At 72.7% G+C, this 56363-nt stretch carries 53 protein-coding genes and 1 pseudogene (1 of these 54 running past the window's edge); 24 read left to right on the forward strand and 30 right to left on the reverse strand.

The window, feature by feature from the left end; genetic code table 11:
- The coding region (locus tag IRQ30_RS08445) for a carotenoid oxygenase family protein (protein ID WP_193612496.1) at positions 1-765 on the forward strand (765 nt) is incomplete at its 5' end.
- Positions 766-781: 16 nt separating this feature from the next.
- Here the strand turns inward: IRQ30_RS08445 and IRQ30_RS08450 are convergent.
- Positions 782-1780 (reverse strand): dimethylarginine dimethylaminohydrolase family protein, encoded by a 999-nt coding sequence (locus IRQ30_RS08450; RefSeq protein ID WP_227467254.1) that lies wholly within the window; start codon positions 1778-1780, stop codon positions 782-784.
- A 116-nt stretch (positions 1781-1896) separates the two neighbouring features.
- Here IRQ30_RS08450 and IRQ30_RS08455 point away from each other — a divergent pair, with 116 nt between their 5' ends.
- Genes IRQ30_RS08455 through IRQ30_RS08470 form a run of 4 tightly spaced genes read left to right on the forward strand, consistent with a single transcriptional unit; the run spans position 1897 to position 4354 of the window.
- On the forward strand, positions 1897-2568 hold the full coding sequence (locus IRQ30_RS08455; protein WP_193612497.1) for a GntR family transcriptional regulator: 672 nt from the start codon (positions 1897-1899) through the stop codon (positions 2566-2568).
- A gap of 18 nt (positions 2569-2586) precedes the next feature.
- Positions 2587-2985, forward strand: a complete 399-nt coding sequence (locus IRQ30_RS08460; RefSeq protein ID WP_193612498.1) for a phage holin family protein — start codon at positions 2587-2589, stop codon at positions 2983-2985.
- A complete protein-coding gene (locus IRQ30_RS08465; protein ID WP_338089624.1) occupies positions 2982-3500 on the forward strand; it encodes a low molecular weight protein-tyrosine-phosphatase in 519 nt (172 codons plus the stop codon). The genes IRQ30_RS08460 and IRQ30_RS08465 overlap by 4 nt, the downstream gene beginning before the upstream one ends.
- On the forward strand, positions 3497-4354 hold the full coding sequence (locus tag IRQ30_RS08470; RefSeq protein WP_193612499.1) for a fructosamine kinase family protein: 858 nt from the start codon (positions 3497-3499) through the stop codon (positions 4352-4354). Before IRQ30_RS08465 ends, IRQ30_RS08470 begins: the two co-directional genes overlap by 4 nt.
- A gap of 191 nt (positions 4355-4545) precedes the next feature.
- Here IRQ30_RS08470 and IRQ30_RS23315 read toward each other — a convergent pair whose 3' ends face one another.
- Positions 4546-4896: a DivIVA domain-containing protein gene (locus tag IRQ30_RS23315; protein WP_227467256.1), complete on the reverse strand. Its 351-nt coding sequence runs from the start codon at positions 4894-4896 to the stop codon at positions 4546-4548.
- A 145-nt stretch (positions 4897-5041) separates the two neighbouring features.
- Positions 5042-5563 carry a MarR family winged helix-turn-helix transcriptional regulator gene (locus tag IRQ30_RS08485; protein WP_193612500.1) on the reverse strand — a complete coding sequence of 174 codons (522 nt, stop codon included), beginning with the start codon at positions 5561-5563 and terminating at the stop codon, positions 5042-5044.
- A 107-nt stretch (positions 5564-5670) separates the two neighbouring features.
- On the opposite strand from IRQ30_RS08485, the gene IRQ30_RS08490 reads away from it, so the two are divergent.
- The 4 genes from IRQ30_RS08490 (at position 5671) to IRQ30_RS08505 (ending at position 9183) form a co-directional block, all read left to right on the forward strand.
- Complete coding sequence (locus tag IRQ30_RS08490) at positions 5671-6327, forward strand: FMN-dependent NADH-azoreductase (protein WP_193612501.1); 657 nt, start codon at positions 5671-5673, stop codon at positions 6325-6327.
- A gap of 138 nt (positions 6328-6465) precedes the next feature.
- Entirely contained in the window at positions 6466-7164 is a 699-nt protein-coding gene (locus tag IRQ30_RS08495) for a response regulator (RefSeq protein WP_193612502.1), read from the forward strand.
- Positions 7161-8657 carry a HAMP domain-containing sensor histidine kinase gene (locus IRQ30_RS08500; RefSeq protein WP_193607563.1) on the forward strand — a complete coding sequence of 499 codons (1497 nt, stop codon included), beginning with the start codon at positions 7161-7163 and terminating at the stop codon, positions 8655-8657. The genes IRQ30_RS08495 and IRQ30_RS08500 overlap by 4 nt, the downstream gene beginning before the upstream one ends.
- Positions 8650-9183 (forward strand): hypothetical protein, encoded by a 534-nt coding sequence (locus tag IRQ30_RS08505; RefSeq protein ID WP_193612503.1) that lies wholly within the window; start codon positions 8650-8652, stop codon positions 9181-9183. Before IRQ30_RS08500 ends, IRQ30_RS08505 begins: the two co-directional genes overlap by 8 nt.
- A 242-nt stretch (positions 9184-9425) precedes the next feature.
- On the opposite strand, the gene IRQ30_RS08510 is transcribed toward IRQ30_RS08505, so the two are convergent.
- From IRQ30_RS08510 to IRQ30_RS08530, 5 genes are all read right to left on the reverse strand, one after another.
- Positions 9426-10715, reverse strand: a complete 1290-nt coding sequence (locus tag IRQ30_RS08510) for a chorismate-binding protein (protein WP_193612504.1) — start codon at positions 10713-10715, stop codon at positions 9426-9428.
- Positions 10716-10744: 29 nt separating this feature from the next.
- Positions 10745-11317: a glutamine amidotransferase-related protein gene (locus tag IRQ30_RS08515; RefSeq protein WP_193612505.1), complete on the reverse strand. Its 573-nt coding sequence runs from the start codon at positions 11315-11317 to the stop codon at positions 10745-10747.
- Between the two features lie 9 nt (positions 11318-11326).
- Positions 11327-13261, reverse strand: coding sequence for an anthranilate synthase family protein (locus tag IRQ30_RS08520; RefSeq protein ID WP_193612506.1), 1935 nt, complete (start codon positions 13259-13261; stop codon positions 11327-11329).
- 92 nt (positions 13262-13353) lie between these two features.
- The gene (locus IRQ30_RS08525; protein WP_193607568.1) at positions 13354-15552 is read right to left on the reverse strand and encodes a HelD family protein; all 2199 of its coding nucleotides are present in this window, start codon (positions 15550-15552) and stop codon (positions 13354-13356) included.
- Between the two features lie 329 nt (positions 15553-15881).
- Positions 15882-16652, reverse strand: a complete 771-nt coding sequence (locus tag IRQ30_RS08530) for an enoyl-CoA hydratase family protein (RefSeq protein ID WP_227467257.1) — start codon at positions 16650-16652, stop codon at positions 15882-15884.
- A 56-nt stretch (positions 16653-16708) separates the two neighbouring features.
- Between IRQ30_RS08530 and IRQ30_RS08535 the strand changes: the two genes are divergently transcribed.
- The 9 genes from IRQ30_RS08535 to IRQ30_RS08575 all read left to right on the forward strand — a co-directional run bounded on the left by IRQ30_RS08535 (position 16709) and on the right by IRQ30_RS08575 (position 26552).
- Entirely contained in the window at positions 16709-18295 is a 1587-nt protein-coding gene (locus IRQ30_RS08535) for a molybdopterin-dependent oxidoreductase (RefSeq protein ID WP_193612508.1), read from the forward strand.
- A 112-nt stretch (positions 18296-18407) separates the two neighbouring features.
- Positions 18408-19076, forward strand: coding sequence for a fasciclin domain-containing protein (locus IRQ30_RS08540; RefSeq protein ID WP_193612509.1), 669 nt, complete (start codon positions 18408-18410; stop codon positions 19074-19076).
- A 40-nt stretch (positions 19077-19116) separates the two neighbouring features.
- Positions 19117-19719, forward strand: a complete 603-nt coding sequence (gene sigK, locus IRQ30_RS08545; RefSeq protein WP_193612510.1) for an ECF RNA polymerase sigma factor SigK — start codon at positions 19117-19119, stop codon at positions 19717-19719.
- Positions 19716-20498: an anti-sigma factor gene (locus IRQ30_RS08550; protein ID WP_193612511.1), complete on the forward strand. Its 783-nt coding sequence runs from the start codon at positions 19716-19718 to the stop codon at positions 20496-20498. The genes sigK and IRQ30_RS08550 overlap by 4 nt, the downstream gene beginning before the upstream one ends.
- Complete coding sequence (locus IRQ30_RS08555; protein WP_193612512.1) at positions 20498-22537, forward strand: FAD-dependent oxidoreductase; 2040 nt, start codon at positions 20498-20500, stop codon at positions 22535-22537. The genes IRQ30_RS08550 and IRQ30_RS08555 overlap by 1 nt, the downstream gene beginning before the upstream one ends.
- The gene (locus IRQ30_RS08560) at positions 22534-23835 is read left to right on the forward strand and encodes an SAM-dependent methyltransferase (RefSeq protein WP_193612513.1); all 1302 of its coding nucleotides are present in this window, start codon (positions 22534-22536) and stop codon (positions 23833-23835) included. The genes IRQ30_RS08555 and IRQ30_RS08560 overlap by 4 nt, the downstream gene beginning before the upstream one ends.
- Positions 23832-25106, forward strand: coding sequence for a class I SAM-dependent methyltransferase (locus IRQ30_RS08565; RefSeq protein WP_193612514.1), 1275 nt, complete (start codon positions 23832-23834; stop codon positions 25104-25106). Before IRQ30_RS08560 ends, IRQ30_RS08565 begins: the two co-directional genes overlap by 4 nt.
- Positions 25103-25942, forward strand: a complete 840-nt coding sequence (locus IRQ30_RS08570; RefSeq protein WP_338089625.1) for a DUF1295 domain-containing protein — start codon at positions 25103-25105, stop codon at positions 25940-25942. Before IRQ30_RS08565 ends, IRQ30_RS08570 begins: the two co-directional genes overlap by 4 nt.
- 214 nt (positions 25943-26156) lie before the next feature.
- A complete protein-coding gene (locus tag IRQ30_RS08575) occupies positions 26157-26552 on the forward strand; it encodes a hypothetical protein (RefSeq protein WP_193612515.1) in 396 nt (131 codons plus the stop codon).
- A 46-nt stretch (positions 26553-26598) separates the two neighbouring features.
- On the opposite strand, the gene IRQ30_RS08580 is transcribed toward IRQ30_RS08575, so the two are convergent.
- Entirely contained in the window at positions 26599-27015 is a 417-nt protein-coding gene (locus IRQ30_RS08580; RefSeq protein WP_338089626.1) for a winged helix-turn-helix transcriptional regulator, read from the reverse strand.
- 92 nt (positions 27016-27107) lie between these two features.
- Between IRQ30_RS08580 and IRQ30_RS08585 the strand changes: the two genes are divergently transcribed.
- Complete coding sequence (locus IRQ30_RS08585; RefSeq protein ID WP_193612517.1) at positions 27108-27923, forward strand: NAD(P)H-binding protein; 816 nt, start codon at positions 27108-27110, stop codon at positions 27921-27923.
- Positions 27924-27951: 28 nt separating this feature from the next.
- Here the strand turns inward: IRQ30_RS08585 and IRQ30_RS08590 are convergent, their stop codons facing one another.
- Positions 27952-28332 carry a PLD nuclease N-terminal domain-containing protein gene (locus IRQ30_RS08590; RefSeq protein WP_193612518.1) on the reverse strand — a complete coding sequence of 127 codons (381 nt, stop codon included), beginning with the start codon at positions 28330-28332 and terminating at the stop codon, positions 27952-27954.
- Positions 28333-28390: 58 nt separating this feature from the next.
- Positions 28391-29092: pseudogene (locus IRQ30_RS08595) on the reverse strand (NADPH-dependent F420 reductase); the annotation flags it as partial.
- Between the two features lie 82 nt (positions 29093-29174).
- Here IRQ30_RS08595 and IRQ30_RS08600 point away from each other — a divergent pair.
- Positions 29175-29981, forward strand: a complete 807-nt coding sequence (locus tag IRQ30_RS08600; protein ID WP_193612520.1) for a tyrosine-protein phosphatase — start codon at positions 29175-29177, stop codon at positions 29979-29981.
- Here IRQ30_RS08600 and IRQ30_RS08605 read toward each other — a convergent pair.
- From IRQ30_RS08605 to IRQ30_RS08640, 8 genes are all read right to left on the reverse strand, one after another.
- On the reverse strand, positions 29916-31121 hold the full coding sequence (locus IRQ30_RS08605; RefSeq protein ID WP_193612521.1) for a YhjD/YihY/BrkB family envelope integrity protein: 1206 nt from the start codon (positions 31119-31121) through the stop codon (positions 29916-29918). The two genes, IRQ30_RS08600 and IRQ30_RS08605, sit on opposite strands and share 66 nt — an antisense overlap.
- A gap of 199 nt (positions 31122-31320) precedes the next feature.
- Positions 31321-32481 (reverse strand): acyl-CoA dehydrogenase family protein, encoded by a 1161-nt coding sequence (locus IRQ30_RS08610; RefSeq protein WP_193612522.1) that lies wholly within the window; start codon positions 32479-32481, stop codon positions 31321-31323.
- Positions 32478-34385, reverse strand: coding sequence for an ATP-binding protein (locus tag IRQ30_RS08615; protein WP_193612523.1), 1908 nt, complete (start codon positions 34383-34385; stop codon positions 32478-32480). Before IRQ30_RS08615 ends, IRQ30_RS08610 begins: the two co-directional genes overlap by 4 nt.
- Before the next feature lie 121 nt (positions 34386-34506).
- A complete protein-coding gene (locus IRQ30_RS08620; RefSeq protein WP_193612524.1) occupies positions 34507-36117 on the reverse strand; it encodes an acyl-CoA carboxylase subunit beta in 1611 nt (536 codons plus the stop codon).
- A gap of 79 nt (positions 36118-36196) precedes the next feature.
- A complete protein-coding gene (locus IRQ30_RS08625) occupies positions 36197-37351 on the reverse strand; it encodes an acyl-CoA dehydrogenase family protein (RefSeq protein WP_338089627.1) in 1155 nt (384 codons plus the stop codon).
- A complete protein-coding gene (locus IRQ30_RS08630) occupies positions 37348-39087 on the reverse strand; it encodes an acyclic terpene utilization AtuA family protein (protein WP_338089628.1) in 1740 nt (579 codons plus the stop codon). Before IRQ30_RS08630 ends, IRQ30_RS08625 begins: the two co-directional genes overlap by 4 nt.
- 1 nt (position 39088) lies before the next feature.
- On the reverse strand, positions 39089-39907 hold the full coding sequence (locus tag IRQ30_RS08635) for a TIGR03084 family metal-binding protein (RefSeq protein ID WP_338089629.1): 819 nt from the start codon (positions 39905-39907) through the stop codon (positions 39089-39091).
- On the reverse strand, positions 39904-40533 hold the full coding sequence (locus tag IRQ30_RS08640) for a TetR/AcrR family transcriptional regulator (protein WP_338089630.1): 630 nt from the start codon (positions 40531-40533) through the stop codon (positions 39904-39906). Before IRQ30_RS08640 ends, IRQ30_RS08635 begins: the two co-directional genes overlap by 4 nt.
- Positions 40534-40707: 174 nt before the next feature.
- Between IRQ30_RS08640 and IRQ30_RS08645 the strand changes: the two genes are divergently transcribed.
- Positions 40708-41466, forward strand: a complete 759-nt coding sequence (locus IRQ30_RS08645; protein ID WP_193612525.1) for an SDR family oxidoreductase — start codon at positions 40708-40710, stop codon at positions 41464-41466.
- A 12-nt stretch (positions 41467-41478) separates the two neighbouring features.
- On the opposite strand, the gene IRQ30_RS08650 is transcribed toward IRQ30_RS08645, so the two are convergent.
- From IRQ30_RS08650 to IRQ30_RS08665, 4 genes are read right to left on the reverse strand one after another with little or no spacing between them, the layout of a single operon-like run.
- Positions 41479-42147 (reverse strand): histidine phosphatase family protein, encoded by a 669-nt coding sequence (locus IRQ30_RS08650; RefSeq protein ID WP_193612526.1) that lies wholly within the window; start codon positions 42145-42147, stop codon positions 41479-41481.
- A gap of 13 nt (positions 42148-42160) precedes the next feature.
- Positions 42161-43240 carry a phosphotransferase gene (locus IRQ30_RS08655; protein WP_193612527.1) on the reverse strand — a complete coding sequence of 360 codons (1080 nt, stop codon included), beginning with the start codon at positions 43238-43240 and terminating at the stop codon, positions 42161-42163.
- Positions 43233-44033: an SDR family NAD(P)-dependent oxidoreductase gene (locus IRQ30_RS08660; RefSeq protein WP_193612528.1), complete on the reverse strand. Its 801-nt coding sequence runs from the start codon at positions 44031-44033 to the stop codon at positions 43233-43235. Before IRQ30_RS08660 ends, IRQ30_RS08655 begins: the two co-directional genes overlap by 8 nt.
- Positions 44030-45286 carry an acyl-CoA dehydrogenase family protein gene (locus tag IRQ30_RS08665; RefSeq protein ID WP_193612529.1) on the reverse strand — a complete coding sequence of 419 codons (1257 nt, stop codon included), beginning with the start codon at positions 45284-45286 and terminating at the stop codon, positions 44030-44032. The genes IRQ30_RS08660 and IRQ30_RS08665 overlap by 4 nt, the downstream gene beginning before the upstream one ends.
- Before the next feature lie 29 nt (positions 45287-45315).
- Between IRQ30_RS08665 and IRQ30_RS08670 the strand changes: the two genes are divergently transcribed.
- On the forward strand, positions 45316-45930 hold the full coding sequence (locus IRQ30_RS08670) for a hypothetical protein (protein ID WP_193612530.1): 615 nt from the start codon (positions 45316-45318) through the stop codon (positions 45928-45930).
- Between the two features lie 51 nt (positions 45931-45981).
- On the opposite strand, the gene IRQ30_RS08675 is transcribed toward IRQ30_RS08670, so the two are convergent.
- Positions 45982-48174: a 3-hydroxyacyl-CoA dehydrogenase NAD-binding domain-containing protein gene (locus tag IRQ30_RS08675; RefSeq protein ID WP_193612531.1), complete on the reverse strand. Its 2193-nt coding sequence runs from the start codon at positions 48172-48174 to the stop codon at positions 45982-45984.
- Positions 48175-48346: 172 nt separating this feature from the next.
- A complete protein-coding gene (locus IRQ30_RS08680; protein WP_193607603.1) occupies positions 48347-49558 on the reverse strand; it encodes an acetyl-CoA C-acetyltransferase in 1212 nt (403 codons plus the stop codon).
- Between the two features lie 165 nt (positions 49559-49723).
- Between IRQ30_RS08680 and IRQ30_RS08685 the strand changes: the two genes are divergently transcribed.
- Entirely contained in the window at positions 49724-50467 is a 744-nt protein-coding gene (locus IRQ30_RS08685; RefSeq protein WP_193612532.1) for a MerR family transcriptional regulator, read from the forward strand.
- Between the two features lie 173 nt (positions 50468-50640).
- Here the strand turns inward: IRQ30_RS08685 and IRQ30_RS08690 are convergent, their stop codons facing one another.
- On the reverse strand, positions 50641-52119 hold the full coding sequence (locus tag IRQ30_RS08690; RefSeq protein ID WP_193612533.1) for a DEAD/DEAH box helicase: 1479 nt from the start codon (positions 52117-52119) through the stop codon (positions 50641-50643).
- Positions 52120-52324: 205 nt separating this feature from the next.
- On the opposite strand from IRQ30_RS08690, the gene IRQ30_RS08695 reads away from it, so the two are divergent.
- The gene (locus IRQ30_RS08695) at positions 52325-53233 is read left to right on the forward strand and encodes an NAD(P)H-binding protein (RefSeq protein WP_193612534.1); all 909 of its coding nucleotides are present in this window, start codon (positions 52325-52327) and stop codon (positions 53231-53233) included.
- Here IRQ30_RS08695 and IRQ30_RS08700 read toward each other — a convergent pair.
- The 4 genes from IRQ30_RS08700 to IRQ30_RS08715 all read right to left on the reverse strand — a co-directional run.
- Positions 53210-53899: a CPBP family glutamic-type intramembrane protease gene (locus tag IRQ30_RS08700; protein WP_193612535.1), complete on the reverse strand. Its 690-nt coding sequence runs from the start codon at positions 53897-53899 to the stop codon at positions 53210-53212. The genes IRQ30_RS08695 and IRQ30_RS08700 overlap by 24 nt on opposite strands.
- 67 nt (positions 53900-53966) lie before the next feature.
- Entirely contained in the window at positions 53967-54161 is a 195-nt protein-coding gene (locus IRQ30_RS08705; RefSeq protein WP_134740453.1) for a CsbD family protein, read from the reverse strand.
- A gap of 2 nt (positions 54162-54163) precedes the next feature.
- Positions 54164-55657, reverse strand: a complete 1494-nt coding sequence (locus tag IRQ30_RS08710) for a flavin-containing monooxygenase (RefSeq protein WP_193612536.1) — start codon at positions 55655-55657, stop codon at positions 54164-54166.
- 123 nt (positions 55658-55780) lie between these two features.
- A protein-coding gene (locus IRQ30_RS08715; RefSeq protein WP_276592209.1) for a CaiB/BaiF CoA transferase family protein crosses the window boundary here: on the reverse strand, positions 55781-56363 show its 3' portion. The gene runs 575 nt beyond the window's last position; only the last 583 of its 1158 coding nucleotides appear in the window; the start codon falls outside the window, past its right edge — the gene reads right to left on this strand; it ends in the stop codon at positions 55781-55783.

Raw genomic sequence — 56363 nt, forward strand, 5'->3', positions numbered from 1 at the left:
GACCCGCCGCGTCCGGTGCGCCGCGCGGCCGAGACGGCGCGCAACCGCGCGCTCGGCCGCGACGCCGCACCCGACCCGGTGGTCGAGACGGCGGCGCGCGGGCGCGGCGAGCCCAGCCGGCTGCCGTACTCCTGGGACGCCGACTACCCCGCGCGGATCGGCCTGCTGCCGCGCGAGGGCACGAGTGCGGACGTGCGGTGGTTCGAGATCGACCCCTGCTACGTCTTCCACACGCTCAACGCCTACGAGGACGGCGACCTCGTGGTGATCGACGCGGTGCGCCACGAGCGGATGTTCGCCACCGACTTCACCGGACCCCACGAGGGGCTGTCCTCGCTCGTGCGCTTCACCGTCGACACGGTCGCGGGCACGGTGCGCGAGCACCGCTACGACGAGCACAGCCAGGAGTTCCCGCGCCACGACGAGCGCCTGACCGGCGCCTGCCACCGCTACGGCTGGTCGGTCGGCTTCGACGGCGTCGCCTCCGGGGACGTGGTCCTCAAGCACGACGTCCACGCCGGCTCGACCATGGCGCGCCGCCTCGGCGCGGGCAAGGAGGTCGGCGAGTTCTGCTTCGTGCCCCACGCGCACGACGCGGCCGAGGGGGCCGGCGTGATCATGGGCTACGTCCACGACCGCCCCACCGGTCTCAGCGACCTGGTCCTCCTCGACGCGCAGACCCTCGAAGACGTCGCCGCCGTCCACCTCCCCGGACGCGTGCCGGCGGGGTTCCACGGCAGCTGGGCGCCGGCCGCGGGCAGCTAGCCGGTCAGGTGGCCGGTCAGTCGAGCGGCGGCAGCACGACCTCGCCCCGGGGCAGGACCGGGAGGTCGCGGCCGAGGGTGATGTCGACGGGGTTGGTGAGGCAGCGGATCGAGCCGCCGCCGAGGTGGAACTCCGACACGTCGACGATGACCACGTCGAAGCCCCACGCCTCCAGCTGCGCACGGACGCGGTCGGGGCAGGCCGGCATGACGACGGTGCGGCCGACGACGACGGAGTTGGCGGCGAACGTCGTCAGCGCCTCCTCCTCGGTGAGCACCAGCGCCTCGGGCACCAGCTCCATCAGTGCGCGGGCCGACGGTGCGTCGAGCGCGGCCGGGCAGACCATCGCGCGGCGCTCGTCGAGCGGGCAGAAGGCGAGGTCGAGGTGGTACATCCCGGGGTGGGTGATCCGCAGCCCGCGCACCCGCACGCCGAGCTCCAGCGCGAGGTGCTTGAGCGCGAGCTCCTCGGTGCGGGGGCCGTAGCCGACCACGAGCGCGTCGCCGAACGCGAACGCGTCGCCGGCCTCGAGGTGGGCGCCGACGCCGTCGCGACCGACGTACGACGTGGTGGCGCCGCTGCCGGCGAACCACTCCTGCGCGGAGCCGGTCTCCATGCGGCGCTGGGGGTAGCGCATGTGCGACATCACGACGTGGCGCTCGCCGCCGGGGCGGACCAGGCCGAGGCCGAGGTTCATCGCGTAGACCATGTCGGGGGCGTCGGCGCGCTGCGGCAGGACGTCGACGGTGGCGCCCAGCCCGCGCAGGGTGGCGACCATCGTCTGCCACTGCTCCATGGCGAGGGCCGGGTCGGGCTGGACCTCGGGGTCCATGAACGGGTTGATCGCGTAGTCGATGCGGAAGTGCGACGGCTCGACGGCGACGTAGTGGCGGCCCCATGCCAGCTCGGTGGCCGGACCCCCGGCCAGGACGGTCGGGCCGGTGTCGGCGCCCGTCTCGGGAACCGTGCCCAGGTGCGTGTCCTGCTCTCGTACCAGCTCAGCGGACTCGGTCAACGCCGTCACCCCATCTCGCTCGAAGGATTGTCAGACAATCTGACATTCCCAGTGTAGGGCAACCACCGGCCGCGCGCACCACCATCGGCGCGGTGTGATGCCGCACAATGACTGGCATGCCCGAGCCGTTCTCGACCCTGCACCTGGAGCACGCCTCCACGGTCGACCGGGCGGCCGACGAGCTGCGGCGCGCGATCTTCGACGGCGAGCTGGAGTCCGGCACCAACCTGCGCGAGGTGGCGCTCGCCGCGTCGCTCGGCGTCTCGCGGCCCACGGTCCGCGAGGCACTCACGATCCTGGTGGCCGAGGGCATCGCCACCCGCGAGCCGCACCGCGGCGTGAGCGTGTCCACGCCGCAGGCCGACTCGGTGCGCGACGTCTGCGCCGCGCGGTGGGTCCTCGAGGGCGCCGGCGTACGACGCTGGGCCGAGGCCACCGTCGGCCAGCGGGCCCACGTGCACCGCAGCCTGGCCGACTACATCGCGGCGGTCCGCGAGGGCGCGTCGTACCAGCAGCTCAACGAGCGCCACCTCGCCTTCCACGTCTCCCTGGTCGGGCTCACGGGCAGCGAGCGACTGGTCCAGATGGCCGACAACCTCGTCGTCGAGCTGAAGCTGGCGCTCGCCCAGGTCGACCGGATCCGCCGCAACGCCCACGACCAGGCCGACTCCCACGCCGCCCTGGTCCAGCTCCTCGACGACGGCGACGTCGACGGCGCCGAGGAGTTCCTGCGGCGCCACCTCGAGGACGCCGAGGTCGCGATCATCGAGGCGCTCGGACTCGGCTGACCTGTCAGACTGGCCTCCGTGCGCTTCCTGACCTGGCTCCTGACGACCGCGATCGCCCTCGCCACCGCCGCGTGGCTGATCGACGGCATCCGCTTCACCGGACCCGACTCGGGCACCGAGGAGATCCAGGACAAGCTGCTGCCGCTGCTGCTGGTGGCGCTGATCCTGGGCGTCATCTCGTCGTTCGTGAAGCCGGTGCTCACCGTGCTCTCGATCCCGTTCATCATCGTCACGCTGGGCCTGTTCCTGCTGGTGATCAACGCCGTGATGCTGATGCTCACCGGCTGGCTGGCCGACGGGCTCGGCATCGGCTTCGAGGTCACCGGCTTCTGGCCGGCCGTCGGCGGCGCGATCGTGATCACGCTGGTCACCTGGATCGTCGACGGCGTCATCGGCCGCCCCGACGAGAAGCGGTGAGCGCCCCGGTCCCGCCGGCCCGCGCGCCCGGCTCGTACGCCGTCGCGCTGGTCTGCCTGGGCAACATCTGCCGCTCGCCGATGGCCGACGTCGTGCTGCAGGAGCGGTTGGCCCGCGCCGGTCTGGAGGACCGGGTCTCGGTGGCCAGCTGCGGCACCGGCGACTGGCACGTCGGCCACCCGATGGACCCGCGCGCCGCGGCGACGCTGCAGGCGGCGGGCTACGACCCGACGCGACACCGCGCGCAGACGCTGGACGCCACGTGGTTCGAGCGCTTCGACCTGCTGCTGGCCATGGACTCCGCCAACCTCGCCGACGTCCGCGAGCTGCGCGGGTCGACCCCGGAGCCCGAGCGCGCCATGCTGTTCCGCAGCCTCGACCCGGTCGATCCCGGCGGCGAGGTGCCCGACCCGTACTACGGTGGGGACGCCGGCTTCGAGGAGGTGCTCGCGATGGTGGAGCGCACCACCGACGCGCTCGTGCGCGCCCTCACCGACGAGCTCGACCGGCAGTGACCCGCCAGCCGCTGGTCGCCCGCCGCGCCGAGGAGCTGCTCGGCTCCTCCGTCGTCGCCACCGCCCCGGTCGCGGGCGGCGACATCTCGACGGCCACCAAGCTGCGGCTCTCCGACGGCACCACCGCCCTGATGAAGACCCTCTCGAACGCCCCGGAGCGGTTCTTCGTGACCGAGGCGGCCGGCCTGCGTTGGCTGGCCGAGTCCGGCGGGGTCCACGTGCCCGAGGTGCTCGCCGTCGACGCGGACTGCCTGGTCCTGCGCTGGGTCGAGTCCGGCCGCAACGGCGTCGAGTCCGCCGCGGCGTTCGGTCGCGCGCTCGCCGCGACGCACGCCGCCGGCGCCCCGCGATTCGGCGCCGAGGCCGACGGCTTCATCGGCCGGCTGCCCCTGCCCAACCGGACCGCCCCGACGTGGGCGGAGTTCTACGCCGTGCGCCGGGTGCTGCCCTACCTCAAGCTCGCGCGCGACCGCGGCGCCGTCACCGACACCGAGGCCGCGACCGTCGAGTCGCTCGTGGGCCGGCTCACCGACCTGCTCCCCGACGAGCCCCCCGCCCGCGTGCACGGCGACCTGTGGAACGGCAACGTCCTGTGGGGCCAGGACGGCCAGGTGTGGGTGATCGACCCGGCGGCGTACGGCGGTCACCGCGAGGTCGACCTGGGGATGCTGGCGATGTTCGGCCTGCCCCACCTGCCGCGGGTGCTGGATGCCTACGACGAGGCCGCCCCGCTCGCCGACGGCTGGGAGGACCGGCTCGGGCTGCACCAGGTCTTCCCGCTGCTCGTGCACGCCTGCCTCTTCGGCGGCGGCTACGGCGCCCGCGCCGCGGAGACCGCGGCCCGCTACGTCTGAGCGGCGACCGCGCGCAGAGCGCGTCCGAGGCGGCCCGGGCGCGACCGGGTCGAGGCCGGGCCGAGGTCGAGGTCGAGGTCGAGGTCGAGATCGGTCGGCCGGAGGTTCTGGGCGTTTCCCTGCGCTTCTGGGCCGTTGTTTCGCCCCAGAACGTCAGGTTTTTCAGCATCTGCTGAAAAACCTGCCCGAGCTCAGCCGCGGTGGAGCGCGTCGTTGCGCTGGTGCAGCTCGCGCAGGCTCGCCTCGACGGCGGCCAGGAAGTCGTCGACCTCGCCGATGTCGTAGCCCTCGCGCCAGCGCACCTGCTCGAAGCGGGCCTCGCGCACGGCCTCGGGCCGCATGACGCGCATGGTCGCCGGCCCACCGGGCACCTCGCGCGGGTCGACCAGGCGCGCCTCCAGGTCGTCGTTCTCCTGGATGAGCGCCGTGTGCGCGACGCAGGCCTCGTCGAGGAGCTCGTCCACCGCGCTCATCTCGTAGCCGTGGCGCAGCCGCACGGGGGTGAACCGCTGGCTCTCGATGTCGTGGGGGCTCAGTGCCATGGCCCCAGCCTGTCACCCGGCGCCGCCCGGGCGGAGGTTCTGGGCATTTCCCCTCGCTTCCGGGCCGTTGTTCTGGCCCAGAGGCGAGGGGTTTTCAGCATCTGCTGATATCCCTGCCACCGCCCGGACCGACGCAGGGCGGAGGTCAGCAGTCGGGGGCGTCGCCGCGGGCGGCGGGGGGCATCACGGTCTCGGCGCAGCGCTCGCCCAGCACCGCGCGGGCCACCGACGCGCCGACGTCGCGCAGGGCGGCGAGCTCGGCCTCGCTGCGGCCGTCGATCAGCAGCCGGCGCACCTCGGCCGCGTGGCCCGGCGCGGACGCCACCACCTTGTCGTAGCCGGCGTCGGTGAGGGTCGCGACGGTGCTACGCCGGTCCTGCTCGTGGGGATGGCGGGTGAGCCAGCCCTGCGCCTCGAGCCGGCCGACGGCGTTGGACAGCCGTGACGGGCTGGCGTTGGACTGGGCGGCGAGGTCGCTCATCCGCCGCTGCCGGCCCTCGGCCTGCGAGAGCGAGCTGAGCACGAAGTAGTCGAAGAGGTTGAGCCCGCTGTCGCGGTGGAGCTGGGCGTCGAGCGACCCGGGGAGCAGCCACATCATCGCGGTCACCCCCACCCAGGCCAGCTGCTCCTCCTCGGAGAGCCAGCGCGGCTGCGCGTCGTCGTCCATGTCACCTCCCGCTCCGTCGCCGTGATCGTACCGCCCGATTCGTTTCAACCTTGAAGTTTTCATGCTACCGTTATTTCAAGCTTGAATCATTTACCGAGGAGACTCCCATGACCCTGTTCCGTCTCGACGCCAGCATCCGAGTAGAGGGCTCGCACAGCCGCGCCCTCGGCGACCTGGTCGAGCACGAGTGGACCCAGGCGCACCCGGGCGACGAGGTCGTCCGCCGCCACCTGGGCACCGACCCGCTGCCCGCCACCGCCTGGGCCGACGCCGTGTCCGGCGCCTACGTCGCCCCCGAGGAGCGCACGCCCGCCCAGGCCGACGCCGCGACGATCGCCGCCGGCCTGGTCGACGAGCTGGTGGCCGCGGACGCGCTGCTGTTCGCCGTACCGCTCTACAACTTCGGCGTCTCCCAGCACTTCAAGTCCTACGTCGACCTGGTCATCACCGACCCGCGCATGGCCGCGGGCGCCGAGTCGGCCATCGCCGGCAAGCCCGCCGTGCTCGCGACCGTGCGCGGCGGCGCCTACGGCGCGGGCACGCCGCGCGAGGGCTGGGACCACGCCACCGGCTGGATGCGCCGGATCCTCGAGGACGTCTGGGGCCTGGAGCTGCACGCCGTCGAGGAGGAGTTCTCCCTGGTGGGCGTGAACCCGGCGCTCGACCAGTTCGCCGACCTCGCCGAGAAGATCCGCTCCGACGCGGCCAGCCTGGCCTCCGAGCACGGCCGGTCCCTGGCCGGCTCGCTGCGCCGCAGCGCCTGACGGGTCGCCTGACGGGTCGCCTGAGGGGTCACCTGAGGGGGCGGGCGGGGGAGTACGAGCGAAGCGAGTACTCCCAATGGAGCGACGAAGTCGGTCCACTCTCAGTCGCGGCTCAGGCACTCCTGGCACAGTAAGGGCGTGCCTCCCGTCCCCAAGCCGCGCGTCCTCGTCGTCGAGGACGACCGCGCCGTGCGCGAGTCGCTGCGGCGCTCGCTGGAGTTCAACGGCTACGACGTGCACCTCGCCGCCGACGGCGCCGAGGCGCTGGCCGGCATCGCGGGCGTGCACCCCGACGTCGTGGTGATGGACGTGATGATGCCGCGCCTCGACGGCCTCGAGACGACGCGCGCGCTGCGCACCGCGGGCAACTCCGTGCCGATCCTGGTCCTGACCGCCCGCGACGCCGTGGGCGACCGGGTCGAGGGCCTCGACGCCGGCGCCGACGACTACCTCACCAAGCCGTTCGCCCTCCAGGAGCTCCTCGCCCGCCTGCGCGCGCTGCTGCGCCGCGTCGTCCAGGACGAGGACGCCCCCGACGAGACCCTTTCCTTCGCCGACCTCACCATGAACGTCGCCACCCGCGAGGTCCTGCGCGGCACGCGCGCGATGGAGCTCACCCGCACCGAGTTCACGCTGCTCGAGATGTTCCTGCGGCGCCCGCGCCGGGTGCTGGAGCGCTCGTTCATCCTGGAGGAGGTCTGGGGCTACGACTTCCCGACGACCGCCAACTCGCTGGAGGTCTACGTCGGCTACCTGCGCCGCAAGACCGAGGCCGAGGGCGAGCCGCGGCTGATCCACACCGTGCGCGGCGTGGGCTACGTGCTGAAGGAGTCATGACGACCGGCAGTCCCCCTCCCCGCGACGTCGCGGCCTCCGGGCCCGAGCCGAAGCAGGAGAGCAAGCAGTCACCCGACGAGGGGTGGTTCCACTACCGCCGCTCGCTGGCGAGCCGGGTGACGCTGCTGACGACGATGGCGGTCGGCCTCACCGTCGCGTTCCTCGCCGCCGGCGCCTACGTCACCGTGCGCATGCAGCTGCAGTCGACCCTGGACGACACGCTCAAGGAGCGCGCCTACCAGACCACGAAGGCCCCCACCCTGATCGACCGGCGCACGGGCGACGAGCTGCCGGCCTGGGCGGTGCTGGCCACCGACCTGCGGATCGCGGTCGTCTTCGCCGACGGCAGCGCGCCGTACCGTCCCGAGCAGCTCGACGACGCGCCCCGCCTCGGCGGCCCCGAGCTGGCGGTGGCGCGCGGAGACGCGAAGTCCAGCGTGCGCACCGTGATCGGCGGCGACAGCGAGTACCGCGCGGTGACGGTGCCGTACGGCGACGGGCAGGCGCTGGTGATCGCCCAGTCGCTCGAGGGCCAGCAGCGGGTGCTGACCAAGCTGGGCGTCGTGATGGCGACGTTCGGCCTGCTGGGGGTGCTGGCGGCGGGCATGGCCGGCTGGGGCGTGGCCCGCAACGGGCTGCGCCCGGTGCGGCGACTGACCCGCTCGGTCGAGCACATCGCCCGCACCGAGGACCTCACCCCGCTGCCGGTCGAGGGCGACGACGAGATCGCCCGGCTGGCGTCGGCGTTCAACCAGATGCTGCTCGCGCTCGGCGCCTCCCGCGACCGCCAGCGCCAGCTCGTGGCGGATGCCGGGCACGAGCTGCGGACGCCGCTGACGTCGCTGCGCACCAACGTCGACCTGCTCACCCAGGCCTCCTCCCCCGACGGACCGGACCTGCCGGCGCAGGCGCGCGAGGAGCTGCTCGAGGACATCCGTGCCCAGATCGAGGAGCTCACGACGCTGATCGGCGACCTGGTCGAGCTGGCCCGCGACGAGCCGCTGGCGCTGGTCGTCGAGCCGGTCGACCTCACCGGCATCGTCGACCACGCGGTAAGCCGCGTGCGGCTGCGAGCGCCGTCGCTGGCCTTCGACGTCGACGCCGCGCCGTGGTGGGTGGTCGGCGAGGCCGGCGGCCTGGAGCGCGCGGTGACCAACCTGCTCGACAACGCCGCCAAGTGGAGCCCGCCCGAGGGCCGGGTGCGGGTGCGACTCGCCCACGGGGTGCTGACCGTCGACGACGAGGGCCCGGGCATCGAGGAGGCCGACCGGCCGCACGTGTTCGACCGGTTCTGGCGCGCCGAGGAGTCGCGCGGGCTCCCGGGCTCCGGCCTGGGCCTGTCCATCGTCCGGCAGGTGGCCGAGCGCCACTCCGGCTCGGTCGAGGCGACCGTCTCGCCCTCCGGTGGGGCGCGGCTGATCCTGCGGCTGCCGGGCTCCGACGTCCCCGCGCCGCCGGCGCCTCCCGCACCGAGGGTCGACGTCCATGCCTGACCGCCGAAGCGCCGCGGCGGTCGCGCTGCTGCTCTGCGCCGCGCTCACCGCCTGCTCGGGCGACGACCCGCCCCCCAAGCCGCACGGCGACCCCGCCCCCGTCTGGAACCCCTGCGACGGCATCACCCCCGCGCAGGCGCAGCAGGCGTTCGGCACGACGTTCACGATCGACGACGGCGAGGAGGGCGACCTGCGCTGCGTGCTCACGCCCGCCGAGGAGGGCGGGCCGGCGCTCGAGGCCAACTACCAGGTCTTCCCCTCCGGGCTCGACGCCGTGTTCTCCGGCATGGGTCCCCTGGCCGGCGAGACGCTCGTCGTGGATGTCGCCGGCGCCGACGACGCGCGGCTGGTGGTCAACGCGGAGACGAAGTCGCTGCTCATCAGCGGCTTCGTGCAGAACGGCGACCTGATCCAGACCGTCAACCTCGTCGACCCGGCGCCGTTCGACCGCGCCGCGGGCGTGCGCGGCATCCGCCGGGTGCTGGCCGCCTTCTCCGCGCATGCGGTCGCGGAGCAGGTGGAGTGACGCTGCGCGGCGCGGGGGGTTGGGCGGGGGGCCGGCGCAACAACCGCGTGGGGGGGGGGACAGAAGCCCCGGGGCGGGGGGCGGGGGGGGGGGGGCGGCCGGGGGCGGGGGGGGTGGGGCCCCCGGGCCCCCCCCCAAACCCCCCGCTTCTGGGGTGGAACTTCAGCCCGGAGGCTCCAGTTTCGCCGGTCAGCCGGTGAATCTTGGGGCGCGTGGGACCTGACGCCCCCCGCTGCCGCGCGTCAGTCGGCGAGGGCGGCGAGGAGGCGCTCGGCCTTGAGGGTGGCCTCGGCGTGCTCGGAGGCGACGTCGGACTGGACGGTGATGCCGCCGCCGGTGCCGAGCAGGTAGCGGCCGTCGCCGGTCGTGGTGAGGGAGCGGATCACCACGCCGAGGTCGGCGCGGCCGTCGGCGGCGACCCAGCCGAACGCTCCGGCGTAGGCGCCGCGCGGGGAGGACTCGACCGCCTCGATGATCTGCATGGTGCGGAGCTTGGGCGCCCCGGTCATGGAGCCGGCGGGGAAGAGCGCGCGCAGCGCCGCGACCGTGGAGACGCCGTCGGACAGGTGACCGCGCACCGTCGAGACGAGCTGGTGGACGGTGGCGTAGGACTCCACCTCCATCAGGGCGGGCACCTGCACGGTGCCCGGGTCGCAGACCATCGCCAGGTCGTTGCGCAGCAGGTCGACGATCATCAGGTTCTCGGCGCGGAACCGCGCGTCGCTCACCAGCGCGTGCCGGTGTCGCTCGTCCTGCTCGGGGGTGTCGCCGCGGGGCGTGGTGCCCTTGATCGGCTTGGTCTCCAGGGTGCGGTCGGAGGTGACCAGCGCGTAGCGCTCCGGCGAGGAGCTCAGCAGCCACCCGCGCGCGCCGTCGACGTCGTGCTGGAGGAACCCGGCGTACGGCGCTGGGTTGAGCTCGCGCAGCCTGAGGTAGGCGGCGACGGGGTCGAGGGCGCTGGTGGTCTCGCGGCGGTAGGTGAGGTTGACCTCGTAGGAGTTGCCGGCGTGCAGCTCCTCCTGGACCCGGTCGAACGCCGCGGCGTAGTCGGGGGTCGGCGGGTGGGTCGTCTGCCGGGCACCGCGCCCGGGCGCTGCCTGCGGCACACGACCCGCCGACCCGTCCCCACCCACTGCCGCCACCGGATGCTCGAACAGGCGCACCTGCCGCGGCCGCATCCAGACGGCGTCGGGCATCGCGCCGGCCGACGGCAGCGCGGCGGGGAGGTCGGGGCGGCTCGCGTAGCCGAGGTAGCCGAACCACTGGTCGGTCGGCGCGCCGGACGCGAGCTCGGCCTCGAGCACCGCGAAGACGTCGTCGCCCACGACCTCCGCGCGGCCGCCGGCGTGCCGGGTGACCTCGCGGCGGGCCGCGGAGTAGGACAGCGAGACGTCGTCGGCGTCGAGCCAGCCGATGAGCGAGCGCCGGCCCGACCACTCGCGCGCGCCGCCGCCGTCGAGCCAGAAGCAGCGCGGGTGGCTCGCGGCGACCTCGCGGAAGTACGCGACCGGGTCCTGCCCCGCTGTGCTCACGACGGGCTCACGCCGGGCTCACGACGGGCTCACCACGGGCCGAGGAAGTTTGCGACCAGCGCGGCGCCGTGCTGGGAGAGCACCGACTCGGGGTGGAACTGCACGCCCACCAGCGGCAGGTCGTGGTGGGCGACGGCCATCGTGACGCCGCTGACCTCGTCGACGGCCGTGCGCCGCAGGCAGTCGGGCAGCTCGAGCGCGGCCAGCGAGTGGTAGCGGACCGCCTGGAACCCGTCGGGCACCCCGGCGAAGAGACCGTCGCCGTCGTGGCGCACGACCGCGGTCACGCCGTGACCCGGCGGCACCCGGTCGACCCGACCGCCGTACGTCGTGACGAGGCCCTGCATGCCCAGGCAGACGCCGAGCACCGGACGGGTCGCGGCCAGCAGCACCTCGCGCCCGACGGCGAAGTCGGTCGCGGCGTCGGGGCGACCGGGGCCGGGCGAGAGCACGACGTGGGAGTGGGCGAGGACGTCCTCCACCGCGACCTCGTCGTGCTGGACCACCCGCGGCAGCACGCCGGTCACCTCGGCGACGAGGTGGACGAGGTTGAACGTGTAGGAGTCGTGGTGGTCGACCACGACGACGTCCGGGGTGGCCACCCGGCCAACCTAGTCCGCGGCGGGGCGCGGGCCGTCGAGCAGCAGGCCCGCCACGAGCTCGTGCAGCAGGTCGTAGCCGCGCTCGGTGAGGATCGACTCCGCGTGGAACTGGATGCCCCGGTAGTGCGGACCGGTCAGCACGTTGACGTCGCCGGTGTCCGGGTCGGCGTCGACCGACACCCCGTCGGGCAGCGGCCGGTCGCCCGGGCGGCCGACGAAGGTGTTGTAGAAGCCGACCCGCTCGGTGCGGCCGTTGACGACGACCGGCGACTGGGTGCCCTGGAAGACGATGTCCTTGTAGGCGAGCGGGATCCCGAGCTCGTGGCACAGCGCCTGGTGACCCAGGCACACCGCCAGGAACGGTCGCTGGTCGGCCAGCAGCGCGGCCACGGCCTCGCGCAGCCGCAGCATCTTGGGGTCGTCGTCGTCGCGCGGGTCGCCGGGACCGGGCCCGACGATCACCAGGTCGAAGCCGTCCAGGCAGCCGGCGACGTAGTCCTCGTGCCGGACGACGGTGCTCGTCAGCCCCAGCACGCCGAGCACGTGACGCAGCATGTTCACGAAGTCGTCCTCGCCGTCGAGGATCACGACGCTCCGGCCGGCAAGCCGGGGGTCCGGCGGCGCGCCCGCCTGGTCGGTCAGCCAGAAGCGGCTCAGCCGGCGGTTGCGCGCGTTGAGCGTCAGCAGCACGTCCTCGTCGTTGACGAGCTCGGCGAGGTTGACGTCGGGCACCGGCGCGGCCGGCACCAGCCCGAAGGCCCGCAGGATGCCGGCGGCCTTGGCGTGCGTCTCGGCCACCTCGTACGCCGGGTCCGAGTCACGCACGAGCGTCGCGCCGGCGGTCACCTTGAGGCTGCCGTCGAGGCCGACGTCGGCGGAGCGGATGACGATCGGGCTGTCGACGACCGGGCCGCCCGTGGCGTCGCGGCCGAGGATCGCCAGCGCGGCGCCGTAGTAGCCGCGGCCCTCGGTCTCGTACTGCTTGATCAGGCGGCAGGCGTTCTCCACCGGGCTGCCGGTGACCGTGGCGGCGTACATGGTGTCGCGCAGGACCTCGCGCACGTCACGGTCGGTGCGTCCGGCCAGGAGGTACTCGGTGTGGATCAGGTGCGTCATCGGCTTGAGGAACGGGCCGAGCACCTGGCCACCCTCGTGGCAGATGTCGCACATCATCTTGAGCTCCTCGTCGACGACCATGAAGAGCTCGTAGATCTCCTTCTCGTCGTGGAGGAAGTCGAGGAGCTGCTCGCGGATCGGCGCGACCCCCTCGCCGGAGCGGGGGATGCGGAAGGTGCCGCTGATGGGGTTCATCCGGACGTCGCCGCCGTGGATCGTCACGTGCCGCTCGGGGCTGGCGCCGATGAGGTAGCGGTCGCCGGTGAAGAACAGGTAGGTCCAGTAGGCGCCGCGCTCGCGCTCGAGGAGGTTCTTCAGGACCGTGAGCGCGACCTCGGGCCCCCAGTCGGCGACCTGCGCGCGGTAGTGGCGCCCGATGACCAGGTTGGCGCCCTCGCCCTGGCCGATCTCGTCGTCGATGATCGCCGAGACCAGCTCGCCGTACTCCTCGTCGCCGGTCTCGAAGCCCCCGCGGTCGGTGAACTCCACGGGCACCTCGTCGATCGCCGCGACCACCTCGGCGACGGAGAACTCCAGCTCGGTGTCGACGTCGACCACCACCAGCGGCGTGCCGTCGTCGTGGGCCTCGAAGCCGCGCTCGGCCACCTGCCGGAACGGCACCGCCAGCAGCCGGTCGGCGATGTGGCCGTCGGCGGGGACGCCCTCGGCGAGGGGTACGTCGAGCAGCGACTCGACCACGCTCCGCCGGCCGCCCACCAGGCCGACCGTGTCGCGGTCGCCCGCCCGCGTGGAGCGGCGGATGATCGCCCACGCCTCGTGCCCCTGGAGCGCGGCGATGGCGTCCCGGGCGGCGGAGGTCTCAGGCATGCCCGAAGCCTAGTTGTCGCGTGCTCCACGGCCTGCGCCGTCCCGTCCGGTGGTTGAGGAAGGCGCCTTGGCGCTCGACCGCCGGGGTCGCGTCAGCTGATGGTGGTGAGGAGCTGGGTGGCGCGGGTGAGGACGACGTAGAGGGTGGCACGACCGGTGGCGGACTCGTCCTCGATCTCCTGCGGGCGCACGACCACGATCCCGTCGAACTCCAGACCCTTGGTGTCCAGTCCGGTGAGGACCACGACCCGGTCGGTGCCCGAGGGGGCGACCGAGGAGTCGACGGCCGCGCGGGCGCCGGGGGCGTCCTCGGCGAGCTCGGGCCAGCCGGCCAGCCAGGCGTTGACCTCGGAGCGGCGGGCGGCGGGGACGACGATGCCGACGGTGCCGCCGACCTGGCCGGCCACCTCGACCACGGCGGCGCGGGTCGCGGCCTCGAGGTCGGTGACGCCGGTGACCTCGACCGGCTCGACGCCCGTCGAGCGCACGGCGGTCGGCAGGTCGGCGTCGAGCCCGACGCGCTCGGCGTAGGCGGCGGCGTACTCGTAGATCTCGGAGGAGTTGCGGTAGTTGGTCGAGAGGTGGAACTCGTGCAGCGCCTTGCCCTGGAGGGCCTCGGCCCGCGCCGCGGCGGACTCCTCCGGCACCGGCCACGAGGACTGCGCCGGGTCGCCGACGATCGTCCACGACGCGGCGCGACCGCGCCGGCCGACCATGCGCCACGCCATCGGCGTGAGGTCCTGGGCCTCGTCGACGAGCACGTGGGCGAACCCGTCGTCCTCGATGCGGTGGGTCGGGGGGGTCCAGGCGCGACCGGTCGGCGCGTACTCGCGGTCGGACGCGGTGGTCAGCTCCTGCATGTCGACGCCGCCCTCGACCAGCGCCAGCGGGTCGTCGCGCTCGTCGTCGGCCTTCGCGGGGACGTCGCCCAGCGCGTAGCGCAGCTCGTCGAGCAGCGGCACGTCCTCGACGGACAGCGAGCCGTCGCCGCTCCACGACTTGGTGAGCAGCCGCTGCTCCTCCGAGGACAGCACGCCCTCGCTCACCCGGGCCAGCAGCTCGGGGTCGCGCAGCCAGGTCAGCACGTGCGGCGCGTCCAGCGGCGGCCACCAGCTCACCGCGAAGTCGACGAACCGGGAGTCCGAGAGCATCTCCTCGTCGAACGCCTCGCGGCCGCGGTCGCGACCGCGCTCGCCGCGCACCTGGCGCCACATGGCGTCCAGCAGGGTCGGCGCGACACGGGTGACCTGCTTGTTGCGGCGGCCCTGGCTCATCAGCTGGCGACGGACCCGCCCGAGCACGCCGCGGTCCAGGACGATGGTGTCGTCGCGCCAGAAGATCCGCAGGTCCGTGGGGCTGCCGGGCGCTTGCTGGCGGGCGGTGCGGCGCAGCACCTCGGCCATCCGTGCGGAGCCCTTGACGTCGGCGACCGCCGGCTCGTCGTGGCGGGTGGCGCGCACGCCGTCCACGACCTCGCCCAGCGAGCGCAGCGCGACGGCGGTCTCGCCGAGGCTCGGCAGCACGCGGCCGATGTAGCGCATGAAGACGCCGCTGGGGCCGACGATGAGCACGCCGCCGGACTCGTAGCGGCGACGGTCGTTGTAGAGCAGGAACGCCGCGCGGTGCAGCGCGACGACGGTCTTGCCGGTGCCCGGCCCGCCGGAGATGGAGACCACGCCCTTGCCCGGGGCGCGGATGGCCTTGTCCTGCTCGGCCTGGATGGTGGCGACGATCGAGTGCATCGACCGGTCGCGGGCCCGCGAGAGCTGGGCCATGAGCGCGCCCTCGCCGACGATGGGCAGCTCGACGCCTTCGGCCTCGAGGTCGGCGTGGGCCTCGGAGTCGAGCAGCTCGTCCTCGACCCCGACGACGCGCGGACCGGTGCAGCGCAGCACCCGGCGGCGTACGACCTGGTGCGGCTCGGCGGCCGTGGCCTGGTAGAACACCGCCGCGGCCGGCGCTCGCCAGTCGATCAGCAGCGAGTCGCGGTCGGCGTCGCGCAGGCCGATGCGGCCGATGTAGCGGGGTTGGGTGTCGAGCTCGTGGCGCAGGTCGAGGCGGCCGAAGACCAGTCCCTCGTGGGCGGCGTCGAGCTGGGCGATCCTCTTGGCCGCCTGGAAGACCATCGCGTCGCGCTCGACGAGACCGCCCTCGTGGCCCAGCCGGCCACGGTCGTGGCCCTCGCGCGCCAGGGCGCGCGCCGCCGTGGCGGAGTCCTGCAGCTGCACGTAGACGCGGTCCACGAAGTCCTGCTCGCGAGCGATCTCGCGCTCGGCCAGCTCCTCAGTCAACGAACGTGTCCCCTCAGCACCCGACGGCCCGGACCCACCGGGGTGCCGGCGGGCAAGTTCTCAAGCCTATACGCCGCCCGGCGGTCGCAGCAGGGGGTTCGGGAGAGACAGCGGAGGCCCCGCTCGCGGCGCGTCCCAGGTGCGCCTCGAGCGGGGCCTCCGCCGTTCGTCGGGACCGGTCTCCGTGATCCCCCCAGACCCTCGGCTCCGTGTCCCGTCGCCAGAGGCTCCCTCACCTCCGACCCGACTCACGCTACGCAGGAACACCCCACGGCCGGGTCACGGCGCATCCACGGTTCACCCACGTTCGGTCAACACGCGTGCTCTCGTCAGGACCTCTTGCGGGAGAGGAAGGCGAGCATCGCCTCGCGGGCCTCGTCGGAGGCGAAGAGCGAGGCGCTGAGGGCGGCCATCTCGTCGCCGCGAGCGGTGATGCGCTCCAGCAGGTCGGTGGCCAGCAGGCGCTTGGTCTCGCGCAGGCCCTGCGGCGATCCCGTCACCAGGGAGGCGACGACCTCGGCGACGGCCGCGTCCAGCTCGTCGGCCGGCACCGAGCGCGTGACCAGGCCCATGTCGACGGCCTGCGCTGCGGTGAACGCCTCCCCGGTGAGGAACGTGAGGGCCGCGGCGCGCGAGGTGAGACGGGGAAGGACGGTGAGCGAGATGACGGCCGGCGTGAGCCCGAGCTTGACCTCGGTGAGCGCGAAGCTGGCCTCGTCGGCCGCGACGACGATGTCGGAGGCGGCCACGAGGCCGATGCCGCCGGCGCGCACCGCGCCCTGCAGCCGCGTGACCACGGGCTTGCGCAGAGTCACGATCTGGCGCTGCATCTCCACGAGCACCTTCGCGCCCTCCTCCATGCCGCCCGAGGCCGCCTCGGAGAGGTCGGCGCCCGAGCAGAACACCCGTCCGGTCGCCTGGAGCACGACAACGCGCACGTCGGGGTCGCCGTCGGCGGCCTCGAGGTGCGCGAAGAGCTCGACGATGAGCTGCTGCGACAGGGCGTTGCGGTTGTGGGGCGAGTCCAGGGTGATGGTCGCGACGCCCTCGGCGACCTCGTAGTGGACCAGCTCGTCGGGGGCGGGGGTGACGTTCGACATGGCGGTCATCCTGCCGCACCCCCATCCGGAAGCGGCACGGTGACGAACACCTCTCCATGCGCACCCGACTGCTCTACGCCCTCTTCGGCCTGATGGCCGCCCTGCTGGGGGTGGCGACGGGCCACCTGGTCGCGTCGCTCCTCAACCCCGCCTCCTCCCCCGTGCTGGCGGTGGGCTCGACGGTCATCGACCTGACGCCCACGCCGATGAAGGAGTGGGCGATCCAGCAGTTCGGGAGCAACGACAAGATCATCCTGGTCGGGTCCGTGCTGCTCGTCGTGCTGCTGCTGGCCGCGGTGGCCGGGCTCCTCGCCCGCCGCCGGCTCGTCGTGGGCGCGGGGATGCTCGTGGTCCTCGTGGCCATCGCGGCCGGTGCCGCGATGACCCGCCCGGCCTCCGACGCGCTGGACCTGGTGCCCAGCCTGCTCACGGCCGTGGCCGGCGTGGCCGCCCTGTGGTGGCTGGACCGGGCGCACCGCACCGGCGCCGTCCTGCGGGACTCCTCCGGGGGCGAGCGCCTCACCCTCGGCTCCGACGCCCAGCGATCCGGGCCCTCCGAGCACTCGGGACGCTCCCAGCACCGCGCCAGCCGGCGCGGCGTCCTGGTGGCGCTGGGCGTGATCGCCGCCGCGACCGCCGTCATGGGCGGCGCGGGCCGCGTCATCGGCCGGCTGCGCAGCCGCCCCGAGGACATCGACCTCCCGGCCGCCGCGGACCCGGCGCCGCCGCTGCCGAGGGGCATCGAGGGCGACGTGCCCGGACTGACGTCGTTCCGCACGCCGACCAAGGACTTCTACCGGGTCGACACCCGCCTGGACACCCCGGTCATCAGCGCCGACGACTGGTCGCTGACCATCGACGGCGACGTCGACGAGGAGCTCACGTTCAGCTTCGACGACCTGCTCGAGATGGACCTCATCGAGCGCGACATCACCCTCACCTGCGTGTCCAACAGCGTCGGAGGGCCCTACGTCGGCGCCGCCCGCTGGACCGGGGTGCGGCTCACCGACCTGCTCGACATGGCCGGGGTGGGCAGCAAGGCCGACCAGATCCTCAGCACCGACTTCGAGGGGATGACGATCAGCACCCCGCTCGACCTGGCCACCGACGGCCGCGACGCGATGGTGGCGATCGGGATGAACGGCGCCGGCCTGCCCCGCGCCAACGGCTTCCCGGCCCGCCTCGTGATCCCGGGCCTCTACGGGTTCATCAGTGCCACGAAGTGGGTCACGCGGCTCACGCTGACGACGTACGCCGAGAAGTCGGCGTACTGGACCGACAAGGACTGGGACACCGACGCCCCGATCAAGATCTCGGCCCGCATCGACACCCCCAACGCCCTCGACGAGCTGCCGAAGGGCGAGAACCTCATCGGCGGCGTGGCCTGGGCCCAGCAGAAGGACGGCGTCGCGAAGGTCGAGGTCCGGGTGGACGGCGGGCCCTGGAAGCCGGCCGAGCTCGGCCCTGACGGCGGCAACGACTACTGGCGCCAGTGGGTCTACCGCTGGGACGCCGAGCCGGGCCAGCACACGATCGCCGCACGCGTCACCAGCGGCGACGGCGAGGTGCAGACCGCGGCGACCGCCGAGCCGTTCCCGGGCGGCTCCAGCGGCATCCACGAGTTCCTCGTGTCCGTGGCGTAGGCCGCGTGAGCCAGGTCACCGAAAACCTTCGGCGCGCACCAATCCGGATCCCCGGCAGCACCGAACCACTGTCAGACCAAGAGCACGACACCCCAACGGAAGGCACGACATCATGAAGCTCCAGACCCTCAGCCGCACCGGCGGCATCGCCGCCGCGGCGATCGCCCTGTCGCTCTCGCTCGCTGCCTGTGGCGGGGACGAGGAGTCCAGCTCGGGCTCCGACGACTCCTCCAGCTCCGCCGAGTCGACGCCCTCGGAGTCCGCCTCGGAGGAGTCCACCCCGGCCGAGCCCGCCGCCGACGGCCCGTTCGGCGACGGCTGCGCCGCCGTGCCGACCTCGGGTGCCGGCTCCTTCGACGGCATGGTCAAGGACCCGGTCGCCACCGCCGCCAGCAACAACCCGCTGCTCTCGACCCTGGTCACCGCGGTCGGCGAGGCCGGCCTCGCCGGCACCCTGAACGACCTGCCCGAGGCCACGGTCTTCGCCCCGGTCAACGACGCGTTCGCCGCGATCCCCGAGGACCAGCTCAACGCGATCCTGGCCGACAAGGCCATGCTCACCAAGATCCTGACCCACCACGTGGTGGCCGGGAAGCTGGACCCGACGGCCGTCGTCGGCGAGCAGACCACCGTCAACAAGGACACGCTGACCGTCGAGGGCGACGAGACCGGCATGACCGTCACGGACGGCGTGGCCACCGCCAACGTCATCTGCGGCAACGTCCCCACCGCCAACGCCACGGTCTACATCATCGACCAGGTGATGGCCGGCGCGAAGTGACCGTTTCCCAAGAGACGGTCTGAGCGCGAGGATCTGTTCCATGGACCCGACCGGACCCGCCATCGCCGGTGTCCCCTCCTGGGAGGGGGCACCGGCGGTGCCGGACCTCGGCGACCTGCTGAAGCTCTCCGCCCGCGGGGACCAGGCAGCATTCGCCCAGCTGTACGACGCCGTCGCCGCACGCGCCTACGGGCTCGCGCTGCGGGTCGTGCGTGACCCGGCGCAGGCCGAGGAGGTCACGCAGGAGGCGCTGCTGGAGCTGTGGCGGACCGCGAGCCGCTTCGACAGCGCGCTCGGGAGCCCCATGGCCTGGATCCTCACCATCGTGCACCGCAAGGCCGTCGACCGGGTCCGCTCGGCCGAGGCCTCCACCCGACGGGACACGACGTACCACGTGCAGAACCAGGCGGTGGACCACGACACCACCGCCGACGCCGCCCACGCCTCCCTGGAGGCCAGGCGGGTCAGGGACGCGCTGCAGAGTCTCACCGACGTGCAGCGCGAGGCCCTGGAGCTCGCCTACTTCGGCGGCTACACGCACACGGAAGTGGCCACCATGCTCGACCTCCCGGTCGGCACGGCCAAGACACGGATCCGCGACGGCCTGATCAGGCTGCGCGACACGATGGGGGTAGGAACATGAGCAGCGACATCCACGCGCTCTCGGGTGCCTACGCCGTCGACGCGCTCGACGACATCGAGCGCGCCCAGTTCGAGCGGCACCTCGCCGAGTGCGAGGCGTGCCGGGCCGAGGTCCGGAGCCTGCGCGAAGCGACGGCGTTGCTGGCCGAGGCCGTGCAGCAGGAGCCGCCCGCCGGGCTGCGCGACCGGGTGCTCGCCGGCATCGACACCGTGCGCCCCCTGCCGCCCCTCACCTCCCCCGCGTCCGCCCCCCTGACTCCCGTCGTCTCCTCCGACGCCGACGCACTGGGGACGCCGGCGTCGTCGGAGGCGTCGGGGAGCCGGCGCACCCGCCGCCGCTTCCCCGCCCTCGTCGCCGCGGCCTCGGTCGCCGCGGTGCTCGGCCTGGGCGGCGTCGTCGCCTCCCAGCCCTGGAAGGACGAGACCTCGCAGCCGCCGTCGGCGGTCGACCAGGTGCTCGCCGCCCCCGACGCCGAGTCGTGGGAGCAGCGCATGGACGACGGCGCGAAGGTGACGCTGACCCGCTCCGAGAAGCTCAACCGGGCGGTCGTCACCGCCGAGGGCATGCCCGAGCTCACCGACGAGCAGGTCTACGAGCTGTGGCTGCAGCACGACGGACGGATGGTCCCGGCCGGGGTGATGGACGGCGAGTCCGGCACCCTGCTGCTGGAGGGCGACCCCTCCACCGCCGAGGCCGCCGGCATCACGATCGAGCCTGCGGGAGGCTCCGAGGAGCCGACCACCGAGCCGATCATGACCTTCCCGTTCGAGCAAGTCTGATGACCCGCAGGGACCGCCACCGCGTCGCGGTGGTGGGATCCGGCGTGTCCGGACTCACCGCGGCGTACGTCGCCTCCGGCTCGGCCGAGGTCACGCTCTTCGAGGCCGACGACCGGCTCGGGGGCCACGCCGACACCCATCGCGTGAGCGAGGGCGACCGCGAGCTCGCGATCGACACCGGCTTCATCGTGCACAACGAGCGCACCTACCCGGTGCTCCTGCGGATGTTCGCCGAGCTCGGCGTCGCGACGCAGGAGTCGGAGATGTCGATGTCGATCCGCGACGACGGCACCGGGCTGGAGTGGGCCGGCGCGCTCGGCCGGCACGGCGTGTTCCCCTCCGCCCGACACCTCGCCGACCGCCGCTACCTGCGGATGCTCACCGAGATCCCGCGCTTCCACCGGCGAGCCCGCCGGCTGCTGGCGGCCGAGGGTCCCGAGGCCACCGAGGCCACCGAGGCCACCGACACGACGCTGCGTGCCTTCCTGGCCGACGGCGGGTTCACGCCGTACTTCACCCGACACTTCATGGAGCCGCTCGTCGCCGCCGTGTGGTCCTGCGACCCCGCGGTCTCCCTGGACTACCCCGCGCGCTACCTCTTCCGGTTCCTCGACCACCACGGCATGCTCGCGGTCTTCGGGTCGCCGCCGTGGCGCACGGTCACCGGCGGCTCGCACGAGTACGTCGGTCGCCTCGCCGCCCGGCTGGTCGAGCGAGGCGCGCACGTGCGCACCGGCACCAAGGTCACCTCGCTCCTCGAGACGCCCGACGGCGTCGAGGTCACCGACGGCAACGGCACCGTCACCACCTACGACGCCGTCGTGGTCGCCGCGCACCCGGCGCAGGCGCTCTCGATGCTGGCCGAGCCCACGCCCGCGCAGCGCGACGTGCTGGGCGCGATGCCCTACGAGCCCAACGTGGCCGTCCTGCACACCGACACCTCGCTGCTCCCGCGCAACCCGAGCACGTGGGCCTCGTGGAACCACCGCCGCACCGCCGACGACCGGGCCACCGGGGAGAACGGCGTGCTCGTCACCTACGACCTGACCCGGCTGCAGCGCCTCGACACCGACGTCCACTACCTCGTCACGCTCGGCGGTGAGCACCTCATCGACCCCACGACGGTCATCGACCGCATGGAGTACGAGCACCCGCTCTACAACCCGACGTCCGTGGCCGCCCAGCAGCGGCTGCCGGAGATCGACACCGACCGGGTCGCGTTCGCCGGCGCCTACCACGGCTGGGGCTTCCACGAGGACGGCGCGCGCTCGGGTCTCGCCGCCGCCGAGCGGCTCGGCTTCGGCTGGGTGGCGCCCGCCGAGCTGACCGTCGCCGGCCCCGACGTCGCGGACGGGCAGGTCTACGACACGACCATCCGGCACACCCGGCGCGCGCCGTTCGCCCGCACCTTCGAGCACCGCTCGCGCACCTGGCTGGTCGACCTCGACCGGCTCCCCGACCACGGCGTGCTGGGCAGCTTCGAGGCGCGCGACCACCTCGGCGACGCCGACCGGAGCATCCGCGCCAACGTGGAGGCCTTCCTGGCCGCCCACGACGTCCGGCTCGACGGCGGCCGCATCCTCATGGCCGCCCACGCCCGCGCGTTCGGCTACTGCTTCAACCCGATCACCGTCTTCTGGTGCTGGGACGCCGCCGGCGAGCTCGCCGCCACCGTCGTCGAGGTGCACAACACCTACGGCGACCGGCACGCCTACCTGGTCCACCCCGACGCCCAGGGCCGCACCTCGACCCCCAAGGCCATGTACGTCTCGCCGTTCCACGGCACCGACGGCACCTACGAGCTGGCCGTGCCCGTCCCGGGCCGCAGCCTGCAGGTCGCCGTCACGCTGCACAGCGACGACGGCGCCGTGTTCTCGGCGTCGCTCTCCGGGCGCCGGTCCTCGGCGAGCCCCTGGCGCGCGGCACCCGCAGCGCTGCGCGGCTCGGTCCTGATCCGCGCCCACGGCGTGTGGCTCTGGCTGCGCCGCCTGCCGATCCGTCCTCGTCCACCGCACCACCAGGAAGGAGTCTCGCGATGACGCTGACTCCCGCACGCCCGGCCGTCGACAGCTGGCCCGGCCTCGCCGTCGTCCCCTCCGGCCCCCGCGCCGCGGTCTCCGCACGCGTGGCCAAGCGCCTCTTCCGCGCCGCGATCGACCGCCTCGACGTCACCGTCGTCGCCGGCGACGAGACGTTCGGCAAGGGTGGTCCCGTCGCCGTCATCCACCGGCCCGACGAGTTCTACGCCCGCATCGGGCGCCACCAGCTGATCGGCTTCGGCGAGGCCTACCTCACCGGCGCGTGGGACACCCGCGAGCCCGGCGACCTCGGCGCCTTCCTCACGGTGCTGGCAGCGGAGGTCTCCGACCTCGTGCCCCAGAGCCTGCAGCGACTGCGGGCCGCAATCGTCGCCCGACCGCCCAGCCTGCACCGCAACACCGAGCACAACACGCGCGACAACATCGCGCACCACTACGACCTCTCCAACGACCTGTTCGAGCAGTTCCTCGACAGCTCGCTGAGCTACTCCTCGGCGCTCTTCCCCTCCGAGGTCGTCGACCGCGGTGACCACCTCCAGGCCACCGCGCCGTACGACGCCCCGGTGTCCGCCGGCCTGCACGACGCCCAGATCCACAAGATCGAGCGGATGCTCGACGAGGCTCACGTGGGCCCCGGCAGCCGCGTCCTCGAGATCGGCTCGGGCTGGGGCGAGCTCGCCATCCGCGCCGCCTCGCGCGGCGCGACGGTGCGCACGATCACCCTGTCCACCGAGCAGCAGGCGCTCGCGCGTCAGCGCGTGGCCGCCGCCGGCCTCAGCGAGCTGGTCTCGGTCGACCTGTGCGACTACCGCGCCGTCGACGGCTCCTACGACGCGGTGGTGTCGGTGGAGATGATCGAGGCGGTCGGCTGGGAGTACTGGCAGACCTACTTCCAGACCATCGACCGGGTGCTCGCGCCCGGCGGACGCGTCGTCATCCAGGCGATCACGATGCCGCACGACCGGATGCTCGCCACCCGGCGCACCTACACCTGGATCAACAAGTACATCTTCCCCGGCGGCTTCCTGCCCTCCGTGCAGGTGCTCGACGAGATCACCGACGACCACACCACGCTGGCGCTGACCGGGCGGCTGTCCTTCGGCGCCCACTACGCCGAGACGCTGCGCCTGTGGGACGAGGCCTTCCTGGCCGCCTCGCAGCGCATCCTGGGCCTCGGCTTCGACGGGACCTTCCTGCGGATGTGGCACTTCTACCTGGAGTACTCCCGCGCCGGCTTCGCCGCGGCGTACCTCGACGTCAACCAGCTGACGTTCACCCGCCCCACGGACAGCGTGTGAGCACGACCGCCGTCGCGCCGCGCCTGGCCGCGGCCGTCGCGCCGTTCGTCGGCGGCGAGCTGCCGGTCCGCCTGCGCGCCTGGGACGGCTCGGAGGCCGGCCCCGTCGACGCCCCTCTCGTCGAGCTCCGCTCGCCGTCCGCCGTACGCCGCCTGCTGCGGCACCCCGGAGAGCTCGGGGCCGCGCAGGCCTACGTCACGGGGGAGCTCGAGGTCCACGAGGTCGGAGGCTGGGACCTCGACGCCGCCCTCACCCATGCGTTCTCGGTCGCTCGCGACCGGGGACTGAGCGGTGGGCGGCCGAGCATCGGCGCGCTCGCGCGCGCCGTACGCACCGTCATGGGGATCGGTGCGCTCGGTCGTCCACCCGCTGCTCCAGCCTCGCAGGCCCGCATCCGCGGCCGCTTGCACAGCCCCCTGCGAGACCGACGGTCGATCAGCCACCACTACGACCTGTCGAACGAGTTCTACTCGCTGATCCTCGACCCGAGCATGGCCTACTCGTGCGGCTACCACGTCACGCCCGACGTGTCGCTCGAGGAGGCGCAGTCGGAGAAGCTGTCGCTCGTGTGCCGCAAGCTCGGCCTGGAGCCCGGCATGCGCCTGCTCGACGTCGGCTGCGGCTGGGGCTCGCTGTCCCTGCACGCCGCGGAGCACTTCGGCGCCCAGGTCACCGGCGTCACGATCGCGGCCGAGCAGAAGCGCTTCATCGACGCCCGGATCGCCGAGCGCGGCCTCCAGGACCGGGTGGAGATCCGTCTGCAGGACTACCGCGAGGTGCCCGAGCGCGACCACTTCGACGCCGTGTCGTCGCTGGAGATGGGCGAGCACGTCGGGCAGGACAACTACCCGACGTACGCCGAGGTCCTGCACCGCTCGGTGCGTCCCGGCGGGCGCGTGCTGGTGCAGCAGATGTCGCGCACCGGCGCCTGGCCCGGCGGCGGGCCGTTCATCGAGTCGTTCATCGCGCCCGACATGCACATGCGCCCCGTCGGCGAGACCGTCGCGCTGCTGGAGGGCTCGGGTCTCGAGGCCCGCGACGTGCACGCGCTGCGGGAGCACTACGTGCTCACGGTGGCCGGGTGGCTGCGGCGCTTCGAGAGCAACGTCGAGCGCCTCACCGAGCTCGTGGGCGAGGAGGTCGTGCGCGTCTGGCGGCTCTACCTCGTCGGCGGCGCCATGGCCTTCCGCGACGGGCGCATGGGCGTCGACCAGGTCCTCCTGGTCCGTCCCGGCGCCGCCCACACGCTGCCGTGGCAGCGTCACTGGTGAGCGACATCCTGGTTGTCAGCGCGACCGCTCTCGGGACGGCCGCGCTGCTCATGCTCCTCACGGCGCTGCTGGCGCGGCGGCTCGGCAGGGTCGCCGTCGTCGACGTCGCGTGGGGGCTCGGGTTCGTCCTGGTGGCCGCGGTCTCCGCGGTCGTCGGTGGCCTCGTCGACGACGGGGACGCCGACGCGCTCCGGCGGTGGCTCGTGCTGGGCCTCGTGGCGGCCTGGGGGCTCCGCTTGGCCTGGCACATCCGCCGCCGGGCCGTCGGCCACGGCGAGGACCCGCGCTACGAGAAGCTCCTCGGCGGCACGCTCGAGGACGTCGGCCTCGCCGTCGCCGTGCGCAAGGTGTTCCTCGTGCAGGGAGCCGCGCTCTGGTTCATCTCGCTGCCGGTCCAGGTGGGCGCGGTCTCCGAGGTCTGGACCTGGTGGCTCGTGGGCGCCGGCGCCGCGCTATGGGCCGTCGGCCTGGTCTTCGAGACCGTCGGCGACGCCCAGCTCGCGGCGTACAAGAGCGACCCGCAGCGTCCGCCGGTGATGGACCGCGGCCTGTGGCGCTACACGCGCCACCCCAACTACTTCGGCGACGCCTGTGTCTGGTGGGGTCTCTGGCTCATGGCCGGGCTCGGCTCCGGCTGGCAGGTCGGGCTCGCCACGGTCCTGGCTCCCGTGGCCATGACCTACTTCCTGGTCTTCGCCACCGGCGCCCGGCTGCTCGAGCAGACGATGATGAAGCGCGAGGGCTACCCGGCGTACGCCGCCCGCACCTCGATGTTCCTCCCGCGCCCGCCGCGCCGCCGGCCCGGCGGCGCCCGCCGCGCGGTCCGCGCCGGCTGAGGCTCTGTCAGAAGCCTGCCCGACTCCAGCGGGCCTCGGCTCGCGACCAGCAGGTGTCGTGGAGGTGGCGACCAGCCCAACTCTCCTGCGGGGACCGATCGGCGCGATTTTGTTGGTGCCGCCACGCCCGGAGCGTGCGTTTCGCTCTTCTCGGGACGTCCACCGTCCCGCCGCCCGCCTCGGTGGGCGGCTCCTCTCGGACAGGAGATCCACCATGAAGAGCATTCTGCTGACCCGCACCGCGACGACCGCGGCGCTGCTCACGGCCGCGACCGCCGCCGTCGTCGGCGGCACCGCCACCTCCGCGAGCGCCGGGTCCTGCACCAACGGCAGCGGGATCCAGTACTGCGGCGGCGTGACCAACTCGCCCGCCTCGCCGCGGGCGAAGCCCCTGCAGTACACCCTCAACTGGACCACGAGCGGGACCCCGGTCTCCTCCGGCTCCCTGGCCCCCGGCCGGGGCACCGGCGGCAACAACACCGGCATCGACGTGGACGGCTACTACATCCCGTCCGGCTGCGTCGGCTACGGCGGGACCGGCAACGGGCAGACGAGCGGCTGGTACAAGATCAACGACTTCACCCAGCCCACCATCACGCTCTACTGCTGAGCGAGCCCCGCACCGACGGCCGCCCGGCCGGTCGTCGACCCGAGGGTCATCGGATGTCGTGGCCGGGGTGGTCCGCGTCGTAGGAGTGGCGGGACCCGGCGATGTCGGCCCGGTGCTCGAGCGACCAGTCCGCCAGCGCCTTGACGAGGTGCGTCAGGCTGGCACCGGTCTCGGTGAGGCGGTAGTCGACCTGGGCCGGCACGGTCGGGTAGACGGTGCGCAGGACCAGGCCGTCCCGCTCCAACCGACGCACGGTCAGGGTCAGCATGCGTTGGGAGATGCCGTCGATCGCGCGCTGCAGCTGACGGAAGCGCCGGGGGCCGCCGGCGAGCTCGACGATGACGAGCACGGACCAGGTGTCGCCGATCCGGTCCAGGACGTCGCGGATCCCGCAGTCGGGATGGTCCGGCTGACCGCAGGGCTCGATGTCGGCAGCGCCGGCGGTTACCTCCGTGTGCCTCACTGACACGAAACTGCCTCCTTGTGGGTCGGTCCCAGGCGGTCGAGGATCTCAGCGTAGTTACTGATGGGAACCACGACAGGAGACACGACCGCATGATCATGGTGACCGGCGCGAACGGACAGCTCGCCTCGGGGACGCTTCGGGCGTTGGCCGAGCGCGGGGTGCCCGCTGTCGGCGGCAGCCGCGCGCCTCGCGACGGGCAGCGGCGCCTCGACTTCGACGACCCGACGAGCCTCGACCTCGCCGGCGTCTCGACGCTGGTGCTGGTCTCGGCGGGGTACGCCGAGGACGACCGGGTCATCGCTCGTCATCGTGCCGTCCTCGACGCTGCGATGCGCGACGGGGTCGGCCACGTCGTCTACACGAGCCTGACCACGGCGGGCGACCACCTCGGCTTCGCCCTCGCCCACCGGAGCACCGAGCGGATGATCGAGGACAGCGGTCTCTCCTGGACGATCCTGCGCAACGGGCTCTACGCCGAGCTGTTCGGCGCGCTGCTGACCTGGACCGACGACGGGCTGGCGTCCGCGTTCGGGGACGGGGCCCTCTCGGCGGTGGCGCGGACCGACCTGGCGGCGGCAGCCGCCATCGTGGCCGGCGACCCCGCCGCGCACGTCGGCAGGACCTACGACCTGGTCGGGGAGCCGATCACCGCGGCGGCCGTCGCCGGCACGCTGGGCGTGGCGCACCGGACCATCGGGCTCGGCGACTACCGCGCCCATCTCCTCGCCGACGAGTCCTTGCTGCCGTTCCAGCCGCCGATGCTCGTGTCGATCGCGGCCGGCGTCCGGTACGGGTTCCTCGGCGACACCACCACCCACCTCGCCGAGCTGCTCGGTCGACCGCCCGCCCGCCCTCTGGTCGTCGCGGCGGACACGGCGTCCGCCATGCGGCCCGCCCTCCGGTGACGCGCACGCACGGGCCGGGCTCCCTGCCTCAGGCGGGCTGCTCCGGCTCGGGGTCGGTCCTCGCCTGATCCTGCCGCTTGGCCCGCTCGTGGCGGCGACGCTGCTCCTCGGCGCGCTCGCGGATCCGGCGCAGGAACTCCTCGTCCTTGGCGGGGTCGCTCGCGGCCATCCGGCCCGGACGGTCGTACTCGGGGAACGACGACTGGATCGCCGACGGACGCGAGGTCTGCGGCCGGCCGGCGACGAGCCAGGCGACCGAGCCCACGAACGGGAAGAAGAGCACCAGCAGCAGCCAGATCGTCTTGGACAGGTTGCGGATGCGGCTCTCGTCGCTGCCGATGACGTCGACGAGGCAGAACACCCACAGGGCGAAGGTGACGACGGCGCCGAGCAGCTCGAGCTTGATCATGGACGGATTGTGGACCACCGTCGCCCGTCGTGCAGCCGGAATCCACCGACCCGCGTGCTCACATGTCGCGGTAGCGGCGCGCTGCCTCGAGAGCCGGACGAAGCACGTCGACGCCGGCGGGCCGTGCCGACCAGTCCGGGTACGTCGTGCCGGGCGTCGCGTACGGCGTCACGTAGGCGCTCGTGTCGCGCTGGACCCGCCAGCCCTCGGCGAGGGGGCCGAGGTCGAGGGCGTCGTAGCCGATCGCGTCGAGGAACGCGGTGACCGTCTCCTTGGCCGACGCGTCCTGACCGGCGATCGTGAGCGTCGAGCGCTCGGGGTCCCCCGCCGGCCGGGAGAGCACGGCCAGGTGGTCGACGTAGATGTTGTTGAAGCCCTTGACCACGTGGGAGTCGGGCAGGTGCGCCTGCAGCAGCTCGCTGGTCGTCGTGGACTCGTCGTCCAGCTCGGCGATGTGCCCGTCACGGTCGGGGTAGTAGTTGTTGGTGTCGATCACGACCTTGCCGCGCAGCGGCTCCACCGGCACCTGCCGGTAGCTCTTGAGCGGAACCGTCACGACGGCGATGTCGGCCGCCGCCGCGGCCTCCGCCGCGGTCGCGGCCCGCGCCCGCGGGCCGAGCTGCGCGACCAGGTCGGACAGCGTCTCGGGTCCACGGCTGTTGCTGAGCACCACGTCGAAGCCGGCCTCCACCGCCAGCCGTGCCACGGTGCTGCCGATGTTGCCGCTGCCGATGAGTCCGATGGTCGTCATGGTGGTGGAACGGCCCCGAGCGGCAGGGCATTCCGCGCCGCGTCACCGGCGCGTCACCGCCGCGCCGTCGCGGCCTCGTATCCTGCGACGCGTGACCCGTGACGAGACCCTGCCCGACGCCACCGACGAGGAGCTGGGCGAGGAGCTCGTCCGCCTGGCCTCCGCCGACAACTTCCGCGACGTCGCGGGCTCGGGCTACGCCACGGCCGACGGCGGCACGCTCCGGCGCGGGGTGCTCTTCCGCTCCAACGAGCTGACGCTGACCGACGAGGACGCCGACGCCCTGTCGAGGCTGGGGATCACCGCGATCTTCGACCTGCGCGACAGCCACGAGGTGGAGGCCCACCCCGATGCCCCGGTGCCCGGAGCCGACTGGCGCCACGTCGAGGTCAAGGGCATCCCCATGGACACCGTGACCACCCTGGAGTCGCGGGAGCAGGGACTGGCCGTGATGCGCGAGGTCTACCGCGGGTTCGTCCAGAAGGACGGCGGCCGCGACGCCTTCAGCACCCTGCTGCGCGAGATCGCCGCGGGCGAGGCGCCGCAGCTCTTCCACTGCACCGCCGGCAAGGACCGCACCGGCTGGGCGTCGGCTCTCCTGCTCCACGTGGCCGGGGTCGACCGCGCGACGGTGCTCGAGGACTACCTGCTCACCAACACGATCTCCTCGGCCACGCGGGCCAAGTACCTCGGCATGGTGCGCGAGCACCTCGGGGAGGAGAAGGTCGACGTCTACGAGACCGTCATGGTCGCGGACGCGGGCTACCTCCAGGAGGCCTACGACGCCGCCGACGCGACGTACGGCTCGCTCGACGGCTACCTCGCCGACGGGCTAGGGCTTGGTCCCGACACCCTGGCCGCCCTGCGCGCCCGCCTGGTCGTCCAGCGGGTCGTCTAGCGAGTCGTCCAGCGGGTCGGCCCGCGAGTCTGGCGGCGGCTGGTCGAGGGGCCCGTCGAGCTGGTCGCTCAGCTGCGCCCGGACGCTCTGCGTGCGGATGCTCTGGGTGCGTGCGCTGCGGCCGTCCTTCTCGTGCCCCTCGAGCACGATCTCGTGGGTGTCGCCGTCGCGACCGTCGAAGCGGACGGTCACCGTCTCGAACCCCTTGTGCCGCTGCATCTGCGCGTACATCGCGTAGACCCGCCGGTCGGCCTCGGTGAGGTCGACCGAGTCGGTGAACGGCGTCAGCAGCGCGCGCGGCCACAGCCTCTGCGCCAGCACGACGTTGAGCTCCACGCCAAGCACGCCGATCACGGCGGCGATGTAGATCAGCCCGATCAGGCCGAGGACGAGGCCGAAGGTCTTGTTCATCGAGCTGGTGCCGCCCAGCACGTTGGTGGCGTAGACCGTCCCGGCGTGCTGCAGCGCCTGCCAGCCGATCGCGACCAGGAACGCCCCGGGCGCCGTCCGCAGGAAGTGGTCGCGGCGCGGCGAGGCCAGGCGGAAGAGCAGGGTCAGCACCAGGCCGACCACGACGACCGTGCCGGCGAGGATCACCCAGCGGATGGTGGTGTTGATCTCGGCGCCGAAGTTCTCAGCGTTGCTGCCGAGGACCCCGACCGCGGACAGCACCAGCACCGCGATGCCGGCGGCCGCCAGGAGGGCGAGGCTCTTGAACCGCAGCAGGAAGGGGTTGGGGCGGCTGTTGCGCGGCACGGCGTACGCCGTCGCCATCGTGTTCTGCGCGGCCATGCCCAGGCCAAGGCAGCCGTACATCGCCGCGAGCGACCCGACCACGACCGCACCCGTCGAGCCGCGCAGCCCCTCGGGCCGACCCAGCTGGTCGCCGATGATGGGGAAGTTGCTCAGCGCGGAGTTGAGCACCTCCTCCTGCAGCTCGGGGTTGCCCTGCAGGATGAAGCCGAAGATCGAGGTCGCCAGCAGCAGCAGCGGGAAGATGGCGACGAAGGCGTAGTAGGTCAGCGCCGCCGACAGGTAGTTGCCCTGGTCGTCGAAGAACTTGTAGATCGTGGCGATCGGCACGCCCAGCACCCGGAAGCGCCGCTGCGTGCGATCGACCTTCCCGACGACGTTGGCCACAGGCTCACGGTACTGGTGATGTCCCCGGGGGCGTGGTTTATAGGCTCGCTGCACTCGCACCTCCACCACCGAGGGGGTGCCCCCTCCACACGGCGTGGTTTCGAGGCTCGCTGCGCTCGCACCTCGACCACCGAGAGCGACCCTCGGTGGTCGAGGTGCGAGGAGCGCCAGCGACGAGCCTCGAGACCACCCCGCCGGCTCAGTAGGACTTCGGCAGCCCCAGGGAGTGCATCGAGACGAAGTTCAGGATCATCTCGCGGCTGACGGGGGCGATCCGGCCGGCGCGGGTGGCGACGAGGAGGCCGGCCATGCCGTACTCCTGCGTGATGCCGTTGCCGCCGTGGGTCTGCACCGCGCGGTCGGCGGCGTCGCAGGCGGCCTCGGCCGCGGCGTACTTGGCCATGTTGGCGGCCTCGCCGGCGCCCAGGTCGTCGCCGGCGTCGTAGAGGGCCGCGGCCTTCTGGGTCATCAGCCGGGCCAGCTCGATCTCGATGTGCGACTGCGCCAGCGGGTGGGCCACGGCCTGGTGGGCGCCGATCGGGGTCTTGAAGACGACCCGCTCCTTGGCGTAGGCCGTCGCCTTGTCCAGCGCGTAGCGGGCCAGGCCGGTCGAGAACGCCGCCGCCATGATGCGCTCCGGGTTGAGGCCCGCGAAGAGCTGCACCAGCCCGCCGTCCTCGTCGCCCACGAGCGCGTCGGCCGGGAGCCGGACGTCGTCGAGGAACACCTGGAACTGCAGCTCGGGGCTGACGATCTCCATCGCGATCGCCTTGGCCTCCAGGCCCGGCGCGTCTGTGGGCACCACGAACAGGCAGGGCTTGAGCTTGCCCGTCCTCGCGTCCTCGGCGCGCGCGACCACCAGGACGTTGTCGGCCTCGTCGACGCCGGAGATGTAGATCTTGCGCCCGTTGAGCACCCACCCGTCGCCGTCGCGCCGGGCGGTGGTGGTGATGTTGTGCGTGTTGGTGCCGGCGTCGGGCTCGGTGATCGCGAACGCCATCGTGCCGGTGCCGTCGCAGAGGCCGGGCAGCCAGCGCTGCTTCTGCTCCTCGGTGCCGTAGCGGCTGATGATCGTGCCGCAGATCGCCGGGCTGACGACCATCAGCAGCAGCGGGCAGCCCTGCGCCGAGAGTTCCTCGCAGACGGCCGCGATGTCGCCGATCCCGCCACCACCGCCGCCGTACTGCTCGGGGATGTTGATGCCGAGGTAGCCGTTCTTGCCGATCTCCAGCCACAGGTCGGTGGTCTTCCCACCCGAGCGCGCCTTCTCGGTGAACCAGTCGCGGCCGTACTTCGAGGCCAGCCTGCGCACCGCCGCCCGCAGCTCCTGGCGCTCCTCGGTCTCCGTGAACGTGGTCATGCTTCTTCTCCTGTCTCGACGACGGCGAGGACCTCGCCGGCGGCGACCTGGGTGCCTTGCTGGACGTGGATCTCGGTGACCGTGCCGTCGTGCGGCGCGCTCACGGTGTGCTGCATCTTCATGGCCTCGAGGACCAGGACGGGGTCGCCGGCGGCGACCGTGGCGCCGGGCTCGACGGCGACGCGGACGACGGTGCCGGGCATCGGCGCCAGCAGGCTGCCGCTCGCCACCTGCTCGGCCGGGTCGACGAAGCGCGGGGTGCGCACCAGGCGGGCGTGGCCCAGCGGCCCGTCCACCTCGACGGCGTCGCCGTCGACCCGGACGGCGTACGTCGCGGCGACGCCCTGCGCCTCCAGCGTCACCTCGTCGGTGCCGGCGGCCAGCACGGTGACGTCGTCGAACGCGTAGCCGTCGCGGCCCCCGAGCCAGCTGACCTCGTGGTCGCCGAAGGTGGTCGTCTGGGGCTGCGAGACGACGTTGCGCCACGCGACGGGCACCCCGCGCTGGACGGTGCGCCTCCCCCGCGCGTCCTCGGCGAGCGCCACCGCGGCCGCGACCTGCAGGTGACGGTGCGGCTCCGTCGACCCGCCCGCCTCCACCACGGAGGTGCGCTCGAGGAAGTCCGTGCTCACCTGGCCGTCGAGGAACGACTGCTCGCGCAGGATCCGCACCAGCAGGTCGCGGTTGGTGGTCAGCCCGTGGATGCGCGCCCGGTCGAGTGCGCCCGCGAGCCGTCGGGCCGCGGCCGCACGCGTGGGCGCCACCGCGATCACCTTGGCCAGCATCGCGTCGTAGTGCGTCGACACCTCGCTGCCGGACGTGAAGCCCGACTCCACCCGGATGCCCGGGCCGGCCGGGATCTCGAACGCCGTCAGGGTGCCGCTCTGGGGCTGGTAGCCGGCCGCGGGGTCCTCGGCGTAGAGCCGCACCTCGATCGCGTGGCCCTGCGGCGTCCAGTCTCCGGCCGGCAGCACGCCGCTCTCCGCGACGGCGAGCTGCAGCTCGACCAGGTCGACGCCCCAGACCTCCTCGGTGACCGGGTGCTCGACCTGCAGGCGGGTGTTCATCTCGAGGAAGAAGAAGCGCTCGGTGGCGGCGTCGTAGAGGAACTCCACGGTGCCGGCGCCGACGTATCCGATCGCCTCGCCCGCGGCGCGGGCCGCGTCGTGCAGCTGCGTGACGACCGCCGGGTCGAGATCGGGAGCGGGCGCCTCCTCGACGACCTTCTGATGACGGCGCTGGATCGAGCAGTCGCGCTCGCCGAGCACCAGCACGCCGTCGCGGTGGCCGACGACCTGGACCTCGACGTGGCGACCGCGCTCGACGTAGGACTCCACGAAGACGGTGCCGTCGCCGAACGCCGACTCGGCCTCGCGGCGCGCGGCCTCGATCTCGCCGGGCAGGTCGGCGAGCTCGCGCACGATCCGCATGCCGCGCCCGCCGCCGCCCGCCGAGGCCTTCACGATCAGCGGCAGGTCGGCGTCGGTGGCGTCGTCGACGGTGAGGTTGCGCAGCACCGGGACGCCGGCCGCCTCCATCAGCCTCTTGGACTCGATCTTGGACCCCATCCGGCGGATCGAGTCGGCCGCGGGGCCGATCCAGGTGCGACCGGCGTCGAGCACGGCCTGGGCGAACTCGGCGTTCTCCGACAGGAACCCGTAGCCGGGGTGGATCGCGTCGGCGCCGGTGATCCGCGCCGCCTCGAGCACCAGGTCGGAGCGCAGGTAGGTCTCCGCGGGCGCGTTGCCCGGCAGGCGCACCGCGACCGTCGCCTCGCGGACGTAGGGCAGGTCGGCGTCGGCGTCGGAGTGGAGCGCCACGGTCTCGATGCCGAGGTCGCGGCAGGTGCGGAACACCCGGCTCGCGATCTCGGCGCGGTTGGCCACCAATACTCTGCTGATCATGTCGTACCTCTCACTGGGTTTCGACGCGCCCGTTGCGACCTCGTGCCTCGGTCGCAGGGCTTGCTCAACCTCGTCTCGCTGACGCGACGTGCTCGTCCCTCGCACGGCGCTGCTCGCTTGATCACGGGCGGAAGACGCCGAAGCGGTCGGTGCCGCTGTAGGCCTGGTTGTCGATCACGGACAGGCAGATGCCCAGGACGGTGCGGGTGTCGCGGGGGTCGATGACCCCGTCGTCGTAGAGCATCCCGGAGAGGAAGTACGGCAGGGACTGCTCCTCGACCTGGGCCTCGACGAGCTCCTTGATGCCCCGGAAGCCCTCGGCGTCGAACTCCTGGCCCTTGGACTCCGCGGACTGCTGGGCCACGATCTCGAGCACCCCCGCGAGCTGGGCCGGCCCCATGACCGCGGACTTCGCCGAGGGCCAGGTGAAGAGGAAGCGCGGGTCGAAGGCGCGGCCGTTCATGCCGTAGTTGCCGGCGCCGTAGGAGGCACCCATGATCACCGTCAGGTGCGGGACGGTGGAGTTGCTGATCGCGTTGATCATCATCGCGCCGTGCTTGATGATGCCGCCCTGCTCGTAGTCCTTGCCGACCATGTAGCCGGTGGTGTTGTGCAGGAACAGCAGGGGCGTGTCGGTCTGGTTGGCCAGCTGCACGAACTGCGTCGCCTTCTGCGCCTCCTCCGAGAACAGCACGCCCTGGGCGTTGGCCAGGATCCCGATGGGGTGGCCGTGGAGCCGGGCCCACCCGGTCACCAGCGAGGTGCCGTAGAGGGGCTTGAACTCGTCGAAGACCTGGCCGTTCGTGTCGCTGACGCCGTCGCACAGTCGCGCGATGACCTCGCGGGGGTCGAACGGCTCCTTGAGGTCGGTCGGGATCAGGTCGAGCAGGCCGTCGGGGTCGGCGTCCGGCTCGGCGTACGCCGCGCCCTCGTTGGTCGAGGAGGGACGAAGTCCCGTCTCGAGACCCGGCGAGGTGCGCGCCTTCCTCCAGTTCAGCCGGGCGACGATGCGGCGCCCGATGCGGATCGCGTCGCGCTCGTCCTCGGCGAGGTAGTCGGCGAGACCGGAGGTGCGCGCGTGCATCTCCGCGCCGCCCAGGGACTCGTCGTCGGACTCCTCGCCGGTGGCCATCTTCACCAGCGGCGGCCCGCCGAGGAAGACCTTGGCCTGCTCCTTGACCATCACGGTGTAGTCGCTCATGCCGGGCACGTAGGCGCCACCGGCCGTGGAGTTGCCGAACACCAGCGCGACGGTGGGCTCCTTGCGGGCGCTGGCGCGCGTGATGTCGCGGAAGAGCTTGCCGCCGGGGATGAAGATCTCCTTCTGCGTCGGCAGGTCCGCACCTCCCGACTCGACCAGGGCGACGCTCGGGAGCCCGTTCTCCTGGGCGATCTGGGCGGCCCGGAAGATCTTCTTCACCGTCCAGGGGTTGGAGGCACCGCCCTTCACCGAGGGGTCGTTGGCGGTGATCATGCACTCGACGCCCTCGATCACCCCGATGCCGGTGACGACGCTGGCGCCGACGGTGAAGTCGGAGCCCCAGCCGGCCAGGGGGCTCAGCTCCAGGAAGGCCGAGCCCTCGTCGACGAGCAGCTCGATGCGCTCGCGCGGCATCAGCTTGCCGCGGCCGTGGTGGCGCGCGACGGACCGCTCGCCGCCGCCGGCCACCGCCTTCGCGTGCTCGGCGTCGAGCGCCTCGATCTTCTCGAGCATCGCCTCGCGGTTGGTCATGGTCACTGTTGCCTTTCGTCTTCAGGGGTTTCGAGGCTCAGGCCTAGCGGCCTTCGCACCTCAACCAGCGCGAGGCCGCTCATGTCGCGTAGCCGAGCAGCTTCGCGGCGAGGTCGGTGAGGACCTCGGTGGCGCCGCCGCCGATGGGGAGCAGCCGGGCGTCGCGGTAGTGCCGCTCGACCTCGGTGCCGTGCATGTAGCCGGTGCCGCCGTGCAGCTGGACCGCCTCGTCGCAGACGTACGTCGCGGCGTCGCAGGCCGTCTGCTTGGCCAGGCAGGCCTCGGCGATGACGCTCTCGCCAGCGACGTGGCGCGCGGCCACGGCGTGGGTGTAGGCGCGGGCGACCTCGACGCGGCGGTGCATCTCGACGAGCTTGTGGCGCACCACCTGGCGCGAGACGAGCGGCTGGCCGAAGGTCTCGCGCTCGCGGCAGTAGGCGGCGGTGAGCGCGAGCGAGCGGGCGGCGATGCCGTAGCCGTGGACCGCCAGCGCCATCCGCTCGACGACGAACTGCTCGGCGATGTACCAGAAGCCGGCGTCCTGCTCGCCGACCAGGTTGCCCACCGGCACCCGCACGTCGACGAAGGACAGCTCGGCGGTGTCGGAGCAGTGCCAGCCCATCTTGGCCAGCCCGCGATCGACGGTGAAGCCGGGCGAGTCCTTGTCGATGACCAGCAGGCTGACGCCGCCCGCGCCGGGACCGCCCGTGCGCACCGCGGTCGTGACGAAGTCGGCGCGCACCCCGCTGGTGATGAACGTCTTGGCGCCGTTGACGACGTAGTGCTCGCCGTCGCGCACCGCGGTCGTGCGCAGGCTGCCGACGTCGGAGCCGCCGCCGGGCTCGGTGATGGCGAGCGAGCCGATCAGCTCCCCCGCCAGCGTGGGCCGAACGTAGCGGGCGACCAGGTCGGGCGAGCCGTGGGCCGCGAGGTGGGGCAGGGCGATGCCGTGGGTGAACAGGCCGGCCATCAGGCCGCTCGAGGCGCCGGCGGCCAGCATCGCCTCCTGGAGCGCGACGGTGTCGAGCAGGTCGCCGCCCTCGCCCCCGACCGACTCGGGGAACGAGATGCCGAGCAGGCCCTGGCGCGCCGCGGCGACGTGCAGCTCGCGGGGGATGGACCCGGCGTCCTCCCACGCCTGGAGGTGCGGCGCGACCTCGCGGCGGGTGAACTCGGTGGCGAGCTCGACCAGCGCCTCGCGGTGGTCGTCCGGCCTGGTCTCGGTGGCCGTCACAGCAGTCCCTCCTGGACGTGCACGATGCGGGAGCGGACCCACTCGCCCAGGCCCTTGGCCTGCGGGTCGAAGCGGGTCGAGGCGGCGACGCCCTCGCCGAGCAGGCCGCGGATGAGCACGTTGACGGCGCCGAGGTGCGGCAGGACGTAGACCTCGACGTCGAGGTCGCGCGCCTCGGGGATCAGCTCGCGCACCTTGCGCGGGCTCATGAACTTCGCCAGCCACGTCACGCGTGCGGCGTGCTTGTCGGCGTCGACGGTGTCGTCGTGGGCGACCCACAGGCCGAGGTTGGCGTCGCCGCCCTTGTCGCCGGAGCGGGCGTGCACGAAGGAGCCGAGCGGCGCGCGGCGCGTGAGCGAGTCGACCGGTGCGGGGTACGGCGAGGGGCGCTGGCCGTCGGCGTCGTCGGCGCGGGAGAAGTCGGTCGGGTCGGGCACGACCTCGCGGGTGCCGTCGGCGTGGACGACGGTGTGGGTGAGCGCCGAGCGGTCGACGTACTCGGGCCGGTAGATGCCGTAGGGCGTCGGCGGCCCGGGCGGCGCGGTCATCGTGAAGCCCGGGTACGACGCCAGCGCGAGCTCGACCGCGGGGCCGGTGAACGCCTTGCCGACCGGGCCGGCGTCGGGGTCCAGCACCGTGCAGCGCAGCAGGCAGGAGGCGCCCTCCTCGGTGTCGGCGTCGACGCCGGGCAGGGCGGTGCGGGTCCAGGCCACGGTGGCCGCGGTGAGCGAGGGCTCCAGCTGGGCGCGCACCCAGTCGGCCTTGGCGTCGATGTCGAGACCGGTGAGGACCAGCTCGAGGGAGTTGCGGAAGCCGCCGAGGGTGTTGACGCAGACCTTGAGCCGCTCGGGCGGCGCCTCGCCGGTGACCCCGGTGATCGCGACACGGTCGGGGCCCTCCTGCGAGAGCCGCACCGAGGCGAGGTCGGTGACGACGTCGGGGTTGAGGTAGCGGGTGCTCTGGATCTCGTAGACCAGCTGGGCGGTGACGGTGTCGACCGTGACCGCGCCCCCGGTGCCGTCCTGCTTGGTGACGACGCACGAGCCGTCGGCGGAGATCTCCGCGAGCGGGAAGCCGAGCGGGCGCCCGGTGTGGGGCAGCGTGCGGAAGCCGGAGAAGTTGCCGCCCGTGGCCTGCGTGCCGCACTCCAGCACGTGCCCCGCGACGACGGCGCCGGCCAGCTCGTCGTACGACGTCGGCGTCCAGCCGAAGTGCGCGACGGCCGGGCCGACGACCAGCGAGGCGTCGGTGACCCGGCCGGTCACGACGATGTCGGCGCCCTGGCGCAGCGCGGCGGCGATGCCGAAGCCGCCGAGGTAGGCGTTGGCGGTCAGGGCTCCGTCGAAGGACATCGACCGCAGGTCGTCGCCCTCGACGTGGGCGATCCGCGCGTCCAGGCCGAGACCCCTCGCGACCTCGCGCAGCTTGTCGGCGAGCCCGGCGGGGTTGAGGCCGCCGGCGTTGCTGACGATCCTGACGCCCTTCTCGAGCGCGAGCCCGAGGCAGTCCTCGACCTGGCGCACGAACGTGCGCGCGTAGCCCAGCGAGGGGTCCTTCATCGTGTCCTTGCCGAGGATCAGCATGGTCAGCTCGGCGAGGTAGTCGCCGGTGAGGACGTCGAGGCCCTGTCCGTCGTGGGTGCCCTCCAGCATCTCGCGCATGGCGGCCAGGCGGTCGCCGTAGAAGCCGGAGCAGTTGCCGATCCTGAGAGGTGTCGAGGCTCCCTCCGCTCGCACCTCAACCACCGTTCCTCGCCCGCCCCTCGCCCGGAGGTCCGGCGAAGCACTGCGCGATGCCCAGCCAGCGCTCGGCGTCGTCCCCCTCGGCCACCAGGGCGGTGTCGTCGCGGTGGACCCGCTGGGTGACCAGCAGGCAGAAGTCGTACGCCGGGCCGCTCACCCGCTGCGCGGCGTCCTCGGGGCCCCACACCCAGAGCTCGCCCGACGGCGAGGTGAGCTCGACGCGCGGCTCGTCGGCCGGGACCTCGAGGCCGTTGGTCACGAACGAGAACCCGCGGGTGCGCACCCCGATGTGGGCCACGTGGCGGATGCGGTCGGTGACCTCGGGCTCGGTGCCGAGGGCCTCGTAGACGTCCAGGGCGTGGGCCCAGGTCTCCATGAACCGGGCGGTCGCCATCGACGTCGCCGACATCGGCGGACCGAACCACGGCATCTTCTGGCCCTCGGGGAGCTCGCGCAGCGCCTCGGCGAGCTCGGTGCGGGCCTTGCCCCAGCGCGCGAGCAGCGCCGCCGGGGACAGCCGCGCCACCTCGTGGGCCGAGGCGTCCACGTAGCCGGTCGGGTCGGCGATGGCCTGGAGGACGAGCGCGTCCCAGGCCTCCTTGCCCTCGGGGCCGGTCAGCGAGCGCGCCGCGGCCGTGGCGGTCTCGTCGGTCCAGAGCAGGTGCGCCACCTGGGTGGCGACGGTCCAGCCGGCGGCCGGGGTGGGCGTGGCCCAGCCGCCCGCCTCGGAGCCGTCGAGGCCCGCGACGGCGCTCCACAACCGGTCGGACTCGGCGTCCAGGTCGGCGAGCAGGTCCTCGAGCAGCTGGTTCACGGGGTCTCCTTCAGGGCGGCGTCCAGGGTCAGGGCCCACTGGTCGAGGATCCCGGCGCGCCGGCGGGCGTCGTCGGTGATGGTGTCGGCGAGGCCGAGCCCACGGACCAGGTCGAGGGTCGCCTGGATCAGCTCCCGGGTCCCGGGTCGCGACTCGTCGGCCCCCAGCAGCTCGACGGTGAGGCGGTGCACCTCGCGGCCGACGCGCTGCTCCAGCGGGGCGACGGCGGCCAGCAGGGTCGGGTCGGTGCGGGCCGCGACCCACAGCTCCAGCGCCGCGGTGAAGACCGGCGAGGTGAAGTGGTCGCCGAGCATCGTCAGCACCTCGCGGGTGCGTCGCTCGCCCTGCGGGAGCCGCGAGGCGGCGGCGGCCAGCTCGGCGCCGCGCACCTCCGTCAGGTGCTCGACGGCGGCGACGACGAGGTCGTTCTTGGTCGGGAAGTGGTGCAGCTGGGCGCCCCGGCTCACCCCGGCCCGCTGGGAGACCAGCGTGGTGGTGGTGCCGCCGAAACCGCGCTCCACGAGCACCTCGACCGTGGCCTGCAGCAGGCGGGCCCGCATCGCCCGGGTGCGCTCCTCCTGGGGGACGCGCGTCACGGAGCCGCGCGTCAGGGGGCCGGTGGTCACGCTGAGAGCATGCCGCGCATCGAACAAACAGTCAAGCCTGACTTTTATTGCGAGCCGACGCTTGAGGAGAGCTTCTCCCCTCCAAGGACGAGAGGGGCAGCCGAGCGAGCACCCAGCGGGCCGTGCCGCGAGGCCACGGGCTGTCCCGACCGGGTGGTGCGCCAGACTTCCGCCATGCCCACGATCCTGATCACCGGAGCGTCCTCCGGCCTCGGCGCCGAGATGGCGCGCCAGTTCGCCGCGAAGGGCCACGACCTCGCCCTGTGCGCCCGCCGCACCGACCGGCTCGAGGAGCTGCGCGACGAGATCGCCGCCGCCCACCCCGAGCGCCGGGTGGTGCTCCGCGCGCTCGACGTCACCGACGACGGCCAGGTCTTCGAGGTGTTCCGCGCCTTCCGCGCCGACTTCGGCACCCTCGACCGGGTCATCGTCAACGCCGGGCTGGGCAAGGGCGCAGCCCTCGGCACCGGCCACTACGACGCCAACCGCGAGACCGCGATGACCAACTTCGTCGCGGCTCTCGCGCAGACGGAGGCCGCGATGGAGATCTTCCGCGACCAGGAGCACGGCCATCTGGTGATGGTCTCGTCGATGTCGGCGATGCGCGGCATGCCCAAGTCGATGACGACGTACGCCGCGACGAAGGCCGGCGCGGCCATGCTCGCCGAGGGCATCCGCAACGAGCTCTACGGCAAGCCGCTCGGCAAGCGGCTCAAGGTCACCGTGCTCTACCCCGGCTACATCGCCTCGGAGATGAACGACGCGGTCGCCGACAAGGCGCTGCTGATGACGTCCACCGAGAAGGGCGTCCGGTCGATGGTCAGCGCGATCGAGAAGCAGGTCGCCGACGCCTGCGTCCCGCCCCTCCCCTGGGCGCCCCTCTCCCTCCTCATGAAGCACGCCCCCCTCCCGGTCCTCAAGCGCCTCATGTGACCGCCCCGCCGGTCAGCGGTAGGTGAGGAGGTCTGCCGGGAGGTGGGCGTGCTCGTTGAAGGTGAGCAGGCGGGGGCCGGTGGAGCCGACCATCACGCGGGTGAGGGACGAGTTGACCGTCACGGTGTTGAAGCGTCCCCACAGCTGGGCGAGGGCGGCCGGGTCGCCCTCGGGCGCGACCAGGGCGGCCACGACGACCGCGATGGTGCCGCCCGAGCTCACGACCACGACGGTCCGGCCCGGCCCGGCGTCCTCGGCGGCCGCGGCCAGCGAGCCGCGCACGCGCGCGACGAAGGCGGCGTAGGACTCCGGGAAGCCGTCGTCCTCCCCCGCGGTCCAGCGGGCGGTGGCGCGCTCGAACAGCTCCTGGAACGCACGGCGGTCCAGCTCGCCGGGCGCGTCGCCGCGGTGGGCGGCGACCAGCCCCACGTGGTCGAACTCGTCCCACCCCGCGTCCACGGTCGTCGGCAGGCCGCTCCAGCCGGCGCCCTCGGCGATCGCCTCGGCGGTCTCGCGGTGGCGGCGCATGTCGCCGCGCACCACCGCGCTCGGCGTCACGCCCTGCGCGGCGAGCGCCGCGCCGAGCAGCCGCCCCTGCGCCCACCCGGTCTCGGAGAGCACGTCGTAGTCGGCGGCGCCGAACGACGCCTGGCCGTGGCGCACCAGCAGGACCTGACCCATCGGCCGCGCCCCGTCAGCCGGCCGCGGCGACGAGCCCGCGGCAGCGGGTCTCGAGGTAGCCGACCGCCGGGCCGAACACGGCGTACTGCTCGTTGGTGGTCTGCTGGTGGAAGTACCGGTACCAGATCTGCTGGGCGATGACGGCGAGCCGGAACAGGCCGAACACCTCGTAGAAGCGCCAGCGCTCGGGCGTCATGTCGAAGCCCATCCGCTCGCAGTAGTGCTCCACGACCTCGGCGCGGGTCCACATCCCGGGTGCGGTGGTGGGCTGCCGGCGGAACATCTGGAAGAACTCGTCGTCGCCCGCCTCGACCCAGTAGGACAGCATCCCGCCGAGGTCCATGAGCGGGTCGCCGACGGTGGCCATCTCCCAGTCGAGGACGCCGACCACGGTCATGGGGTCGTCGGCGTCGAGCACGAGGTTGTCGAAGCGGAAGTCGTTGTGGATCATCCGCTGCCCGACGTCGCCGGGCTTGTGGGCCTCGAGCCACGCGACGACGTCGGACCAGTCGCCGGTGTCGTCGGTGCGCGCGTCGGCGAACCGCTTCGTCCAGCCGCCCAGCTGGCGGTCGACGTAGCCCTCGCCACGCCCGAACGCCGCCAGCTCCGGCGAGGCCGTGACGTCGACCGAGTGCAGCGCCACCAGCACGTCGAGCACGCTCCCGCACAGCCGCGACACCTCCTCGGGCGGCAGGTCCCACGGCAGGTCGCGCCGCGGGATGGTGCCCTCGACGCGCTCCATCACGTAGAAGTCCGAGCCGATGACGCTGTCGTCGGTGCAGTGCCCGACCATCGTGGCGACGTACGGGAAGAGCGGGGCGAGCTCGCGCTGGATCACGAACTCCCGGCCCATGTCGTGCGCGCCGGCGGCCTTCACGCCGGCCGGAGGGCGGCGCAGGACGAGGTCGCGCTCCGGGTAGCGCAGCAGGTAGGTCAGGTTGGAGGCGCCTCCGGGGAACTGCCGCACCTCCGGCGTCGCGTCGAGGTCGTCGCGGAAGGCCAGCGCGTGCTCGCGCAGCCAGGCGGCGACCGCCTCGACGTCGAAGGCGTCCTCGTCGCGGACCGGCTTCGCCGGGTTTCCCTCGTCAGCCACGGGGCGCCCCCTCGAGCTTGGCGGCCTGCGCCCGCATCACCAGGTCGTACGTCGCCCGGTCGGACTGCTTGAGCCCGTGGGCGTCGCGCGCGGGCTGGTCGGGCACGATCAGCTCGTCGCCCCGGTCGAGCCCCTCGAGCACCGCGGCCGCGATGTCGGCGGCGCTGATCGGCGAGGTCTCGACGAGGTGGCTGACCACACCGGCCAGCTCGGTGTCGGCGCCGCGCATCGAGGACATCAGGTTGGTGCGGAAGTAGGAGGGGCACACGACGTGCGCCGTCACGCCGTACGCCGCCAGCTCGTGGCCGGTCGTCTCGGTGAGCGCGACGACGGCGGCCTTGCTGGCGTTGTAGGACGCCATGCCGGCGGGGTGGACCAGGCCGGCGAGCGAGGCGGTGTTGACGATCCGCCCCGAGCGCTGACGCTTGAGCATCGGGACGAAGGTGCGGGTGCCGCGGACCGCGCCGAAGAGGTTGATCTCGGTGATCCACTGCCACTCGTCCATCGTGGCGACGTCGAGCCGGCCACCGCCCGCGACGCCGGCGTTGTTGACGAGCACGTCGAGCCCGCCCCACGTGGCCTCCACGTGCGCGAGCGCCGCGGCCCAGTCGTCGTCCGACGTGATGTCGAGGCGGGCCCCCTCGTTGGTTGAGGAGCGAGCGCCGGCGAGCGTCTCGAAACCCCGCTCGTAGCTCACGTCCGTGCGCAGCACCTCGTCGCCGCGCGCCTCGAACGCCGCGGCCAGCGCCTCCCCGAGGCCGGAGGCGGCCCCGGTGACGAGGACCCGGCTCATCGCTTGGTCCCGTAGCGGCCGAGCTCGAGACGTGCGACGACCCCGAGGTGCACCTCGTCGGGGCCGTCCGCGAGCCGCAGCGAGCGGGCAGAGGTCCAGGCCTCGGCGAGCGGGAAGTCCGCCGAGAGCCCGCCCCCGCCGTGGATCTGCATCGCGAAGTCGATGACCTGCTGGGCCATGCGCGGCACGGCGACCTTGATCTGCGAGACCTCCGAGAGCGCGTTGACCGGGCCGCCGACGTCCAGCTTCCAGGCGGCGTTGAGCACCAGCAGGCGCGCCTGGTCGATCGCGATCCGGGCCTCGGCGATGCGCTCGCGGTTGCCGCCGAGGTTGACCAGGGGCTTGCCGAACGCCGTCCGCTCGGTGCCGCGCTCGCAGATCCTCTCCAGCGCCATCTCGGCCAGGCCGATCAGCCGCATGCAGTGGTGGACGCGGCCGGGGCCGAGCCGGCCCTGGGCGATCCCGAACGCCTCGCCCGGGCCGCTGAGGATGTTCGTCACCGGCACCCGCACGTCGGTGAAGGAGACCTCGCCGTGGCCGAGCGGCTCGTCGTAGAGGCCCATCACGCTCAGCATCCGCTCGACCTTGACGCCGGGGGTGTCGCGCGGGACGAGGACCATCGAGTGCCGGTGGTGACGGTCGGCGTCGGGATCGGTGAGCCCCATGAAGACCAGGACCTTGCAGTCGGGGTGACCGATGCCGGTCGACCACCACTTGCGGCCGTTGATGACGACCTCGTCGCCGTCGAGGACCGCGGTGGCCTCCATGTTGGTGGCGTCGGAGGACGCGACGCCGGGCTCGGTCATCGTGAACGCCGAGCGGATGCGGCCGTCGAGCAGCGGCTCGAGCCACTCGCGGCGCTGCTCCTCGGTGCCGTAGCGCAGCAGCACCTCCATGTTGCCGGTGTCCGGGGCGTTGCAGTTGAGGACCAGCGGCGTGATCGCCGAGCGGCCGCTGAGCTCGGCGATGGGCGCGTAGTCGACGTTGGTCAGGCCCTCGCCACCGTCGGTGCCGAACCGTGCGGCGTACTCGCCGGCGTGCTCGTGGGGCAGGAAGAGGTTCCACAGCCCGCGCTCGCGGGCCTTGGCCTTGAGCTCCTCGATCAGTGGCAGCGGCTGCCACGGGTCGCCGGTGAGGCGGGCCTGGGCGAGGTCGCGGTGGTAGGCCTCCTCCGCCGGCTCGATCTCGGTCTCGATCAAGTCCTTGACGCGGGCGGTCAGGTCGGCGGCGCGCGGTGACGGAGAGAAGTCCACGTACCGCACAGTAGTGCGACCATGCTCACGTGCTGACCCCGATCCGCGCCCTCGCCGCCCTCGCCCTGGCGACGCTGCTCGTCACCGGCTGCAGCGGCGAGGAGGAGCCCGGCGACGCGTCCGCGCCGACGAACGAGCTCGTGCCCCGCCAGGGGCCGCCCCGCAGCCTCGAGCTCGACGGGGAGTCCTCCCCCGAGGATGCCGACGCCGTCCGCGACGGGTTGGTCGCCCTGTGGGTGGGCGACGACGCGACCGAGGAGGACGTCGCCACCGGTGAGTGCTTCGCGGCGGCCCTGCTGGAGGGAACGACCCCGGAGCAGCTGACCGATGTGGGCATCCTCGACCTGAGCGGCACCGTCGTCGACGAGCTCCAGGTCCTCGACCGGGAAGGGGCCGAGCTGTGGGTCGACGCGCAGCTGGCCTGCACCGACTTCGTCGAGGAGTCGACGCGCGCCCAGGTCGCCGCCACCAAGGGCAAGGTCGACGCCGCGGCGTACGAGACCTGCCTGCGCGGCGCCCTCACCGAGGACCAGCAGCGCGACGCGGCGATCGCCTCGGTGATGGGCGACCTGTCCGGCGACGCCGTCGCCGCCCTCAGCCGGGCCCAGCTGACCTGCGTCCAGCAGACCCTGCCACCGGACTGAGACGCCACCGACCCGCCCGAGGATCCTCGGACGGGTCGGTGGTCGGGCGGGCTAGGCGGGGAAGGCGCCGCCGGTCTCCGCGAGCTCGCGGAGGTGGGCGGTGGGCCGGAACCGGTCGCCGTACGTCGCGGCCAGCTCGTCGGCGCGCTTCACGAACGCCTTCAGGCCGATCTCGCCGTCGGCGCCTTCGTAGCCGGTCATGAACTGCGCGGCGCCGCCGGTCATCGGCGGGAAGCCGATGCCCATGATGGAGCCGATGTTGGCCGCGGCGGCGGACTCGATCACGCCCTCCTCGAAGCACTTGGCGGTCTCGAGCGCCTCGGCGAAGAGCATCCGGTCCTTGACGTCCTGGAGCGGGATCTGCTGCTCGGCGACGGGGAACAGCTCGCTCAGGCCCGACCAGATGGACTGGCGCTTGCCGGCCTCGTCGTAGTCGTAGAAGCCGGCGCCGCGCAGGCGACCGGCGCGACCGGCCTGCAGCATCGTGTCGACGACCGCGGTGCCGGGGTGCTCAGGGGCGGGGCTGCCCTCGCGCTCGGCGGCCTCGCGGGTCGCCTTGGCGATCTTGGCCATGAGCTCGAGGTTGAGCTCGTCGGAGAGCTGCAGCACGGGCGCGGGGTAGCCGGCCTGGGTGGTGGCTCGCTCGATCGTCCAGGGCTGCACGCCCTCGGCGAGCATCGCCATGCCCTCGTTGACCATGAAGCCGATGACGCGCGAGGTGTAGAAGCCGCGGCTGTCGTTGACGACGATCGGCGTCTTGCGGATCTGCTGCACGACGTCGTACGCCTTGGCCAGCGCGGCGTCCGAGGTCGCCTTGCCCTTGATGATCTCGACCAGCGGCATCTTGTCCACGGGGCTGAAGAAGTGCAGCCCGATGAAGTCGGCCGGGCGGTCGACGCCCTCGGCGAGCTCGGTGATCGGCAGCGTCGAGGTGTTGGAGCACAGGAGCGCGTCGGCGTTGACGTACGGCGCGATCTCGGCGAACACCTGGTGCTTGAGCGAGGGGTCCTCGAAGACGGCCTCGATCACCAGGTCGCAGCCGGCGAGGGCGGCGGGGTCGGTGGTGGCGGTGATCCGGCCCAGCAGCTCGGCCTTCTTGTCCTCGGTGGACTTGCCGCGCGAGATCGCCTTGTCCAGCAGGGTCTCGGAATAGGCCTTGCCCTTGTCGGCGCTGGCCTGCTCGACGTCCTTGAGGACGACCTCCATGCCCGCACGCGCGCAGGAGTAGGCGATGCCGGCGCCCATCATGCCGGCGCCCAGGACGCCGACCTTGGTGGCCTTGAACGGCTCGAAGCCGTCGGGGCGCAGCGAGCCGGAGTTGATGGCCTGCAGGTCGAAGAAGAACGCCTGGATCATGTTCTTCGAGCCCTGGTTGACGATCAGGTTCGTGAGGTAGCGCGACTCGATGCGCGAGGCGGTGTCGAAGTCGACCTGCGCGCCCTCGACCGCGGCGCTCAGGATCGCGCGGGCGGCGGGGTAGAGCGCGCCCTTGGTCTGCTTGCGCAGCAGCGCGGGGAACGCCGGGAGGAAGCCTGCGAGGGCCGGAGACTTCGGGGTGCCGCCGGGCATCTTGTAGCCGGGGGCGTCCCAGGGGTTCTTCGAGGCCTCGGGGTTGGCCTTGATCCAGGCCTTCGCGGCCGGGACGAGGTCCTCTCGGGTGGCGACGAGCTCGTCGACCAGGCCCTTCTCCTTGGCGGTGCCCGGGTTGAACTGGGTGCCCTGGAGCAGGACGTCCATCAGGCCGGACTGGATGCCGAGCAGGCGCACGATGCGGGTGACGCCGCCGCCGCCGGGCAGCAGGCCCAGGCTGGACTCGGGCAGGCCGAGCTTGACCGAGGAGTCGTCGACGACGATGCGGTGGTTGGTGGCCAGCGCGATCTCGAAGCCGCCACCGAGCGCGGCGCCGTTGATGGCGGCCACGACGGGGCGCGGGAAGGTCTCGAGGCGGCGCAGGCCGGCCTTGACGCTCTCGGCGAGCGAGAACACCGAGGCGGCGTCGTCCTTGGTCGCCTGGACCATGGACTTCAGGTTGCCGCCGGCGAAGAAGGTCTTCTTCGCGGAGGCCACGACGACGCCGGTGACGTCGTCCGCCTCGGCGTACAGGCGGTCGACGGCGTCAGCCATCGAGGAGATGTAGAGCTCGTTCATCGTGTTGGCGCTGGCCGTCGGGTCGTCGAGGGTCAGCGTGACGATGCCGTCGGCGTCGCGCTCGTAGTGCACAGCGGTCTGGGTGGTGGTGCTCATCTGGGTGTCCTGTTCGTCTGAGGAGCGGTTCTGTGGGTGGTGACGGTGAGCGTTCGGCTCACGGGGTCTCGGCACGCGGGTCACGGCTTCGCAAGCTCAGCCGTGCCGCTGCTCGACCTGGCGCCTGGGCGGGCGTCGCGCTCGTTCCTCGCGCGACACCCGGGCGCTCACGTCACACCAGCTCGACGATGGTCGCGATGCCCATGCCGCCGCCGACGCAGAGCGTGGCGAGGCCGCGGCGCAGGTCGCGGCGCTGGAGCTCGTCGATGAGCGTGCCGAGGATCATCGCGCCGGTGGCGCCGAGGGGGTGGCCCATGGCGATGGCGCCGCCGTTGACGTTGGTGATCTCGTGGCTGATGCCCATGTCGCGCATGAAGCGCATCGCCACGGCGGCGAAGGCCTCGTTGATCTCGAACAGGTCGATGTCGTCGACGGTGAGGCCGGCCTTGGCGAGCGCCTTGCGGGCCGCGGGGGCCGGGCCGGTCAGCATGATGACCGGGTCGGCGCCGGAGACGGCGGTCGCCAGGACGCGGGCGCGAGGCGTGAGGCCCAGGTCGGTGCCGACCTGCTCGGAGCCGATCAGCGTGATCGCGGCGCCGTCGACGATGCCGGAGGAGTTGCCGGCGTGGTGGACGTGGTTGATCTTCTCGACCCAGTGGTACTTCTCCAGCGCGACGTCGTCGAAGCCGGCGTCGGCGCCGATCTGGGCGAAGGACGGCTTGAGGCCGGCGAGGCCCTCGGGGCTGGTGTCGGGGCGGATCGTCTCGTCGTGGTCGAGGACGGTGAGGCCGCTGATGTCCTTGACGGGGATGACCGAGCCGCCGAAGTAGCCGTTGGCCCAGGCCTTGGCGGCGCGGTGGTGCGACTCGGCGGCGTACGCGTCGACGTCGTCGCGGGTCCAGCCCTCGACGGTCGCGATCAGGTCGGCGCCGATGCCCTGCGGCACGAAGCCGGCCTTGAAGGCGGTGGCCGGGTCGGAGGCCCAGGCGCCGCCGTCGGAGCCCATGGGCACGCGGCTCATGGACTCGACGCCGCCGGCGAGGATCAGGTCCTCGAAGCCGCCACGGACGCGGGACGCGGCCTGGTTGACGGCCTCGAGGCCCGAGGCGCAGAAGCGGTTGAGCTGGACGCCGGCGACGGTGTCGGGGTAGCCGGCCGCCAGCGCGGCGGTCTTGGCGATGTCGCCACCCTGGTCGCCGATCGGGGAGACGACGCCGAGCACGACGTCGTCGACGCGGGCCGGGTCGAGGCCGGGGTTGCGGTCCTTGACCGCGTCGAGCAGGCCGACCACGAGGTCGACGGGCTTGACCTCGTGCAGGGAGCCGTTGGCCTTGCCCTTGCCGCGCGGCGTACGGATGTGGTCGTACACGAATGCTTCTGCCATGACCGTCCTCGATGTTGGGTGACGCGATGTGGAGACGAGCGTGTGGGTCGGGTGCGTGGTCCTCCCGAGAACACCGATTGTGACACTATTGCTGTCACAATCGTCAAGGCCCCGGGTGTGGCCTCACTCACCCGGCGCCGCGAGTCCGCCACGAAGGAGGCAGGCATGAACCACGAGTCCGTCACCGGCGGCGTCGACGAGCTGCGCGGCCTGCTCACGCTGGACGAGCTCACCAACCGCGTTGGGATGAGCGTGCGCAACGTGCGCTTCTACACCACCAAGGGCCTCGTGCCGCCCCCGCTGCGCCGCGGCCGGTCGGGCTACTACACGCCCGACCACGTGGCCCGGCTCGAGCTGGTCCAGGAGCTGCAGAGCCACGGCTTCACCCTCGCCGCGATCGAGGGCTACCTCGCCGGCATCCCCGACGACGCCAGCCCCGAGGACATCGCGCTGCGGCGCACGATGCTCGCCCCGTGGCAGGCCGGCCGCCCGGTGGTCCTGAGCCTCGCCGACCTCGAGCGCCGCTGCGACCGGGCGCTGTCGGAGGACGACCTGCAGGTGCTCGCCGCACTCGGCATCGCCGAGCCCGTCGGCGAGGAGACCTACGAGGTCGCGCAGTCGCAGCTCTCCGTCGGCCTGGCCCTGCTCGACCTGGGCTACCCGCTCGAGGCGGCGGTCGCCACCGGCGAGATCTACCGCCGCCACGGCCGCGAGCTGGCGCACGAGCTGTACGACGTCTTCCGCCGGATGGTGTGGCCGGTCTACCGCGAGTCCGGCGCCACGCCCGAGACCGTGCAGGCCGTCGTCGAGCGCCTCAAGCCGTTGTCCGTCGCCAGCCTCGTGTCCGCCTACGAGGCCGGCATGGACGAGACCAAGCGCGAGAACATCGCACGGAAGGCTCGGGGCTGACGGTCGCCGGCGGTGGAGTTTCGCCGGTCGACCGGCGTTTCTGGAGGTTCTGGGCCAAAGTTTCGTACCCCTAGCGTGAGTTTCGCCGGTCGACCGGCGAATCTCCCCGGCCGCACAACGCACCAGCGCCCGCCACCGTGAGGTGACGGGCGCTGCGTGGTCGGGCTGAGGGGTCAGCGACGACCGGAGCTGAACGACGCGGCGGTGTGGCTGCCGCCGGAGGAGGACGACGAGGACGAGCCGCGCGAGCGGCCGCCACCGGAGCGACCGCCGCCGGCGTTGCCGCCGGACTTGGGCGCCGCCTTGGCGGAGCCGCCGCGACCGCGGCCGCCACCACCGCCGCCGGACTTGGGCTGGCCGCCGGAGCGACCACCGCCACCGCCACCGCCGGAGCGACGACGCGGGCCGCTGCCGCTGCCGACCGGCCGCGAGCCGGAGGACTCGGGGCGGTCGAGCTCGATGCCGCCGACGACCACCGTGCGCTCGCCGGGGGCGAGCGTGGTGAGCATCGGGTGCGAGGCGTTGTCGATGCGCGTGGTGGTCGGCTTGATGCCGGCCGCGCGGGTCAGCTGGCGCACGTCGCGCACCTGGTCGTCGGTCATCAGCGTGATGACGGTGCCCGCGGCGCCGGCTCGCGCCGTACGGCCCGAGCGGTGCAGGTAGGCCTTGTGCTCGGTCGGCGGGTCGGCGTGCACGACGAGGGCCACGTCGTCGACGTGGATGCCGCGCGCGGCGATGTCGGTCGCGACCAGGGTCGTGGCCTTGCCGGAGTGGAACATCTCCATGTTGCGCGTGCGCGCGTTCTGGCTCAGGTTGCCGTGCAGGTCGACCGAGGGCACGCCCGACTTGTTGAGCTGACGGGCCAGCGCCTTCGCGCCGTGCTTGGTGCGGGTGAAGACGACCGTGCGGCCCGGCGCGCTGGTCAGGTCGACCAGGATCGAGACGCGGTGCTCGCGGGCGACGTGCAGGACGTGGTGGTCCATGGTCGACACCGGCGACTGCGCCGAGTCGGCCTCGTGGACCTTCGGGGAGTGCAGGAAGCGCTTGACCAGGACGTCGATCGCCTTGTCGAGCGTCGCCGAGAACAGCAGGCGCTGACCTGACTGCGGGGTCTTGTCCATGATCCGGCGTACGGCGGGCAGGAAGCCGAGGTCGGCCATGTGGTCGGCCTCGTCGAGCACGGTGACCTCGATGTTGCCGAGGTCGAGGTGGCCCTGCTGCATCAGGTCCTCGAGGCGACCGGGGCAGGCGACGACGATGTCGACGCCCTTGCGGAGGCCCTGGACCTGCGGGTTCTGGCCGACGCCACCGAAGACGGTGATCGTCGAGAAGCCGGCGGCCTTGGCCAGCGGCTGCAGCGCGGCGTGGATCTGGCCCACGAGCTCGCGGGTCGGCGCCAGGATCAGCGCACGCGGCGACTTGGGCGCCGCGCGGCGACCGGAGTCGGAGAGCCGCGAGATCATCGGCAGGAGGAAGGCGTAGGTCTTGCCGGAGCCGGTGCGGCCCCGGCCGAGGACGTCACGGCCGGCCAGCGAGTCGGGCAGCGTGGCCGCCTGGATCGGGGTCGGGACCGTGATGCCGGCCTCGGAGAGGATGGAGACGAGCTCGGACGGAACGCCGAGCGCGGCAAAGGAGGGCGAAGCAGTATTCACAGGGAGTCACTAACGTTGGTGTGTCTCACCAAGCTGGCCCGTCGGCGACGGGCGGGAAGCATGTGCCTCACGAAGGAGGGGCGCGACCGGGACCGAGGATCTCGTGCGCGCGGGAGCTCGAGGCAAGACTGAACGAGCTGCTGAAGCAAGCCTAGGGCAACCGGCCGCACAACCCGGCATTGCCAGCGCTCCATAGGGTGTGAGCATGACCACCGTCCTCGTCACCGGAGCCACCGGCTTCGTCGGCCGCCGTCTCGTGCCCGAGCTCGTCGATCAGGGGCACACGGTGCGCGCCATGACCCGCCACCCCGACACCTACGACGGGCCGGGTGAGGCCGTCGGCGCCGACGTCGGCGATCCCGACAGCCTGGACCGCGCGCTGGCGGGCGCGGACGTCGCGGTCTACCTCGTCCACTCCCTCGACGACCAGGACTTCGAGCGCAAGGACGCGGAGGCGGCGAGGGCCTTCGGGCGCGCCGCGGCCGGCGCCGGCGTGCGCCAGATCATCTACCTCGGCGGCCTGGGCGCCGACGGCGACGACCTCTCGGCGCACCTGCGCTCGCGACGTGAGGTCGAGTCGCTGCTGGGCGAGGACGGCGTCCCCGTCACCGTCCTGCGCGCCGCGATCGTCGTGGGCGCCGGCGGGATCTCCTGGGAGATGACCCGCCAGCTGGTGAAGAACCTGCCCGCGATGGTCGTGCCCAAGTGGGCCGCCACCCGCACCCAGCCGGTCGCGATCTCCGACGTCGTGCGCTACCTCTCCGGCGTCGTCGACCACGACGAGGCGATCGGGAAGGTCTTCGAGATCGGCGGCGCCGACCGGTTGAGCTACATCGAGATGCTCCAGCAGGCCTCGCAGGTGATGAACGGCCGGACCCTGCGGGTCTTCCAGGTGCCGGTGCTGACGCCCAAGCTGTCGTCGTACTGGATCTCGTTCGTCACGAACGTCGACGTCACGACCGGCCGCAACCTGATCGACTCGATGGGCACCGAGGTCATCGTCACCGACGACTCGATCCTCCGCGTCGTGCCGGGCGAGCCGCTGAGCTACCGCGAGGCCGTCGAGGTCGCCATCGAGGAGTCGAAGGCCTCAGCCGCCGAAGAGCAGGGGTAGCGCCAGCAGCATCGTCAGCGACCACGTGCAGTGGGTGAGGATCGGCGCCAGGATCCCGCCCGACGCGCGGCGCTGCAGCCCGACGATCACGCCGAGCAGGATCGCCGCGAACGACAGCATGATGTTGCCGGAGGCCAGCGTCGCCACGATGTAGGCGATCGAGGTCCACAGCACCGGCCGGCGCGGGATCGCGGCGTAGGCGGCGCCGCGGAAGAACAGCTCCTCGGCGACGCCGTTGATCGCCGTGATCAGGGCCAGCAGCGGCAGCGACCCCTGGTCGGCGTAGTCGAGGACCGAGGTCACCTGGCGCTCGAGGGGGTCGATGGTGCGCACGACCAGCGAGCCCGCGATGAAGACCGCGGACAGGCCCAGGCCGATCAGGATCGGGGTGAGGACGGGGCGGACGTGGTCGTCGCGCCGCGCGATCCGGCCGAGGTGCAGCGGGCCGGAGGCGAAGGCGCCGACGGCCCAGACGGCGGCCAGGCCGAACGTCGCCGGGTAGAACCACCGGCTGCCCGGGTCGATGCGCAGCGACAGGCCCAGCACCAGCGCGCCGAGCAGCACGAAGCAGATCGTGACCACCTGACGCCGCCGCAACGCCGTCGGGGTCTCATGGTGGTCGCGCGGGACGACGTCCCACAACGACCGCTCGAGCCACGCACGCACACAGATCACCCCTCGCCGTAAGACTCTACGGGCGAGGGGTGAGCGTGCTCGAACTGAGTGACGGACGCTACTTCTTGAACGCGTCCTTGACGTCGCCCACGGCGTCCTTGGCCTTCTCGGCGCCGTCCTTCAGCGAGGACTTGGCCTGGTCGCCCTTGCCCTCGGCCTCGAGGCTCTCGTCGCCGGTCGCCTTGCCGGTGTGCTCCTTGGCCTTGCCGCCGAGGTCCTCGGCCTTGTTGCTGAGCTTGTCGTCCAGTCCCATTGCTACCTCCTGGGTTGTACGCGTGACGCCGCCGACGGTTTGCCAGCGGACGTGCCTCCAGTGAACGTCAGCACCCCGTCCGCCACCACACCCCGGCGGATGGTCCGCAGGTCGGTGACGTAGTTCTGCTTCAGCAGCCACGGCGCCCGGTCGCCCTGCTTGGGCAGCACATCGAGGGACCGCAACACGTAGCCGGCCTTGAAGTCGAGGAACGGCTGCTCGCCCACCGAGGGGTCCTTGACCGCCACCACCGTGGTGGTCCCGGTCTCGTCGAGGTGACGCAGCACCCGGCAGACGTAGTCGGCGACCAGGTCGGCCTTGAGCGTCCAGGACGCGTTGGTGTAGCCGATCGTGTAGGCGAAGTTGGGGACGCCGCTGAGCATCAGCGCCTTGTAGGCCATCGTCTCCGACAGCTCCACCGGCACCCCGTCGACGACGAGGTCGACGCCGCCGAACGGCAGCAGCCGCAGGCCGGTGGCCGTCACGACGATGTCGGCCTCGAGCTCCTCGCCCGACGTCAGCCGGATGCCCGTGGGCGTGAACGTCTCGATGGTGTCGGTGACGATCGAGGCGTCGCCGCGGCGCAGCGCCCGGAACAGGTCGCCGTCGGGCACGAAGCAGACCCGCTGGTCCCAGGGGTCGTAGACGGGCTTGAAGTGCTCATCGACGTCGACGCCCTCGGGCAGCTGCTTGGCGGTCTGGTCGCGGATCATCCGCTTCACGAGCGCCGGGCGCCGCTGGCTGAGCTGGTAGAAGCCGATGGCGGTGAGGATGTTGGCCCAGCGCACGACGGGGTACGACAGCCGCTGCGGCAGCCGGCGCAGGAGCTTGGCCAGCGGGTCGCGCCCCGAGCGGGACATGACGTACGTCGGCGAGCGCTGCAGCATCGTGACGTGCTCGGCGGTCGTGGCCATCGCCGGCACGAGCGTGATCGCCGTGGCCCCGCTGCCGATGACCACGACCCGCTTGCCGGTGTGGTCGAGGTCCTCAGGCCAGTGCTGCGGGTGCACGACGTCGCCGGCGAAGTCGTCCTGGCCGGGGAACGTCGGCGCGTAGCCCTGCTCGTAGTCGTAGTAGCCCGAACAGCCCCACAGGAAGTCCGTCGTGATCGTCACGGGCTCGCCGTCGTGGTCGGCGGTGACGGTCCAGCACGCGGTCTCGGAGTCCCAGCTGGCGGTGGTGACGCGGTGGCGGTAGCGGATCAGCTCGTCCACGCCGTACTCGTGGGCGACCGTGCGCAGGTAGTCGAGGATCAGCGGCCCGTCGGCCAGCGCGGTGTCGCCCGGCCACGGCCGCCAGTGGAAGCCGAAGGTGAACATGTCGGAGTCGGAGCGGATGCCGGGGTACGTGAACAGGTCCCACGTCCCGCCGCTGCGCTCGCGGCTCTCCAGGACGGCCACGCTGCGGCCGGGGTGCTCGGTGCGCAGCCGGCAGGCCGCGCCGATCCCGGCCAGGCCGGCGCCGATGACCAACACGTCCACGTGCTCGGTGCTCATGTCGTGCACGCTAGCCCGATCCGGCGCCTATTGACAGTTGTTCAGCAAGCGGCGTGGGTCACGGTGGCCGGTCTCGACGGGCGTTCGTCGCTGGCGCTCCTCACTGCTCGACCGCCGAGGCGGCTAGGCCTGGACGGCGACGCCGCGGGCGAGGAGGTCGTCGACTCCCGCGATGCCCCAGGCGGCGAGGGCCTCGCGGGTGTGGGTGCCGGCGGCGGGCGAGGGGGGCAGGCCGAGGGTCGCGGCGGTGCGGGAGAAGCGCGGCGCCGGCTGCGGCTGGACCATCCCGTCGCGCTCGACGAAGGTCTCGCGGGCGCGCAGGTGCGGGTGCTCGAAGGCCTCGCTGACCGGGATGATCCCGGCCACGCAGGCGTCGGTGCCCTCGAAGACCCCCACCCACTCGGCCTGGGTGCGCGACCCGAAGGTCTCCGTGAAGACGGCCCGCATCTCGTCGTAGCGCTCCGGCTCGCCCTGCCCGGGGCAGGTGTCCCGGATGCCCAAAGTGGTCACGAGCGCGTCGAAGAACTGGGGCTCGAGCGCGGCCACCGACAGGTGGCGCCCGTCCGAGGTCTCGTAGACGTCGTAGAACGGGACGCCGCCGTCGAGGAGGTTCGCGCCACGCTGCTCGGTGAAGCCGCCGCTCGCGAGGAACGCCGCGGTCATCGCGTTGAGGTGGGCGGTGCCGTCGACGATCGCGGCGTCCACG

Source organism: Nocardioides lijunqiniae, from assembly GCF_015024225.1.
In the GTDB taxonomy this organism is placed as follows: domain Bacteria; phylum Actinomycetota; class Actinomycetes; order Propionibacteriales; family Nocardioidaceae; genus Nocardioides; species Nocardioides lijunqiniae.

What these genes read in the sequence shown, in the direction of transcription:
- IRQ30_RS08455 (WP_193612497.1), top strand. Translation starts at nt 1,897, where the DNA reads ATGCCCGAGCCGTTCTCGACCCTGCACCTGGAGCACGCCTCCACGGTC.
- IRQ30_RS23315 (WP_227467256.1), bottom strand. Translation starts at nt 4,896, where the DNA reads ATGGCACTGAGCCCCCACGACATCGAGAGCCAGCGGTTCACCCCCGTG.
- IRQ30_RS08485 (WP_193612500.1), bottom strand. Translation starts at nt 5,563, where the DNA reads ATGGACGACGACGCGCAGCCGCGCTGGCTCTCCGAGGAGGAGCAGCTG.
- IRQ30_RS08490 (WP_193612501.1), top strand. Translation starts at nt 5,671, where the DNA reads ATGACCCTGTTCCGTCTCGACGCCAGCATCCGAGTAGAGGGCTCGCAC.
- IRQ30_RS08500 (WP_193607563.1), top strand. Translation starts at nt 7,161, where the DNA reads ATGACGACCGGCAGTCCCCCTCCCCGCGACGTCGCGGCCTCCGGGCCC.
- IRQ30_RS08505 (WP_193612503.1), top strand. Translation starts at nt 8,650, where the DNA reads ATGCCTGACCGCCGAAGCGCCGCGGCGGTCGCGCTGCTGCTCTGCGCC.
- IRQ30_RS08520 (WP_193612506.1), bottom strand. Translation starts at nt 13,261, where the DNA reads ATGCCTGAGACCTCCGCCGCCCGGGACGCCATCGCCGCGCTCCAGGGG.
- IRQ30_RS08530 (WP_227467257.1), bottom strand. Translation starts at nt 16,652, where the DNA reads ATGTCGAACGTCACCCCCGCCCCCGACGAGCTGGTCCACTACGAGGTC.
- IRQ30_RS08535 (WP_193612508.1), top strand. Translation starts at nt 16,709, where the DNA reads ATGCGCACCCGACTGCTCTACGCCCTCTTCGGCCTGATGGCCGCCCTG.
- IRQ30_RS08540 (WP_193612509.1), top strand. Translation starts at nt 18,408, where the DNA reads ATGAAGCTCCAGACCCTCAGCCGCACCGGCGGCATCGCCGCCGCGGCG.
- sigK (WP_193612510.1), top strand. Translation starts at nt 19,117, where the DNA reads ATGGACCCGACCGGACCCGCCATCGCCGGTGTCCCCTCCTGGGAGGGG.
- IRQ30_RS08550 (WP_193612511.1), top strand. Translation starts at nt 19,716, where the DNA reads ATGAGCAGCGACATCCACGCGCTCTCGGGTGCCTACGCCGTCGACGCG.
- IRQ30_RS08555 (WP_193612512.1), top strand. Translation starts at nt 20,498, where the DNA reads ATGACCCGCAGGGACCGCCACCGCGTCGCGGTGGTGGGATCCGGCGTG.
- IRQ30_RS08560 (WP_193612513.1), top strand. Translation starts at nt 22,534, where the DNA reads ATGACGCTGACTCCCGCACGCCCGGCCGTCGACAGCTGGCCCGGCCTC.
- IRQ30_RS08575 (WP_193612515.1), top strand. Translation starts at nt 26,157, where the DNA reads ATGAAGAGCATTCTGCTGACCCGCACCGCGACGACCGCGGCGCTGCTC.
- IRQ30_RS08585 (WP_193612517.1), top strand. Translation starts at nt 27,108, where the DNA reads ATGATCATGGTGACCGGCGCGAACGGACAGCTCGCCTCGGGGACGCTT.
- IRQ30_RS08590 (WP_193612518.1), bottom strand. Translation starts at nt 28,332, where the DNA reads ATGATCAAGCTCGAGCTGCTCGGCGCCGTCGTCACCTTCGCCCTGTGG.
- IRQ30_RS08610 (WP_193612522.1), bottom strand. Translation starts at nt 32,481, where the DNA reads ATGACCACGTTCACGGAGACCGAGGAGCGCCAGGAGCTGCGGGCGGCG.
- IRQ30_RS08615 (WP_193612523.1), bottom strand. Translation starts at nt 34,385, where the DNA reads ATGATCAGCAGAGTATTGGTGGCCAACCGCGCCGAGATCGCGAGCCGG.
- IRQ30_RS08620 (WP_193612524.1), bottom strand. Translation starts at nt 36,117, where the DNA reads ATGACCAACCGCGAGGCGATGCTCGAGAAGATCGAGGCGCTCGACGCC.
- IRQ30_RS08645 (WP_193612525.1), top strand. Translation starts at nt 40,708, where the DNA reads ATGCCCACGATCCTGATCACCGGAGCGTCCTCCGGCCTCGGCGCCGAG.
- IRQ30_RS08650 (WP_193612526.1), bottom strand. Translation starts at nt 42,147, where the DNA reads ATGGGTCAGGTCCTGCTGGTGCGCCACGGCCAGGCGTCGTTCGGCGCC.
- IRQ30_RS08660 (WP_193612528.1), bottom strand. Translation starts at nt 44,033, where the DNA reads ATGAGCCGGGTCCTCGTCACCGGGGCCGCCTCCGGCCTCGGGGAGGCG.
- IRQ30_RS08675 (WP_193612531.1), bottom strand. Translation starts at nt 48,174, where the DNA reads ATGAGCACCACCACCCAGACCGCTGTGCACTACGAGCGCGACGCCGAC.
- IRQ30_RS08680 (WP_193607603.1), bottom strand. Translation starts at nt 49,558, where the DNA reads ATGGCAGAAGCATTCGTGTACGACCACATCCGTACGCCGCGCGGCAAG.
- IRQ30_RS08685 (WP_193612532.1), top strand. Translation starts at nt 49,724, where the DNA reads ATGAACCACGAGTCCGTCACCGGCGGCGTCGACGAGCTGCGCGGCCTG.
- IRQ30_RS08695 (WP_193612534.1), top strand. Translation starts at nt 52,325, where the DNA reads ATGACCACCGTCCTCGTCACCGGAGCCACCGGCTTCGTCGGCCGCCGT.
- IRQ30_RS08705 (WP_134740453.1), bottom strand. Translation starts at nt 54,161, where the DNA reads ATGGGACTGGACGACAAGCTCAGCAACAAGGCCGAGGACCTCGGCGGC.
- IRQ30_RS08710 (WP_193612536.1), bottom strand. Translation starts at nt 55,657, where the DNA reads ATGAGCACCGAGCACGTGGACGTGTTGGTCATCGGCGCCGGCCTGGCC.